The organism is Mycobacterium gordonae (genome assembly GCF_002101675.1).
GTDB classification, from domain to species: Bacteria; Actinomycetota; Actinomycetes; order Mycobacteriales; family Mycobacteriaceae; genus Mycobacterium; species Mycobacterium gordonae.
The window spans coordinates 1-57,671 of record NZ_LQOY01000255.1; the positions used below are offsets into that span (position 1 = coordinate 1).

51 protein-coding genes, 2 pseudogenes and 2 riboswitches (1 of these 55 running past the window's edge) are annotated in these 57,671 nt (G+C 67.4%); of the genes and pseudogenes, 19 read left to right on the forward strand and 34 right to left on the reverse strand.

Features of this window, described 5'->3' with window-relative positions:
- Positions 1-298, reverse strand: a pseudogene (locus tag AWC08_RS33725) (13E12 repeat family protein); the annotation flags it as partial.
- A gap of 236 nt (positions 299-534) precedes the next feature.
- Between AWC08_RS33725 and AWC08_RS33730 the strand changes: the two are divergent.
- Together AWC08_RS33730 and AWC08_RS33735 are read left to right on the forward strand one after the other, a co-directional pair.
- Positions 535-1,188 (forward strand): MOSC domain-containing protein, encoded by a 654-nt coding sequence (locus tag AWC08_RS33730; protein ID WP_065133202.1) that lies wholly within the window; start codon positions 535-537, stop codon positions 1,186-1,188.
- Positions 1,189-1,198: 10 nt separating this feature from the next.
- Positions 1,199-1,933, forward strand: coding sequence for a CPBP family intramembrane glutamic endopeptidase (locus tag AWC08_RS33735; protein WP_065133175.1), 735 nt, complete (start codon positions 1,199-1,201; stop codon positions 1,931-1,933).
- Between the two features lie 7 nt (positions 1,934-1,940).
- On the opposite strand, the pseudogene AWC08_RS33740 reads toward AWC08_RS33735, so the two are convergent.
- The 7 genes and pseudogenes from AWC08_RS33740 to modA all read right to left on the reverse strand — a co-directional run bounded on the left by AWC08_RS33740 (position 1,941) and on the right by modA (position 7,542).
- A pseudogene (locus AWC08_RS33740) lies at positions 1,941-2,968 on the reverse strand (zinc-binding alcohol dehydrogenase family protein).
- Between the two features lie 30 nt (positions 2,969-2,998).
- A complete protein-coding gene (locus tag AWC08_RS33745) occupies positions 2,999-3,277 on the reverse strand; it encodes a GlsB/YeaQ/YmgE family stress response membrane protein (protein ID WP_065049707.1) in 279 nt (92 codons plus the stop codon).
- A gap of 90 nt (positions 3,278-3,367) precedes the next feature.
- Positions 3,368-3,667 (reverse strand): GlsB/YeaQ/YmgE family stress response membrane protein, encoded by a 300-nt coding sequence (locus AWC08_RS33750; RefSeq protein ID WP_065133177.1) that lies wholly within the window; start codon positions 3,665-3,667, stop codon positions 3,368-3,370.
- A 123-nt stretch (positions 3,668-3,790) separates the two neighbouring features.
- Positions 3,791-4,807, reverse strand: a complete 1,017-nt coding sequence (locus AWC08_RS33755; RefSeq protein ID WP_069434942.1) for an alanine and proline-rich secreted protein Apa — start codon at positions 4,805-4,807, stop codon at positions 3,791-3,793.
- Between the two features lie 76 nt (positions 4,808-4,883).
- Entirely contained in the window at positions 4,884-5,984 is a 1,101-nt protein-coding gene (locus AWC08_RS33760) for a sulfate/molybdate ABC transporter ATP-binding protein (RefSeq protein WP_065133179.1), read from the reverse strand.
- Positions 5,981-6,775, reverse strand: a complete 795-nt coding sequence (locus AWC08_RS33765) for an ABC transporter permease (protein ID WP_069434941.1) — start codon at positions 6,773-6,775, stop codon at positions 5,981-5,983. Before AWC08_RS33765 ends, AWC08_RS33760 begins: the two co-directional genes overlap by 4 nt.
- 5 nt (positions 6,776-6,780) lie before the next feature.
- Positions 6,781-7,542, reverse strand: coding sequence for a molybdate ABC transporter substrate-binding protein (gene modA / locus AWC08_RS33770; protein WP_065133181.1), 762 nt, complete (start codon positions 7,540-7,542; stop codon positions 6,781-6,783).
- A 135-nt stretch (positions 7,543-7,677) separates the two neighbouring features.
- Between modA and AWC08_RS33775 the strand changes: the two genes are divergently transcribed.
- From AWC08_RS33775 to AWC08_RS33785, 3 genes are all read left to right on the forward strand, one after another.
- Positions 7,678-8,355: an SDR family oxidoreductase gene (locus AWC08_RS33775; RefSeq protein ID WP_065133182.1), complete on the forward strand. Its 678-nt coding sequence runs from the start codon at positions 7,678-7,680 to the stop codon at positions 8,353-8,355.
- Between the two features lie 34 nt (positions 8,356-8,389).
- Positions 8,390-9,310 carry an LLM class F420-dependent oxidoreductase gene (locus tag AWC08_RS33780; protein WP_065133203.1) on the forward strand — a complete coding sequence of 307 codons (921 nt, stop codon included), beginning with the start codon at positions 8,390-8,392 and terminating at the stop codon, positions 9,308-9,310.
- Between the two features lie 147 nt (positions 9,311-9,457).
- The gene (locus AWC08_RS33785) at positions 9,458-10,849 is read left to right on the forward strand and encodes an NAD(P)/FAD-dependent oxidoreductase (protein WP_065133183.1); all 1,392 of its coding nucleotides are present in this window, start codon (positions 9,458-9,460) and stop codon (positions 10,847-10,849) included.
- 26 nt (positions 10,850-10,875) lie between these two features.
- Here the strand turns inward: AWC08_RS33785 and AWC08_RS33790 are convergent, their stop codons facing one another.
- Positions 10,876-11,277: a PaaI family thioesterase gene (locus AWC08_RS33790; protein WP_142283966.1), complete on the reverse strand. Its 402-nt coding sequence runs from the start codon at positions 11,275-11,277 to the stop codon at positions 10,876-10,878.
- Positions 11,278-11,546: 269 nt separating this feature from the next.
- Between AWC08_RS33790 and AWC08_RS33795 the strand changes: the two genes are divergently transcribed.
- The 10 genes from AWC08_RS33795 to AWC08_RS33840 all read left to right on the forward strand — a co-directional run bounded on the left by AWC08_RS33795 (position 11,547) and on the right by AWC08_RS33840 (position 25,540).
- The gene (locus tag AWC08_RS33795; RefSeq protein ID WP_065133185.1) at positions 11,547-11,963 is read left to right on the forward strand and encodes a BlaI/MecI/CopY family transcriptional regulator; all 417 of its coding nucleotides are present in this window, start codon (positions 11,547-11,549) and stop codon (positions 11,961-11,963) included.
- Between the two features lie 14 nt (positions 11,964-11,977).
- Positions 11,978-12,928 carry a M56 family metallopeptidase gene (locus tag AWC08_RS33800; protein ID WP_065133186.1) on the forward strand — a complete coding sequence of 317 codons (951 nt, stop codon included), beginning with the start codon at positions 11,978-11,980 and terminating at the stop codon, positions 12,926-12,928.
- Positions 12,929-13,032: 104 nt separating this feature from the next.
- Positions 13,033-14,490, forward strand: coding sequence for an NADP-dependent phosphogluconate dehydrogenase (gene gndA / locus AWC08_RS33805; RefSeq protein WP_065133187.1), 1,458 nt, complete (start codon positions 13,033-13,035; stop codon positions 14,488-14,490).
- Between the two features lie 9 nt (positions 14,491-14,499).
- The gene (locus AWC08_RS33810) at positions 14,500-15,936 is read left to right on the forward strand and encodes a GuaB1 family IMP dehydrogenase-related protein (RefSeq protein WP_065133188.1); all 1,437 of its coding nucleotides are present in this window, start codon (positions 14,500-14,502) and stop codon (positions 15,934-15,936) included.
- Between the two features lie 7 nt (positions 15,937-15,943).
- On the forward strand, positions 15,944-17,299 hold the full coding sequence (locus AWC08_RS33815; RefSeq protein ID WP_065133189.1) for a hemolysin family protein: 1,356 nt from the start codon (positions 15,944-15,946) through the stop codon (positions 17,297-17,299).
- Complete coding sequence (locus AWC08_RS33820) at positions 17,296-18,348, forward strand: hemolysin family protein (RefSeq protein WP_069435362.1); 1,053 nt, start codon at positions 17,296-17,298, stop codon at positions 18,346-18,348. Before AWC08_RS33815 ends, AWC08_RS33820 begins: the two co-directional genes overlap by 4 nt.
- A 273-nt stretch (positions 18,349-18,621) precedes the next feature.
- Positions 18,622-20,808, forward strand: coding sequence for a malate synthase G (locus AWC08_RS33825; protein ID WP_065133191.1), 2,187 nt, complete (start codon positions 18,622-18,624; stop codon positions 20,806-20,808).
- 59 nt (positions 20,809-20,867) lie between these two features.
- On the forward strand, positions 20,868-22,856 hold the full coding sequence (locus AWC08_RS33830; RefSeq protein ID WP_069435363.1) for a substrate-binding domain-containing protein: 1,989 nt from the start codon (positions 20,868-20,870) through the stop codon (positions 22,854-22,856).
- Between the two features lie 173 nt (positions 22,857-23,029).
- Positions 23,030-24,643: a PPE family protein gene (locus AWC08_RS33835; protein ID WP_065133204.1), complete on the forward strand. Its 1,614-nt coding sequence runs from the start codon at positions 23,030-23,032 to the stop codon at positions 24,641-24,643.
- Between the two features lie 36 nt (positions 24,644-24,679).
- Entirely contained in the window at positions 24,680-25,540 is an 861-nt protein-coding gene (locus AWC08_RS33840; protein ID WP_065133193.1) for a haloalkane dehalogenase, read from the forward strand.
- Here the strand turns inward: AWC08_RS33840 and gcvP are convergent.
- From gcvP to AWC08_RS33900, 12 genes are all read right to left on the reverse strand, one after another.
- A complete protein-coding gene (gene gcvP / locus AWC08_RS33845; RefSeq protein WP_065133194.1) occupies positions 25,537-28,377 on the reverse strand; it encodes an aminomethyl-transferring glycine dehydrogenase in 2,841 nt (946 codons plus the stop codon). The genes AWC08_RS33840 and gcvP overlap by 4 nt on opposite strands.
- 39 nt (positions 28,378-28,416) lie before the next feature.
- A riboswitch (glycine riboswitch) is annotated at positions 28,417-28,541 on the reverse strand.
- Positions 28,542-28,639: riboswitch (glycine riboswitch) on the reverse strand.
- A gap of 30 nt (positions 28,640-28,669) precedes the next feature.
- Positions 28,670-29,293 (reverse strand): MerR family transcriptional regulator, encoded by a 624-nt coding sequence (locus AWC08_RS33850; RefSeq protein ID WP_065133195.1) that lies wholly within the window; start codon positions 29,291-29,293, stop codon positions 28,670-28,672.
- A 264-nt stretch (positions 29,294-29,557) separates the two neighbouring features.
- Positions 29,558-30,052 carry a bifunctional nuclease family protein gene (locus AWC08_RS33855; protein WP_065133196.1) on the reverse strand — a complete coding sequence of 165 codons (495 nt, stop codon included), beginning with the start codon at positions 30,050-30,052 and terminating at the stop codon, positions 29,558-29,560.
- A 73-nt stretch (positions 30,053-30,125) separates the two neighbouring features.
- Positions 30,126-30,863, reverse strand: a complete 738-nt coding sequence (ftsR, locus tag AWC08_RS33860; protein ID WP_065133197.1) for a transcriptional regulator FtsR — start codon at positions 30,861-30,863, stop codon at positions 30,126-30,128.
- Complete coding sequence (gene garA / locus AWC08_RS33865) at positions 30,860-31,321, reverse strand: glycogen accumulation regulator GarA (RefSeq protein ID WP_142283970.1); 462 nt, start codon at positions 31,319-31,321, stop codon at positions 30,860-30,862. The genes ftsR and garA overlap by 4 nt, the downstream gene beginning before the upstream one ends.
- A 267-nt stretch (positions 31,322-31,588) precedes the next feature.
- Complete coding sequence (gene gcvH / locus AWC08_RS33870) at positions 31,589-31,993, reverse strand: glycine cleavage system protein GcvH (protein WP_065133206.1); 405 nt, start codon at positions 31,991-31,993, stop codon at positions 31,589-31,591.
- Between the two features lie 26 nt (positions 31,994-32,019).
- Positions 32,020-32,820, reverse strand: coding sequence for a DUF881 domain-containing protein (locus AWC08_RS33875; RefSeq protein ID WP_065133198.1), 801 nt, complete (start codon positions 32,818-32,820; stop codon positions 32,020-32,022).
- Positions 32,821-32,824: 4 nt separating this feature from the next.
- Entirely contained in the window at positions 32,825-33,157 is a 333-nt protein-coding gene (locus tag AWC08_RS33880; protein WP_055579108.1) for a small basic family protein, read from the reverse strand.
- Positions 33,154-34,080, reverse strand: a complete 927-nt coding sequence (locus AWC08_RS33885; protein ID WP_065133199.1) for a DUF881 domain-containing protein — start codon at positions 34,078-34,080, stop codon at positions 33,154-33,156. The genes AWC08_RS33880 and AWC08_RS33885 overlap by 4 nt, the downstream gene beginning before the upstream one ends.
- A complete protein-coding gene (locus AWC08_RS33890) occupies positions 34,073-34,663 on the reverse strand; it encodes a CDP-alcohol phosphatidyltransferase family protein (protein WP_065133200.1) in 591 nt (196 codons plus the stop codon). The genes AWC08_RS33885 and AWC08_RS33890 overlap by 8 nt, the downstream gene beginning before the upstream one ends.
- Positions 34,664-34,713: 50 nt before the next feature.
- Positions 34,714-37,050: an accessory Sec system translocase SecA2 gene (gene secA2, locus AWC08_RS33895; protein WP_069433933.1), complete on the reverse strand. Its 2,337-nt coding sequence runs from the start codon at positions 37,048-37,050 to the stop codon at positions 34,714-34,716.
- A 34-nt stretch (positions 37,051-37,084) separates the two neighbouring features.
- Positions 37,085-38,728, reverse strand: a complete 1,644-nt coding sequence (locus AWC08_RS33900) for an acetolactate synthase (protein ID WP_069433944.1) — start codon at positions 38,726-38,728, stop codon at positions 37,085-37,087.
- A gap of 95 nt (positions 38,729-38,823) precedes the next feature.
- On the opposite strand from AWC08_RS33900, the gene AWC08_RS33905 reads away from it, so the two are divergent.
- A complete protein-coding gene (locus tag AWC08_RS33905) occupies positions 38,824-40,752 on the forward strand; it encodes a vitamin B12 ABC transporter pemease/ATP-binding protein BacA (RefSeq protein ID WP_069433934.1) in 1,929 nt (642 codons plus the stop codon).
- Between the two features lie 157 nt (positions 40,753-40,909).
- On the opposite strand, the gene AWC08_RS33910 is transcribed toward AWC08_RS33905, so the two are convergent.
- The 3 genes from AWC08_RS33910 to AWC08_RS33920 form a co-directional block, all read right to left on the reverse strand.
- Entirely contained in the window at positions 40,910-42,403 is a 1,494-nt protein-coding gene (locus AWC08_RS33910; protein WP_085088799.1) for an FAD-binding protein, read from the reverse strand.
- Entirely contained in the window at positions 42,400-42,900 is a 501-nt protein-coding gene (locus AWC08_RS33915) for a VOC family protein (RefSeq protein WP_069433935.1), read from the reverse strand. Before AWC08_RS33915 ends, AWC08_RS33910 begins: the two co-directional genes overlap by 4 nt.
- Before the next feature lie 100 nt (positions 42,901-43,000).
- Positions 43,001-43,690, reverse strand: coding sequence for a TetR/AcrR family transcriptional regulator (locus tag AWC08_RS33920; protein WP_065132829.1), 690 nt, complete (start codon positions 43,688-43,690; stop codon positions 43,001-43,003).
- A gap of 113 nt (positions 43,691-43,803) precedes the next feature.
- Here AWC08_RS33920 and AWC08_RS33925 point away from each other — a divergent pair, with 113 nt between their 5' ends.
- On the forward strand, positions 43,804-44,244 hold the full coding sequence (locus AWC08_RS33925) for a nitroreductase family deazaflavin-dependent oxidoreductase (protein WP_069433936.1): 441 nt from the start codon (positions 43,804-43,806) through the stop codon (positions 44,242-44,244).
- Here AWC08_RS33925 and AWC08_RS39320 read toward each other — a convergent pair.
- The 3 genes from AWC08_RS39320 to AWC08_RS33940 form a co-directional block, all read right to left on the reverse strand.
- The gene (locus tag AWC08_RS39320; RefSeq protein WP_069433937.1) at positions 44,241-47,129 is read right to left on the reverse strand and encodes a PE family protein; all 2,889 of its coding nucleotides are present in this window, start codon (positions 47,127-47,129) and stop codon (positions 44,241-44,243) included. The genes AWC08_RS33925 and AWC08_RS39320 overlap by 4 nt on opposite strands.
- A gap of 539 nt (positions 47,130-47,668) precedes the next feature.
- On the reverse strand, positions 47,669-48,331 hold the full coding sequence (locus tag AWC08_RS33935; RefSeq protein ID WP_065136340.1) for an Rv1815 family serine proteinase: 663 nt from the start codon (positions 48,329-48,331) through the stop codon (positions 47,669-47,671).
- A gap of 100 nt (positions 48,332-48,431) precedes the next feature.
- The gene (locus AWC08_RS33940) at positions 48,432-49,385 is read right to left on the reverse strand and encodes a sterol desaturase family protein (protein WP_065136354.1); all 954 of its coding nucleotides are present in this window, start codon (positions 49,383-49,385) and stop codon (positions 48,432-48,434) included.
- A 60-nt stretch (positions 49,386-49,445) separates the two neighbouring features.
- Between AWC08_RS33940 and AWC08_RS33945 the strand changes: the two genes are divergently transcribed.
- Together AWC08_RS33945 and AWC08_RS33950 are read left to right on the forward strand one after the other, a co-directional pair.
- Entirely contained in the window at positions 49,446-50,378 is a 933-nt protein-coding gene (locus tag AWC08_RS33945; protein WP_142283969.1) for an alpha/beta hydrolase fold domain-containing protein, read from the forward strand.
- Positions 50,366-51,541 carry an NAD(P)/FAD-dependent oxidoreductase gene (locus tag AWC08_RS33950; RefSeq protein ID WP_232007905.1) on the forward strand — a complete coding sequence of 392 codons (1,176 nt, stop codon included), beginning with the start codon at positions 50,366-50,368 and terminating at the stop codon, positions 51,539-51,541. Before AWC08_RS33945 ends, AWC08_RS33950 begins: the two co-directional genes overlap by 13 nt.
- On the opposite strand, the gene AWC08_RS33955 is transcribed toward AWC08_RS33950, so the two are convergent.
- From AWC08_RS33955 to AWC08_RS33985, 7 genes are all read right to left on the reverse strand, one after another.
- A complete protein-coding gene (locus tag AWC08_RS33955) occupies positions 51,542-52,267 on the reverse strand; it encodes an MgtC/SapB family protein (protein WP_065136341.1) in 726 nt (241 codons plus the stop codon). It lies immediately after the preceding gene.
- A gap of 84 nt (positions 52,268-52,351) precedes the next feature.
- Positions 52,352-52,681, reverse strand: coding sequence for a DUF732 domain-containing protein (locus tag AWC08_RS33960; protein ID WP_069433938.1), 330 nt, complete (start codon positions 52,679-52,681; stop codon positions 52,352-52,354).
- On the reverse strand, positions 52,678-54,096 hold the full coding sequence (locus AWC08_RS33965) for a PPE family protein (RefSeq protein WP_069433939.1): 1,419 nt from the start codon (positions 54,094-54,096) through the stop codon (positions 52,678-52,680). Before AWC08_RS33965 ends, AWC08_RS33960 begins: the two co-directional genes overlap by 4 nt.
- A 32-nt stretch (positions 54,097-54,128) precedes the next feature.
- The gene (locus AWC08_RS33970) at positions 54,129-55,373 is read right to left on the reverse strand and encodes a PPE family protein (RefSeq protein ID WP_069433940.1); all 1,245 of its coding nucleotides are present in this window, start codon (positions 55,371-55,373) and stop codon (positions 54,129-54,131) included.
- A gap of 185 nt (positions 55,374-55,558) precedes the next feature.
- A complete protein-coding gene (locus tag AWC08_RS33975) occupies positions 55,559-55,882 on the reverse strand; it encodes a DUF732 domain-containing protein (RefSeq protein WP_069433941.1) in 324 nt (107 codons plus the stop codon).
- A 46-nt stretch (positions 55,883-55,928) separates the two neighbouring features.
- Positions 55,929-57,332, reverse strand: coding sequence for a PPE family protein (locus tag AWC08_RS33980; protein ID WP_069433942.1), 1,404 nt, complete (start codon positions 57,330-57,332; stop codon positions 55,929-55,931).
- 78 nt (positions 57,333-57,410) lie between these two features.
- Positions 57,411-57,671, reverse strand: partial view of a PPE family protein gene (locus tag AWC08_RS33985; RefSeq protein WP_085088802.1) — the end only. 1,038 nt of this gene lie beyond the right edge of the window; 261 of the gene's 1,299 nt are visible here — the last part of the coding sequence; the start codon falls outside the window, past its right edge; the stop codon is at positions 57,411-57,413.

A 57,671-nucleotide genomic window follows, 5' to 3' on the forward strand; every position in this document is an offset into this window, starting at 1 on the left:
CGCGGCCCTGACTGATCTTCTGCCCCGCCGCCACCTCCCCCGCGACCGCCTTGAACGTGTCGATCGCCCACTGCCCACTCTCCGCGCCCCCCACCGAGCGGTGGGCGAACAACTCCCCGATCGCCACCAACTCCGCAGCCATGTCCTGATTGACCGAGCGCCCCGCCCGCGCGATCCGCGCCATCCAGCCCACCGATTCCTCGGTCTTTTCCAGCAGCGCCCGCCGATGAGCCAACACCTGCTGGTAGGCGTCGAACTCCGCCATCCCCGGATGCACGAACGGCAACCTATCGAACATACTTTCGATAGTACCCGCTACCGCTGACATTGATGTTCGGCCCACGACAAGATCGATGAAACGGCACCGATGCCCTGACACAGAACTAGCCGATCTGATTGATGATGGTCACGGCGACGGCTTTCGGTGGTCACCCCTCAGCTGTCACGTCCCAGGACATCGGCGATCCGTCGCCGACGTATGGCACTCGAGGTGCGGGCCGCGCGACGCCGCGCAACCCCCGCTACCCTGACCGAATGCCGAACGTGCTGTCCGTCAACGTGGCGCAGCCGCGGCCCAACCCCGATCCACGCGCGGTATCCGCCACGACCGGCATCTACAAAACTCCCACCGCTGAACCCGTCATGATTCAAGCCCCAGGTAAAGCGGGCAGCGGCCTGGCCGGTGACGCCATCGGCAACCCCAAGTTTCACGGCGGCGACGACCAGGCCGTCTACGTCTATGCGCGAGAAGACCTCGACGACTGGGAAACCCACCTCAATCGCACCCTCACCAACGGCATGTTCGGCGAGAACCTGACCACCCAGGGGATCGACGTCACGGGGACGCTGATCGGGGAACGATGGCGCGTCGGCATCGACGGCCCGCTCCTCGAGGTTTCCGCGTGCCGGACGCCGTGCCGCACCTTCTCGGCAATGCTCCAGGAACGCGGCTGGATCAAGACTTTCACCCAGGCCGCCATCCCCGGCGCCTACCTGCGGGTGCTCGCCCCAGGAACCGTCCGCGCCGGTGACGACATCATCGTCGAGCATCGGCCCCACCATGACGTGACCATTGGACTGGTCTTCCGAGCCCGCATGTCCGAACCCGAACTTCTCCCCCAGCTCGCCGTGGCCAATGCGCTGTCAGCGGAAATCAAAGCCGAGGTTGCACAGCGGACCCGCAGGTAGACTCGCGTGAATGCCTGAGCAATCCCCCGCCATGCCAGCCGTGGACCGGTTTCGCCTCCACGCCGACATCGTCGTGGTCGTCGCGGTCCTGGTGCTGACCAACCTGGTCGCGCACTTCACTACGGCGTGGGCGAGCATCGCGACGGTTCCGCTGGCCGCGGTCGGCCTGGTGATCCTGGTCCGGTGGCGCGGTCTGGACTGGGCCGACCTCGGACTCGGCCGCGAGCACTGGAAGTCCGGCATGGGTTACGCCCTGGCCGCCGTGGCGCTGGTGGTATCGGTGATCGCAGTCGGTGTGGCACTGCCCATCACCCGCCCGATGTTCCTGAACAACCACTACGCCACCATCTCCGGCGCGCTCATCGCGTCGATGGTCATCATTCCGCTGCAGACCGTCATTCCCGAGGAACTCGTTTTCCGTGGGGTCCTGCACGGCGCGCTGCACCGGGCCTGGGGGTTCCGCGGAGTGGCCCTGGCCGGGTCGCTGTTGTTCGGTCTGTGGCATATCGCGACGTCGCTGGGTCTGACCAGCAACAACGTCGGCTTCACCCGGCTGTTCGGCGGCGGAGTCTTCGGCATGCTGGCTGGCGTCACGATGGCGGTCCTGGCCACCGGCGCCGCAGGATTCGTGTTCAGCTGGCTGCGCCGGCGCAGCGGCAGCCTCATCGCGCCCATCGCCCTGCACTGGTCCCTGAACGGCGTCGGCGCCCTGGCCGCGGCGGTCGTCTGGCACCTGTCGACCTAGAACAACCTCAGACCAACAGCACCGCAGCACCCGCGATTTCTCCGGAGCTCAGGTCTGCCAAAGCCCGATCAGCTTGCGTCAGTGGGTATTCCGGCGTAGTGACCTCGATGTGGTGGCGGCCGGCGAAGTCCAGGAATGCGCGGGCGTCGGCCCGGGTGTTGGACGTGACCGACCGGACCTGGCGCTCCTGGAAAAGGTGCCGCTGGTAATTCAGCGGCGGAATGTCACTGAGATGAATGCCCGCCACCGCCAGTGTGCCGCCCGGTCCAGGGCTTCCAGCGCCGGCAGTACCAGGTCGCCGACAGGAGCGAACAGAATCGCCGCATCCAGCGGCACCGGTGGCGGATCGGCGGCACCCTGCGCGGAAGCCGCACCCAACTCCAGCGCCAGCTCACGGGCCCGGGAGCCGCGGGTCATCACGTGCACCTCGGCGCCCTGCGCCAGTGCGACCTGCGCGGTGATGTGGGCGCTGCCGCCGAAACCGTATAAGCCCAACCGGCCCCCCGCCGGTAGCTCGGCCCGCAGCAGCGAGCGGTAGCCGATGATTCCGGCGCACAGTAACGGCGCCAGTTCGCTGTCGCTGTAACCGCTCGGCAGTGGATGCGCGAAAGCCGCAGGGACCGTTGTGAATTCGGCATAGCCGCCGTCGGCGTCCCAGCCCGTGTAGCGGGATTGCGGGCACAGATTCTCGTCACCGCGGCGGCAGTATTCACACACCCCGCAGGTGTGCCGCAGCCACGCGATGCCGACCCGGTCCCCGACGCGGAATTCGTCACCGGCAGCCGCGCCCACCTCGACGACCTCCCCGACCACCTCGTGGCCCGGTGTCACCCGGTCTCGGTGGACGGGCAGGTCGCCTTCGGTGACATGCAGATCGGTACGGCAAACTCCGCAAGCGAGGACTGCAACCAGCAGGTCGTCGGGTCCGGGCCGCGGCACCTCGGTGGTGACGCGTTCCAGGGGCTTACTCGCCATCGGCCCCGGCTGGCGCACCTGCCACGCGGTCATGCTGGGGCTGGTCGTTGGGGCGGCCATGACCCCATCATGCCGCGATGGGCCGGTCTCCTACAGGGTGCGGGTGCGCGAGGTGGCGAACTTGTAGATCAGCAGCAGCAACACCGCACCGACCAGCGCCCCGAGGAACGAGTGGTTGATGGGCGGAGTGATGGTGAATTTGTGTGGCGGGAAGACGACGCTGCCCAGGGTGCCGCCGACATAGGCGCCGACGATGCCGAGCAACGCGGTGGCAATCCAGCCCATCGGCTGCCTGCCCGGCACGATGAGTCGCGCGATCAGCCCGACAATCAGTCCAAGAACGATCATTCCGATGATGTGCAGGACCATGACCAGCTCCTTAGGGGTATTAACTTGTCGAGGGGACCTCGAAGTAATACCCGGTGCGGGTGTCGTCAATCGCATAAAAGAAGCGAACAACTAGCGACGACGCACCAAACCTACAACCCAGAGCAGAATTACGGCGCCCAGCAGCGAGACGAAGAATGTGAACCACTTGCGCCCATGTTCGACGTCCACATGCAGCCAGGTCAGCAGCATCCCGCCGATGAATCCGCCGACGACCCCGATGACGATATTCAGCAGGATCCCGGCACCGCCGCCCTTGACGATCTTGCCCGCAATCCAGCCGGCGAAGCCGCCGATGATGATGTACGCGAGCCAACTCACCGCGGTCGGCGGCGCGAAAGCCAAAAATTGGGCAGCTGCAGTGACATTCATCGATGGCCTCCCTGGCGCCGATCGTCCACTTCGTTTAATGGACCGTGGTATCGGTATACGCCATCTGCCGCTGCATGCAAGACCTAATCGGGGCTTTCAGTCAGCCCCTCGTCGCGGCGGCGGTTAAGCCGGTTGGGTGCTGCGCGGTTGCGTCGAGGCGGGAGTCCCGGCGGCCGGTGCCTGAGCGGGCGCCGGTGCCGGAGCAACGGGCTCAGCCGGGGCCGGGGCAGGAGCGCCTTGGGCCGGTTCCTGTGCCGGGGCTGCCGGAGCCGCGGGAGCGCTCCAGGGGCGGATGGACTCGGCCAGTGCCTTCGCCGCGTTCTTGTCCACCGGGTTGTTCGACGTGCCCAGCCACACCACGAACCAGCGCTGTGGAGGCCCGGCGGTGGGCGTGGCGCCCGCGGGGGTGCCGACCACGCCGGTCCAGATCTGGCCGTTGGGCTTGCTGGTGTCGCTGAACTTCACTTCGTAGTACGACGCGCTGCCCGAGATGCCGTTGGCGTTGAGCGGGACGGTCTCCTGGTTGACCCGCGTGCCGGGGTACGGCATGAAGAACTCACCCATGTCCGATCCCAGCCGGACGGCGGCCTTCGGGTTGGTCGCCTCGGCGCTGGCGTAGAGCTTCTGGTCCAGCCGTCCGAGCACGATGCGGGTGTCGTTGGCCACCGGCTGCGGCTGCCCGGGCATCGGCGCCTCGCCGGCCGCCTTGCTCAGCAACGCAGAGCCGTAGTCCAGGTGCGACGCGTCGGACTCCACCCAGCCGGGCGGGACGATGAAGCTGAACCCGCCGACGGCGTTGGTCACCCGTCCGGCTTCCACCGCGTTCGGGTCCGGGGGCGGCGGTGCGTTCGGGTCCGCAGGCGGCGGCACCGCGTTGGGGTCGGCAGGCTGGGCGGTCGGCGTCGGACTGGCTGCCGGCGCAGGCGTGGCCGACGTGCTCGGGGTCGCCGCGGGAGCTCCCGCGGCCGGCGCCGGGGACGACGGAGTGGGCGACGCGACCGTGGGAGTCGGAGAGGGCGCCGGCTCGGGGTCGGCGCTGGAGGTTGCCGGCAACGCAACGGTGACGACGGCCGCCGCGGCAATTGCCAACGACGCCAATAATCCGTTGCGGCGTGACGAGTTCGGGTCCACCTGGTACATGGCGACGAACCTACCGTGTCAGCGGCGCGAAGCAAGGAAGGCCTGGCTTTCGGGAAAGGTATGTCTGGCAAGAACGTCAGTGCCCGGGGTGCCGGCCCGGCCCGGGATGCAGGGAAACTTCGGCGGCTTTGACGCTGAACCACACCCGCTCGCCCGGGGCGAGCTGCAACTCCGCCGCCGCGTCCGCGGTGATGCTGGCCGCCAATCCTGGTGCTCCGTCTGCTTGTTCCGTCCCGCGCACGAGCACCCCTGGGCCGTGAACGTCCAGCTCCGCCACCGTCACCTCAACGGTGTTACGTGGACTGCCGTGCGGCGGGTCCGGGTAGACGGCCACACTGGCCGGCGCGAACACCGCAACCGCCTCCTGACCGACCCCGACCTCGGCACCGGCCGTGCCATACCAGCGCAGGCCCGATCGAGTGCGCAGCGCGCCATCGGTTCCGACGGTGCCGCTGACCAGGTTGACGCCCGCTATTCGGGCCCCGAAGTGACTTCTCGGGGCCGCCAGCACCTCGGCGACTCGCCCGATCTCGACGATCTTCCCGGCTTCCAGGACCAACACCCGATCGGCCAGGGCGAACACATCCAGTAGGTCGTGCGTGACCAGCACGGCCGCACAGCCGGTGCGGCCGACCACGTCGCGCAACACCGCACGAATCGACGCCGCCGCTGCCACATCGAGCCCGCGAAGCGGTTCGTCGAGCAGCAACAGCTCCGGTTCGGCGGCCAGTGCCCGCGCGATGGCGACGCGCTGGGCCTGGCCTCCGGAGAGCTGGCGCGGCCTGCGGTCGGCCAGGTCCTCGGCGCCGACTTCCCGCAGCCAGCGCAGCGCGGCGTCCCGCGCCGGGCGGGGCGAGAGCAGGCGACGGCTGCGTGGCCCGAAGGCCACGTTGGTGGCTACGCGCAGGTGCGGAAACAGCAACGAGTCCTGCAGCAGCATGCCCACCCGCCGGTCGTGGGTGGCCACCTGCACCCCGGCCGCGGTATCGGTCAACACGCGAGTTCCCAGGCGCACCACACCGGCGTCGGGACGGATAAGCCCCGCGATCACGTGCAGAGTCGTCGACTTGCCGGCGCCATTGGGGCCGAGGACGGCCAGCACCTCCCCGGCGGCCACCGCGAACTCCACATCCAGACCCCGGTCGGACACCACCGCGCGCAGCTGCAGGCCGCTCATCGTGCGTCGGTCCCGCTCAGCCGGCGCCCGCCCAGACCGAGCACCACCACTGCCGCCACCGCCACCAGCAACAGCGACAGCGCCACGGCAGCGTCCGGATCACTCACCCGCTGCAGATAGATCTCCAACGGCAGGGTGCGGGTCACGCCCTGTAGCGAGCCGGCGAACGTCAGCGTCGCGCCGAACTCCCCCAGCGACCGCGCGAACGCCAGCACCGCGCCCGAGGCCAGGCCGGGCAGCAGCAGGGGCAGGGTGACCCTCCACCAGATGGTGGTCGGCCGTGCCCCGAGTGTCGCCGCCACCACTTCGTAATCGGCTCCGGCGCTGCGTGCCGCGCCCTCCAGCGAGATCACCAGAAACGGCAGCGAGACGAAGGTCTGCGCCAGCACGACGGCGGTGGTGGTGAACGCGATGCTCATGCCTGCCGCTTCCAGGTAGCGCCCCACCAGGCCGAACCGGCCGAATGCGTAGAGCAGTGCGATACCGCCGACCACCGGTGGTAACACCAGGGGAAGCAGGATCACCGGCCGCAGCGCCCGCACCAGGCGCAGCCGGCTGCGCGCCAGCACCAGCGCCATCGGAACCCCCAACAACACGCACAGCACGGTGCTGGCCGCGGCGGTTTTCAGGCTCAGCAGCAGCGCGGTCGTGGAGGAATCGCTGCTGATCAGGGACCAGAAGCGCGGCCAGTCGACTTTGAACCCGATGGCCAGCAGCGGGGTTCCGACAAAAAGCGTCCCTACCGCGGCCGGCAGGTAGACCCAGCGAGGTAGCTGTGATGGCGTGGGCATCGGGCTCAGGGCCTTGCGAAGCCGGCCCGGTCCAGGATCTCCCGTCCGGCCGGCCCCGTCACCGCCGCCTGGAACTTCTGGGCCAGCGCCCCTTGTGGCGCGTTCTTGAGTACCGCGATGGGGTAGACGTTCACCGCCTGCGCGGCCTCCGGGAACTTGACCGTCGTCACCTTGTTTCCGGCGCTCGTGGCGTCGGTGACATAAACCAGCGCCGCGTCGGCCTGACCGGTCGTCACCTTGTTCAGTGCATCGCTGACGCTCGGTTCCTCACTGACCGGGTGTAGCTGCACTCCGGTGGCGTCCTCGATGCGCTGGGTCGCCGAACCGCAGGGCACCGGTCGTTGGCAGATCACCACGCTCAGCCCGGGCCGGGTGAGCTCGGCAAAGGAGCCGACGTTCTTCGGGTTGCCCGGCGCAGTGACGATGACCAGGGTATTGGCCGCGAAGTTGGCCGCGGCGCCGGCCAGCAGGCCCGCTTGTGCCACCCGGTCCATCTGCGCAACATCGGCCGAGGCGAAGACGTCGGGGCGGGCGCCCTCGATCAGCTGCGTCGCCAGTTCCGACGAACCCGCGAAATTGAACGTGACCGCGGCGCCCGGGTTGTCCGACCTCAACTGCTCGCCGATCGTGGTGAAGACCTGCTTCAGCGAAGCGGCGGCGAACACGACGACCGCCCGGGAACCCTGGCCCTGCCGGGCGCCTGAATCGCACGCAGTCAGGCTGCCGACTAGCACCACCAGCACGGCGAGCACCCGGACGGGACGCATCGGTCAAACCTAGCGCCGCGGCGATGCTGTCGAAGAGTTATGCAATTGATCAGCGCGTCGCGGCGGCGCGTGGTTTCGTCGAATAGCTACTGTCCAGTAACATGGACCACGCTGGCGCCATAGCACGAGGAGGTCGTGGCAGTGGAGGTTGTGGTCACCGGTGGAGACACCGATCTGGGACGTGCAGTAGCCGAGAGCTTTCGTGACGACGGGCACAAGGTCACCCTGGTGGGTGCCCGCGGTGGCGACCTCGAGGTCGTCGCCAAGGAACTCGATGTGGATGCGATCGTCTGCGACACCACCGACCCGGCCAGCCTCCAAGAGGCCCGGGCGCTGTTCCCTCACCACCTCGACACCATCGTCAACATCCCCGCTCCCACCTGGGACGCCGGCGACCCGCGCACCTACTCGCTGTCGGACACGGCCACCGCGTGGCGCCGGACGCTGGATGCGACCCTGCTGTCCGCCGTCCTGACGGTTCAGTGCGTCGGTGACCACTTGCGCTCGGGCGGCCACATCATCACCGTGCTGGCCGAGAACCCGCCCGTCGGCAGCGTCGACGCCTCGATCAAGGCCGCCGTGTCCAGCTGGGTCAGCGGGCAGGCTGAGGTTTACGGCACCCGCGGCATCACCGTCAACGCCGTCGCAACCGGTCGCAGTGTCCAAGCCGGATACGAAGGTCTCTCCCGGACGCCGGCGCCCGTCGCCGCGGAGATCGCCCGGCTGTCGCTGTTCTTGACGACTCCGGCGGCCCGCCACATCACCGGCCAGACGCTGCACGTCAGCCACGGCGCGCTCGCGCAGTTCGCCTGATCTCGGGCTCCGGCCGGACGCTACGGTGTACACCGTGGCTATTCGGCTTGCGTTCCAGATTCCCAATTTCTCCTACGGAACCGGCGTAGAGAACCTGTTCCCCACCGTCATCGCGCAGGCCCGGGAAGCCGAAGCTGCCGGTTATGACTCGCTTTTCGTGATGGACCACTTCTACCAGCTGCCCATGATCGGTTCCCCGGATCAGCCGATGCTCGAGGCGTATACAGCGCTGGGTGCGTTGGCCACCGCCACCGAGCGGCTGCAACTCGGCACGCTGGTGACCGGCAACACCTACCGCAATCCGGCCCTGCTGGCCAAGGTGATCACCACGCTGGACGTGGTCAGCGGCGGCCGGGCGGTGCTGGGCATCGGCGCCGGCTGGTTCGAACTCGAACACCGGCAGCTGGGCTTCGAATTCGGGACCTTTACCGACCGGTTCAACCGGCTCGAAGAGGCGATGCAGATCATCGATCCGATGATCAAGGGCGAACGGCCGACGTTCAAGGGTCATTGGTACACCACCGAGTCCGCGATGGCCGAACCCCGTTACCGCGAACGCATTCCGGTGTTGGTCGGCGGCGGCGGGGAGAAGAAGACGTTCGGCATCGCCGCGCGTTACGCCGACCATCTCAACATCATCGCCGCGTTCGACGAACTACCCCGCAAGATGGATGCCGTGAAGGCGCGCTGTGCGGAGGTGGGTCGCGACCCGGCCACCTTGGAGACCAGCATGATGCTGACCGTGCTGGTCGACGAGAACGCCAAACCAGAACAGTTGCCCGAGAACGTGACGGCACGGACGGCGGTCGGCAGCCCCGCGCAGATCGCCGAGCAGGTAGAGGCCAAGGTGCTGGGCGCCGGCCTGGACGGGGCGGTCATCAACATTCCCGGCGGCCATGTTCCCGGGGTCATCACCAGCGTCGCCGAGGCGCTGCGCCCCCTGCTTGGCGCATAGCGAAAGTAGGGCCACAGAAGGCAATTCGCTGAGTGTGGCTAATTACACAGGCTCGCGGTTGGGTTTGTGCGGGTGGGTTGACTAGGCTTTGGGTATTAGCTAACTGCACTCGCCCGCCCAAGGAGATCCCGTCAGGAGCAGCGGAACATGAGCCCCCAACAAGAACCCACAGTTGAACCGCGTCAACGGCATCGTGTCGTGATCATCGGATCCGGGTTCGGCGGACTCACCGCGGCAAAGAAGCTCAAGCACGCTGACGTCGACATCAAGTTGATCGCGCGCACCACTCATCACCTGTTCCAGCCTTTGCTGTATCAGGTCGCCACCGGGATCATCTCCGAGGGTGAGATCGCGCCGACCACCCGCGTCATCCTGCGCAAGCAGCGCAATGTGCAGGTGCTGCTGGGCAATGTCACGCATATCGACCTGGCGCGCAAGGTCGTCGTGTCGGAGTTGCTCGGTCACACCTACGAGAACCCGTACGACAGCCTGATCGTCGCGGCCGGAGCCGGTCAGTCCTACTTCGGCAACGACCAGTTCGCCGAGTTCGCCCCCGGCATGAAGACCATCGACGACGCGCTGGAGTTGCGGGGCCGCATTCTGAGCGCCTTCGAACAGGCCGAACGGTCGAGTGACCCGGAGCGCCGCGCCAAACTACTCACCTTCACCGTTGTCGGCGCGGGTCCGACCGGTGTCGAAATGGCCGGGCAGATCGCGGAATTGGCCGAGCACACCCTCAAAGGTGCGTTCCGCCACATTGATTCGACCCGGGCCCGGGTGATTCTGCTCGATGCCGCACCGGCCGTGTTGCCGCCGTTCGGTGAAAAGCTGGGTGAGCGCGCGGCCGCGCGGCTGGAGAAGCTGGGCGTCGAGATCCAGTTGGGCGCCATGGTCACCGACGTCGACCGCAACGGCATCACCGTCAAGGATGCCGACGGCACCGAGCGCCGCATCGAGTCCGCCTGCAAGGTGTGGTCGGCCGGCGTCTCCGCGAGTCGGCTGGGCCGCGACCTCGCCGAGCAGTCCGACGCCGAACTCGACCGGGCCGGCCGGGTCAAGGTGCTTCCTGACTTGTCCATTCCCGGCCATCCCTACGTCTTCGTCGTCGGTGACATGGCGGCAGTCGAGGGCGTCCCCGGCGTGGCGCAGGGTGCCATCCAGGGCGGCAAGTACGTCGCCAACAACATCAAGGCCGAGCTCAAGGGTGCCGACCCGGCCGAGCGGGAGCCGTTCCAGTACTTCGACAAGGGCTCGATGGCCACGGTGTCGCGATTCTCCGCGGTCGCCAAGATCGGCCCGCTCGAGTTCAGTGGGTTCATCGCCTGGCTGATGTGGCTGGTGCTGCACCTGGTCTACCTGGTCGGGTTCAAGACCAAGGTCGCGACACTGCTGTCGTGGATCGTGACCTTCCTGAGCACCCGGCGCGGCCAGCTGACCATTACCGATCAGCAGGCGTTCGCGCGAACGCGCCTGGAACAACTCGCGGAGGCGGCGGCCGAGGCGCAGAGCGCCGGGGCCGTCACCCGAAAAGCCAGTTAGCCGGCAGTCAGCCGGCAGCCAGCCGGCTACGCCTCGAGGTTCTGCAACCGCACCTGACCCCGAGCCACCACCCGGTCATCGTCATCGGTGATGGTGACCAGCCACAGCTGCTGACGGCGGCCGCGGTGTATCGGCTCCGCTCTGCCGTAGACCGTGCCCGACTTGATGGCCCGCAAAAAATCGGTGTTGTTGTTGACCCCCACCACGTTTCCGCCACCGTTGGACGCGAGCCAGGTGTAGGCCGCCACGCTGGCCATGCTCTCGATCATCGAGCAGTAGACGCCACCGTGGACCAGCCCCATCGGCTGCAGCAACTTCGGCTTGACCTCGAGCTGCGCGCGGGCGCCGTCGGGGGTCAGCTCGGTGAATTGCAGACCGAGCTCACTGTCGAACGCTGCAACAAATTCCTGCTCAGAAGCTGACGACACGTTGTCGTGTCTACACCATGGCGACAGCCCCATAGAGACAGGCGAGCCCCGTACCGAAGGCACGGGGCTCGCCGATCGAGGAGGCGCGGGGGTCACTGCAGCCCTCAGGACCCTCCGCTGCCGTGCTCGCTCGACCGGGTTCAGCATAGGCAAGGCTGCCCTAAATTGGCAAGCCTCCGTTGCGTAATCTGATCGAGGGGATTCGTTGTGGGTACGACACTCGGTAGTAAGCCGGAGTACGCTGGTTCCAACGCTCAGGGAGATGAACTATGGCCAAGCTGACGCGGCTGGGGGATCTGGAACGCGCCGTCATGGACCACTTGTGGTCGATGCCGGAACCCCAGACTGTTCGCCAGGTCCACGAAGCGTTGTCGGCGCGACGCGACCTCGCCTATACGACCGTCATGACTGTGCTGCAGCGGCTGGCGAAAAAGAACCTGGTATCCCAGCTCCGCGACGACCGCGCGCATCGCTACGCGCCGGTACACGGCCGTGACGAACTGGTGGCCGGGCTGATGGTCGACGCGCTAGCGCAAGCCGAAGACTCCGGTGGTCGCCAGGCGGCGCTGGTGCACTTCGTCGAGCGGGTGGGCGCGGATGAGGCCGACGCACTGCGTCGCGCGCTCGCCGAACTGGAAGCAAATCAACGCAATTCGCTATCTGCTGGACCTCCGGCCGACGACTGAGGGAGACTTACGGCGTGTCTGCGCTGGCCTTCACCATCCTTGCGGTGCTGCTGGCTGGCCCCACACCGGCAGTACTGGCCCGAGCCAAGTGGCCGCTGCGCGCCCCCCGCGCCGCGATGGTGCTCTGGCAGGCCGTTGCGCTGGCCGCCGTCCTGTCCACTTTCAGCGCGGGCATCGCCATCGCCAGCCGGCTGCTGATGCCCGGTCCGGACGGTCGGCCCACGGCCGGCATCGTCGACGCCGAGAGTCGCCTCGGCTGGCCGCTCTGGGCGGCCTACGTCACCGTTTTCGCGCTGACCCTGCTGGTCGGGGCACGCCTGGTGGTGGCCGTGGTGCGGGTGGCCATCGCGAACCGGCGGCGCCGGGCACACCACCGGATGGTGGTCGACCTGGTCGGGGTGGGACACGATTCCGCGTTGAGCGCGCCGTGCACCCGGACCCGCGACCTGCGGGTGCTGGATGTCGAGCAACCCCTCGCCTACTGCCTGCCCGGGGTTCGCAGCCGCGTCGTAGTCAGCGAAGGGGCCCTTAGCGCGCTCGACGACGCCGAAGTCGCGGCCATCCTGTCCCACGAGCGCGCTCACCTGCGGGCCCGCCACGACCTCGTCCTGGAGGCGTTCACGGCCGTTCATGCCGCATTCCCCCGGCTGGTGCGGAGTGCCAACGCCCTGGACGCGGTCCAGCTGCTGGTCGAACTGCTGGCCGATGACGCCGCCGTGCGTACGGTCGGGCGCACTCCCCTGGCCCGGGCCCTGGTGACTTGTGCTTCCGGGCGCGCGCCCTCGGGCGCCCTGGCCGCCGGAGGGTCCAGCACCGTGGTGCGGGTCCGGCGGCTGTCCGGCCGGGGCAACAGCCCGCTGCTGTCAGCGGGGGCCTATCTCACCGCTGCGGCCGTGCTGGTGGTGCCCACCATCGCGCTCGCCGTACCGTGGCTGACGGAGCTACACCGGTTGATCACCGCCTGACGCCGAGCCGAGCGCCGTGGAACGCTGGCGGCGCCGTTGTGCGACAGTATATTTCCCAGGTTTCCGAGTTTTCCCCACCGCTGGGCCCGACTGAGAGGCAGGACATGAGTTCGTCGGATTCCAAGACTGCGACCGCACAGATCGGGGTGACCGGGCTGGCCGTGATGGGGTCGAACCTGGCCCGGAACTTCGCCAGGCACGGCTACACCGTCGCGCTGCACAACCGGTCGGTGGCCAAGACGGACGCGCTGCTGGACGAGCACGGCTCCGAGGGCAACTTCGTGCGCAGTGAGACGATCCCGGAATTCCTTGCGGCACTGGAAAAGCCGCGGCGGGTCATCATCATGGTCAAGGCCGGTGACCCCACCGATGCCGTCATCAACGAGCTCGCCGACGCGATGGAAGAGGGCGACATCATCATCGACGGCGGCAATGCGCTCTACACCGACACGATTCGCCGGGAGAAGGCGATCCGCGAGCGTGGGCTGCATTTCGTCGGCGCCGGCATCTCCGGTGGCGAGGAGGGCGCGCTGAACGGGCCGTCGATCATGCCGGGCGGGCCGGCCGAATCCTACGAGTCGCTCGGCCCGCTGCTCGAGGAGATCTCCGCACACGTCGACGGCGTGCCGTGCTGCACCCACATCGGACCCGACGGTGCCGGTCACTTCGTCAAGATGGTGCACAACGGGATCGAGTACTCCGACATGCAGTTGATCGGTGAGGCGTACCAACTGCTGCGCGACGGGCTGGGCAAGTCGGCGGGCGAGATCGCCGAGGTGTTCGACGAATGGAACAAAGGCGACTTGGACAGCTTCCTGGTCGAGATCACCGCGCAGGTGCTGCGCCAGACCGACGCCAGGACCGGCAAGCCGTTGGTCGACGTCATCGTCGACGAGGCCGAGCAGAAGGGCACCGGTCGCTGGACGGTGAAGTCGGCGCTGGACCTGGGGGTACCGGTCACCGGCATCGCCGAGGCCGTGTTCGCGCGGGCGCTGTCGGGTTCGGTCGCTCAGCGCAAGGCGACCACCGGACTGGCGTCGGGTGAACTGGGTGACAAGCCTGCCGACGCAGCACAGTTCACCGAGGACGTCCGGCAGGCCCTCTACGCATCGAAGATCATCGCCTACGCCCAGGGCTTCAACCAGATCCAGGCCGGCAGCGCCGAATACGACTGGGGCATCACACCCGGCGACCTGGCGACCATCTGGCGCGGCGGCTGCATCATCCGGGCCAAGTTCCTCAACCGCATCAAAGAGGCCTTCGACGACGACCCCGACCTGCCCACGCTGATCGTCGCCCCGTACTTCCGTAGCGCGATCGAAGCGGCCATCGACGGCTGGCGGCGCGTGGTGGTGACAGCTACCCAGTTGGGTATCCCCATTCCTGGCTTCTCCTCGGCGTTGTCCTACTACGACGGGTTGCGCACCGAACGGCTGCCCGCGGCGCTGACCCAGGGGTTGCGCGATTTCTTCGGCGCACACACCTACGGGCGCACCGACGAGGAGCCGGGCAAGAAGTTCCACACCCTGTGGAGCGGAGACCGAAGCGAAGTTCCTGCTTAGCGAGAGACGATGAAGTTCCTGGACGGGCACCGCCCCGGGTTCGACCTGACCTACAACGACGTTTTCATCGTGCCCAACCGGTCCGATGTCGCGTCGCGGTTCGACGTCGACCTGTCCACCGTCGACGGCTCCGGCACCACCATTCCGGTCGTCGTCGCCAACATGACCGCGGTGGCGGGTAAGCGGATGGCCGAGACGGTGGCCCGTCGCGGGGGAATCGTGATCGTCCCGCAGGACCTCCCTATCCCGGCCGTCAGGCAGACGGTGGAGTTCGTCAAGAGCCGCGACCTGGTGCTCGACACCCCGGTGACGCTGGCGCCCGACGATGCGGTGTCGGACGCGATTGCGCTGATTCACAAGCGCGCGCACGGCGTCGCGGTGGTGGTCTTCGAGGGCCGCCCCATCGGGCTGGTCCGGGAAGCGGCCTGTGTCGGCGTGGACCGGTTCAGCCGGGTACGCGACATCGCCGTCACGGATTTCGTCTCGGCACCGGCGGGCACCGAGCCGCGCAAGGTCTTCGACCTGCTCGAACACGCGCCGATCGACGTGGCGGTGCTGACCCACCCCGACGGCACCCTGGCCGGAGTGCTGACCCGCACCGCCGCCGTCCGCACCGGGATCTACCACCCCGCCCTGGACAACGCGGGCCGGTTGCGGGTCGGCGCGGCGGTCGGCATCAACGGCGAGGTTGCCTCCAAGGCGCGGGAGCTGGCCGAGGCGGGCGTCGACGTGCTGGTCATCGACACCGCACACGGGCACCAGGTCAAGACGCTGGAGGCGATCAGGATGGTCGCCTCGCTGGACCTGGGCGTGCCGCTGGTGGCCGGAAACGTGGTGTCCGCGCAGGGCACCCGGGATCTGATCGAGGCCGGCGCCGGCATCGTCAAGGTCGGCGTCGGGCCCGGCGCGATGTGCACCACTCGGATGATGACCGGCGTAGGCCGCCCGCAGTTCTCCGCAGTCGTCGAATGTGCCGCTGCTGCAAGGGAATTGGGCGCCCATGTGTGGGCGGACGGCGGGATTCGGCACCCGCGCGACGTGGCTCTGGCGCTGGCCGCCGGTGCGTCGAACGTGATGATCGGGTCGTGGTTCGCCGGCACCTACGAGTCCCCCGGCGACCTGATGCGCGACCGCGACGGCCAGCCGTACAAAGAGAGCTACGGCATGGCGTCCAAGCGGGCGGTGGTCGCCCGCTCGGGCGCGGAGAGCCAGTTCGACCGGGCCCGCAAGGCCCTGTTCGAGGAGGGCATCTCGACGTCGCGGATGGGGCTGGACCCCGATCGCGGCGGCGTCGAGGACCTGATCGACCACATCACCTCCGGCGTCCGCAGCACCTGTACCTACGTGGGCGCGGCGAACCTGGAAGAGCTGTACGAGCGGGCGGTGGTTGGTGTGCAGTCCGCAGCCGGCTTCGCCGAAGGGCATCCGTTGCCCACCGGCTGGTGACTGGCCGATGAACCACTCCGGCACCGTGCTCAGCGTGGTGGCCATTCTGGCGCTGACCTTCGGCACGGGGCTCTTCGTCGCGGCCGAGTTCTCCCTGACCGCCCTGGACCGCAGCACGGTGGAAGCCAATGCGCGCGACGGGAGCGGCCGGGACCGGTTGATCCGCCGGGCGCACCGCAGGCTCTCGTTCCAGCTCTCGGGTGCCCAGCTGGGTATCTCGATCACCACCCTGGCGACCGGTTATCTGACTGAGCCATTGGTGGCGGCGCTGCCCCACCCGTGGCTGGACTCACTAGGTGTCTCCGACAAGGTGGCCGACACCATCACCACCGTGCTGGCGCTGATCGTCGTGACGTCGGTGTCGATGGTGTTCGGGGAGCTGGTGCCCAAATACCTGGGTGTCGCCCGGCCGCTGCCGACGGCCCGTGCCGTGGTGTTGCCGCAGTGGCTGTTCTCGGTGCTGTTCACACCCGCGATCCGGATGACCAACGGGGCGGCGAACTGGATCGTGCGGCGCCTCGGCATCGAACCGGCCGAGGAACTGCGGTCCGCACGCACGCCCCAGGAGCTGGTCTCGCTGGTGCGCACCTCGGCCCGCCGCGGTTCGCTGGACGACGTGACCGCGTCGCTGATGCACCGCTCACTGCAGTTCGGCACCCGAACCGCGGAGGAGCTGATGACCCCGCGGTCCAAGATCGTCGCCCTGCAGACCGACGACACCGTGGTGGATCTGGTGGCCGCGGTCGCTGCCACCGGGTTCTCGCGTTTCCCGGTCGTGCAGGGCGATCTGGACGAGACCGTCGGCATCGTGCACGTCAAGCAGGCCTTCCAGGTGCCGGCGGCGCAGCGGGCGCACACCCTGCTGCGCACGGTGGTCAAACCGGTCGCCGTGGTGCCCTCCACGCTCGACGGCGACGCCGTGATGGCGCAGATCCGCAACAACTCTCTGCAGACCGCCATGGTGGTGGACGAATACGGCGGTACCGCCGGCATGGTCACCGTCGAGGACCTGATCGAGGAGATCGTCGGCGACGTCCGCGACGAGCACGACGACGCCACGCCGGATGTGGTGGCCTACGGCAGCGGCTGGCGGGTGTCGGGTCTGCTGCGCATTGACGAGGTGCAGACGGCGATCGGTTACCGGGCGCCGGAAGGGCCCTACGAGACGATCGGCGGCCTGGTGCTGCGCGAGCTCGGTCACATCCCGGTGGCCGGGGAGACGGTCGAGCTGCCCGCCCTGAACCGCGATGGTCTGCCCGATGAGACGATGCGCTGGCAGGCCAAGGTTGTGCGGCTGGACGGGCGCCGGCTGGACCTGCTCGAGCTCAAGGAACTGCCCCGACTGGACCGGAGCGAACGATGAACCCCATCGTGGCGATCGTCCTGGCGACGCTGCTGATCGCGCTGAACGCCTTCTTCGTCGGCGCGGAATTCGCCATGATCTCGGCCCGCCGCGACCGCCTGGAAGCACTCGCCGAGCAGGGCCGGGCCAGCGCGGTCACGGTCATCCGTGCCGGCGAACAGCTGCCGGCGATGCTGGCCGGCGCCCAACTGGGCGTCACGGTGGCATCACTGCTGCTGGGCCGGATCGCCGAACCGGCCGTGGCGTCGCTGTTGGAATCGTCGTTCGAGCTGACCGGCATGCACACCGCGGTCCTGCACACGTTGGCGTTCATCATCGCGTTGGCCCTGGTGGTGACGCTGCATGTGCTGCTCGGCGAGATGGTGCCCAAGAACATCGCCCTGGCCGGGCCGGAACGCACCGCGATGCTGCTGGTGCCGGCCTATCTCCCCTATGTGCGCGCTGCGCGCCCGGTCATCGTCTTCTACAACAAGTGCGCGAACGGGATATTGCGCCTGGTCGGGGTGCAACCCAAGGACGAACTCGACATCACGGTGTCCACCGCGGAGCTGTCGGAACTGATCGCCGAATCGCTGTCGGAGGGCTTGCTCGACCAGGAGGAGCACGTCCGGCTGACCCGCGCGTTGCGGGTGCGGACCCGGGTGGTCGGGGACGTCGCGGTCCCGCTGGCGAAGGTTCACGCGGTATCGGTGGCCTCGGCCGGGGCCGGGCCGACCATCGGTGCGGTCGAGCAGGCCCTGGCGCAGACCGGGTACTCCCGGTTCCCGGTGGTGGACCGCGACGGTAACTACATCGGCTATCTGCACATCAAGGATGTGCTCGCCCTCGGTGACAATCCGCACACGGTGATCGGGCGGGCGCTGGTGCGTCCGCTGCCGACGATTCCGCAGGCGCTGCGGTTGCCGGACGCGTTGTCGCGGATGCGCCGCAGCAACAGCCATCTGGCGCTGGTGACAGCCGATGACGGCGAGGTGGTGGCACTGGTGGCGCTGGAGGATCTGGTGGAGGACCTGGTCGGAAGTATGCGCGACCGTGTGCCGCGGGAGTGATCGGCAAGCCCGTATGATCTGAGCGGCCGCGGGTACCAGACAAGTGCTGACGGGAACGAAATCCCATGTGTCCGCGTTGCCAGAAAGCGATTCACCGGGCCCGCCGCATTGCTGCGGGCGAAGCTGTCAGCGCGCCGTGACCTGGCACTGAGGGTCGGCCGGGCTAGGCTCGTCGAGCTACCCATCGGTAGTCTGACGGTAGCTAGTCGGCGGCTCTGGCGATGGTTCGGCGAGGCTGGTGAGGGGCCGGTAAGGCCATTACGGAGGAGAACGATGACTGATCGGGTGACCGAAGGCAACCTGCGCGTGGCTCGCGTGCTCTATGACTTCGTGAACAACGAGGCGCTGCCCGGCACCGGTATCGACCCGGACAGCTTCTGGGCGGGCGTCGACAAGGTCGTCACCGACCTCACCCCGCGCAACCAGGAACTACTGGCGACTCGCGACGAGCTGCAGGCCCAGATCGACAAGTGGCACAAACAACGGGTGATCGCACCGGTTGACCAGGAGGCCTACCGGGAGTTCCTCACCGAGATCGGCTACCTGCAGCCCGAACCTGACGACTTCACCATCACCACCTCCGGTGTCGACGACGAGATCACCACCACCGCGGGCCCGCAGCTGGTGGTGCCGGTGCTTAACGCGCGGTTCGCGCTCAATGCCGCCAACGCCCGGTGGGGCTCGCTGTATGACGCGCTGTACGGCACCGACGTCATCTCCGAAGACGACGGCGCCGAGAAGGGCTCGGGCTACAACAAGGTGCGCGGCGACAAGGTCATCGCCTACGCCCGCAAGTTCCTCGACGGCGCCGTTCCGCTGGCGTCGGGCTCCTGGGTGGACGCCACCGGCTTGAGCATCGACGGCGGCCAGTTGCAGGTTGCGCTCGGATCCGAGTCGACCGGCCTGGCCGACCCGGGCAAGTTCGTCGGCTACTCCGGCGAGCTGGGCTCCCCCGGCTGGTCGGTGCTGCTGGTCAACAACGGTCTGCACATCGAAATCCTGATCGACCCGCAGTCGCCGATCGGCCAGACCGACGCGGCCGGCATCAAGGACGTCATCCTGGAGTCCGCGATCACCACGATCATGGACTTCGAGGACTCGGTGACCGCCGTCGATGCCGACGACAAGGTGCTCGGCTACCGCAACTGGCTAGGCCTGAACCGGGGCGACCTGTCCGAAGAGGTGAGTAAGGACGGTAAGACCTTCACCCGCGTGCTCAACCCCGACCGCACCTACGCCACCCCGGACGGCGGCCAGCTGACGCTGCCCGGTCGCAGCCTGCTGTTCGTGCGCAATGTCGGTCACCTGATGACCAACGACGCCATTGTGGATGCAGATGGACATGAGGTGCCCGAGGGCATTCAGGACGCGTTGTTCACCGGGCTGATCGCCATTCACGGGCTGCGCGCGGGCGACGACAACGGTCCGCTGCGCAACAGCCGCACCGGTTCGGTGTACATCGTGAAGCCGAAGATGCACGGACCCGAAGAAGTTGCGTTCACCTGCGAGCTGTTCAGCCGCGTCGAGGACGTGCTCGGGCTGCCCCAGGCCACCCTCAAGGTCGGCATCATGGACGAGGAGCGCCGCACCACCGTCAACCTCAAGGCTTGCATCAAGGCGGCGGCCGACCGGGTGGTGTTCATCAACACCGGGTTCCTCGACCGCACCGGCGACGAGATTCACACCTCGATGGAAGCCGGCCCGATGATCCGCAAGGGCGCGATGAAGAACAGCACCTGGATCAAGGCCTACGAGGACGCCAACGTCGACACCGGACTTGCCGCCGGGTTCAAGGGCAAGGCCCAGATCGGCAAGGGCATGTGGGCGATGACGGAGTTGATGGCCGACATGGTCGAGCAGAAGATCGGCCAGCCCAAGGCCGGCGCCACGACGGCGTGGGTGCCGTCGCCGACGGCCGCGACCCTGCACGCGATGCACTACCACCAGGTCGACGTGTCCGCCGTCCAGGACGAGCTCGCGGGCAAGAAGCGGACCACCCTCGACGAATTGCTGACGATCCCGCTGGCCAAGGAACTGGCCTGGGCGCCGGAGGAGATTCGCGAGGAGGTCGATAACAACTGTCAGTCCATCCTCGGTTATGTGGTGCGCTGGGTGGAGCAGGGCGTCGGTTGTTCGAAGGTGCCCGACATCCACAACGTCGCGCTGATGGAGGACCGCGCGACGTTGCGCATCTCCAGCCAGCTACTGGCCAACTGGCTGCGTCACGGCGTCATCACCAGCGAGGATGTCCGGGCCAGCCTGGAACGGATGGCGCCGCTGGTGGACAAGCAGAACGAGGGCGACCGGTCCTACCGGCCGATGGCGCCCAACTTCGACGACAGCATCGCCTTCCTGGCTGCTCAGGAGCTGATCCTGTCCGGTGGTCAGCAGCCCAACGGCTACACCGAGCCGATCCTGCACCGCCGCCGCCGGGAGTTCAAAGCACGCGCGCGTGGCTGAGCTGCCCCTGACGGGCGGCGACCTGCACATGATTCAAGGGAGAGGACGCAGACACCGGCATGGGTAGGCACAGCAAGCCCGACCCCGGGGATTCCCTGCCCGAGCGCGAACCCGAGCCGTTCGACGAGCCTGTCGATGAACCGCAATACGGCGGCGACGACTACCAGCAACCCGCCGCCGCCGATGACTACCCCGACTTCGGTTACCGCCCGTCCGCGCCCGAGCCTGCGGCCGGCGTCGAGTCGCCGGTCGGAGAGCCGGCGGCGGAGACTCCCCCGCCGCCGCCGTTTCGGGCCAGTCATCGCGGGCTTCGCGACTGGCAGGGCGGCCACCGCAGCGTCGGTGGCCGGCGCGGCGTCAGCATCGGGGTGATCGTCGCGCTGGTCACCGTCGTCGTCGTGGTCGCCGGGGTGATCCTGTGGCAGTTCTTCGGTGACGCGCTGTCGCACCGCTCGCACACGGCCGCCGCGAACTGTGTGGGAGGCAAGGATGCCGTCGCCGTCCTCGCTGACCCGTCCATCGCCGACCAGGTCAAGCAACTCGCCGACGGCTACAACAAGCAGGCGGGCCCCATCGGCGACCGCTGTGTGGAGGTGACCGTCAAGCCGGCCAACTCCGACGCCGTGATCAGTGGCTTCATCGGCAAGTGGCCGGCCGAGCTGGGCGCCCAGCCGGGTCTGTGGGTTCCCGGGAGTTCGATCTCCGCGGCCCGGTTGTCCGGTGCCGCGGGCCAGAAGATCATCAGTGACAGCCGGTCTCTGGTGACCTCGCCGGTGCTGCTGGCCATCCGGCCGGAATTCAGCCAGGCCCTGTCCAAGCAGAACTGGGCGGCACTGCCGGGCCTGCAATCGAACCCGACCTCGATGGGCAACTGGGGATCCTTGCGGCTGGCCCTGCCGGTCGCCGGCAACGGCGACGCCACGTTTTTGGCCGGTGAGGCCATCGCCGCGGCGTCGGCGCCTGCCGGCGCTCCCCCGACATCCGGCAGCGCCGCGGTTCGCACGCTGGTGAGCGCGCAGCCCAAACTCCCCGACGACTCCCTCAACGAGGCTATGAACGCGCTGCTCAATCCGGGCACCAAGGCAGAGGAGGTGGCCGCGGCGCCGGTGCATGCCGTCGTGACCACTGAACAGCAGCTGTTCGCGCGCGGCCAGTCGATCTCGGATGCCAAGAGCAAGCTGGCGTCGTGGACCCCGCCCGGCGCGGTCCCGGTGGCCGATTATCCGACCGTCTTGCTCAGTGGCTCGTGGCTGAAGCAGGAACAGACCACCGCCGCCAGCGCCTTCGCCCGCTACATGCACACTCCTGAGCAACTCGCGAAGCTGGCGAAGGCCGGATTCCGGGTCAACGGCGTCAATCCGCCGAGCAGCCCGGTGACCAATTTTGCGGCGTTGTCCTCCACTCTGTCGGTTGGAGACGACGCCATGCGTGCCACCCTGGCCGACACCATGGCCACCCCGTCGGCCGGGGTAGCCGCCACGATCATGCTCGACCAGTCGTTGCCCAACGACGACGGCGGCGGCAAGACCCGGCTGGCCAACGTGATCGCGGCGCTGGACGGTCGCATCAAGGGGTTGCCACCCACGTCGGTCATCGGCCTGTGGACGTTCGACGGCCACGAGGGTCGGGCCGAGGTTCCGGCCGGGCCGTTGGCCGACCAGGTCAACGGGCAGCCCCGCTCGGCGGCGTTGTCGGCGGCGCTGGACAAGCAGTATTCCTCCGGGGGCGGGGCGGTGTCGTTCACCACGCTGCGCCTGATCTATCAGGAGATGCTGGCCAATTACCGTGCCGGCCAAGAGAATTCGATCCTGGTGATCACCGCCGGGCCGCACACAGATCAAAGTCTGGACGGTCCGGGGCTACAGGACTTCATCAAGAACAGCGCCGACCCGGCCAGGCCTGTCGCGGTCAACGTGATCGACTTCGGCGGGGATCCGGACCGGGCCACCTGGGAAGCGGTCGCCCGGTTGAGCGGCGGTAGTTACCAGAACCTGCCGACGTCTGCCGGGCCCGATTTGGCCACCGCGGTCAACAATTTCCTGAGCTGAGGCCGCACTAGAATTGCACCGGTCCGTCAAATTCCGCTCAACTACGGCACCTCGATTTCGAAAAGCTGGTGTGGCGGCGATCACAGTCCTAGCATGTCTGCGCGGAGCTAGTTGATTCGGTTCGGCTTTCCTGGTGCGTCGTTGGGGTGCCGGCCACTCGCGAGGAGGTTCGGATCGTGAATTTCTCGGTGTTCCCCCCAGAAATCAATTCTCGGCTGATGTTCTCGGGTGCCGGTTCGGGTCCGATGTTGGAAGCGGCAGCGGCCTGGGAAGGATTGGCTTCGGAGTTGAGTTCGGCGGCGTCGTCGTTCGGATCGGTGACGGCGGGGCTCGCTGGTCAGGCCTGGCAGGGTCCGGCGGCTGCCGCGATGATGGGTGCGGCGGCCCCGTATTCGCAGTGGCTCGGCGCCGCAGCTGCCGAAGCCGCGGGCGCGGCCGGTCAGGCCCGAGCTGTTGCATCGGCCTTCGAGACAGCCAGGGCGGCGATAGTGCATCCGCTGATGGTGGAACTCAACCGCAATTCACTGGTACGTGCCGTGGTATCGAATTGGTTTGGTCTCAATGCGCCGGCGATCGCCGCGCTGGAAAGTGATTACGAGCAGATGTGGGCCCGCGATGTGTCCGCCATGTTCGGATATCACGGTGAGGCCTCGATAGCGGCGGCACAGTTGGCCCCGGCGCAGAGTTTGCAGGACTTGCTCCTTACCCTGCCCAACCTGGGGATCGGCAACCTGGGCAATGCCAACCTCGGCAACGGCAACACCGGCAGCGGCAACGTGGGTAGTGGGAATGTCGGCAACTCGAATGTGGGCGGCGGAAATATCGGCAGTAGCAACTTCGGATTTGGAAACGGCTCTATCAACCCCGACGGTCCCACGGACACTTTCAAGAGCAACGGAAACATCGGCGCTGGCAACATCGGAAACAGCAATTTCGGCTTAGGGAACGCCGGCAATAATAATGTCGGTGTCGGAAATAACGGAAGCGGTAATTACGGTGGCGGCAACACCGGCACCAGGAATATCGGCGGGGGCAACAATGGCCACGGCAATATCGGCTTCGGGAACACCGGCACCGACAACATCGGCATAGGGCTCACCGGGGATCACCAGGTGGGCATCAACCTTGCGGGCCTGCTGAACTCTGGCAGCGGAAACTTCGGATTCGGTAACTCGGGCCACAATAACATCGGGTTCTTCAACTCCGGTGACGGCAACATCGGCATCTTCAATTCGGGCATCAACGCCGTTAATCCGGGCCATGTCAACAACATCGGTGTCGGGAATTCCGGCTCGGTAAACTTCGGCTTCGGGAACTCCGGCGCAGTAAACACCGGTGTCGGCAACGGAGGTATTTTCAACACCGGTTTCGGCAATGCGGGCGGTGCAAACACCGGGTGGAACAACACCGGATTGGTCAACACCGGAGGGGGTAATTCGGGTAGCGCCAACACCGGGTTCTGGAATGCGGGTGACACGAACAACGGATTTGGTTTCACCACCGATTCCGGCCTGGTCAGTTCGGGGTTCGGAAACAGCGGCACGCCTTCCTCCGGCTTCTTCAATACGGCCACCGGGGCGGACCCAACCGGTGACCGCGGATATATGTCCGGCTTCTTCAACACCGCCACGGGCACGAACAACAAGACCGTCGGTGTGATCTCAGGCTTCGGAAACACCGGATTGCCGATAGGTGTTGAGGACTGGGCCGGCGGCAACTCGGGCTTGTTCAACTTGGGCAGCAGCTTGGTGTCAGGGTTGTTGGGATTGAGGATTTTGCTGCCGTAATCGCCGCAGATACAGGACCACTCGAAGGAGCACGACATCACCATCGATTTCATCCCAGACCCCTCGCTGTACCCGTTCGAGTCGCGCTGGTTCGACAGCTCACGGGGCCGGGTCCACTACATCGACGAGGGCGACGGGCCGCCCATCCTGTTCTGCCACGGCAACCCGACCTGGAGCTTTCTCTACCGCGACATCATCGTCGCGCTACGGGACCGGTTCCGTTGCATCGCACCGGATTACCTCGGCTTCGGCCTGTCCGAGCGACCGGCGGGCTTCGGGTACAAGATCGACGAACACGCACGCATCGTCGGCGAATTCGTGGACCACCTGGGTCTGGACGGATTCGTGACGATGGGACAGGACTGGGGTGGTCCGGTCGGCATGGCCGTGGCGGTCGAGCGCGCCGACCGGGTCCGCGGAGTCGTGTTGGGCAACACCTGGTTCTGGCCGACGGACGTGCTGACCACCAAGATCTTCAGCCGGGTCATGTCCAGTCCGCCCATGCAGTACGCGATCTTGAAACGCAACTTCTTTGTGGAACAACTGATTCCGGCCGGGACGGCGCGCCGGCTCAGCCCGGCGGTCTTGGAGCACTACCGGGCGGTGCAGCCAAACGCCGAAGCGCGCAAGGGCGTCGCCGAGATGCCGAAACAGATCCTGGCCGCCCGTCCCCTGCTGGAACGACTCAGCCGGGAAGTGCCGGCCAAGCTCGGAAGCAAACCCGCCCTCTTTGTCTGGGGCATGAAGGATTTCGCGTTCCGGCCGGGCCCGTCATTGCCGCACATGCGTGCGGCGTTCCCCGATCATGTGCTGGTCGAGCTGCCTAGCGCGAAACACTTCATCCAAGAGGACGCGCCCGACGAGATCGCCGCGGCGATCCTCGACCGCTTCAGTTAGGCGAACGCCTCGACCGGCGGGCACGAGCAGACCAGGTTGCGGTCGCCATAGGCGCCGTCGATGCGCCGCACCGGCGGCCACACCTTCGGCCGCCACGTCTTGCCCAGCGGATACGCGGCTTCCTCCCGCGTGTACGGGTGGTTCCACTCGGCTGCCACCAGGCACTCGGCCGTGTGCGGCGCGCCGCGCAGCGGGTTGTCGTCCACCGGCCACTGTCCGGACCCGACGCGGTCGATCTCGCCGCGGATGCCGATCATCGCCTCGCAGAACGCGTCCACCTCGGCCAGGCTCTCGCTCTCGGTGGGCTCCACCATCAGCGTGCCGGCCACCGGGAAGCTCATGGTGGGTGCGTGAAAACCATAGTCCGCCAACCGCTTCGCGACATCGTCGACCGTGACGCCGGTTGCCTTGGTGATGCCGCGCAGATCCAGGATGCACTCGTGGGCCACCATGCCGTTCTCACCGGTGTAGAGCACCGGGAAGTACTCGTCGAGGCGCCGCGCGATGTAGTTGGCCGACGCGATCGCCGTCAGCGAAGCTGCCCGCAAACCGTCGCCGCCCATCATCCTGATGTAGGCCCAGCTGATCGGCAGAATCGACGCGGACCCGTAGGGCGCGGCCGACACCGGGTGTCCCTGCGGCAGTTCGGAGGCGTGCGGGTGGCCGGGTAGGAACTCCGCCAGGTGCGACCGCACGGCTACCGGGCCGACACCGGGGCCGCCGCCCCCGTGCGGGATGCAGAACGTCTTGTGCAGGTTCAGGTGGCTGACGTCGCCGCCGAATTTGCCCGGCCGGGCCAGGCCCACCAGTGCGTTCAGATTGGCGCCGTCCACGTAGACCTGGCCGCCGGCGTCGTGCACGGCGGCGCAGATGTCGGCGATGTCGTGTTCGTAGACACCATGCGTGGACGGATAGGTGATCATCAGTGCCGAAAGCCGGTCAGCGTGCTCGTTGACCTTGACGCGCAGGTCGTCGAGGTCGACGTCGCCGTTCTCGTGGCAGCCCACTACCACCACCCGCATGCCGGCCAGCGCGGCCGAGGCCGCATTGGTGCCGTGTGCGCTGGAGGGGATCAGGCAGATGTCGCGGTGCGGTTCACCACGGCTGGCGTGGTAGTCGTGGATCGCCAGCAGCCCCGCATACTCGCCCTGCGAACCCGCGTTGGGTTGCAGCGAGACGGCGTCGTAACCGGTGATGGCGACCAGCCAGTTCTCCAGGTCGGCGATCAGTCGGCGCAGGCCCGGGGTGTCGGAGGCCGGCGCGAACGGGTGCTGGCGCCCGAACTCCGGCCAGGTGATCGCCTCCATCTCCGCGGCCGCATTGAGCTTCATGGTGCACGACCCGAGCGGGATCATGCTGCGGTCCAGGGCAATGTCCTTGTCCGCCAGGGTGCGCAGGTAACGCATCATCGACGTCTCCGTGCGGTACCGGTGGAACGCCGGATGAGTCAGGAAATCCGATGTGCGCGTTGCGATTTCGGATCGCACCGGCTCGGCGGTCGATACCCCGAACGCGTCCAGCACCGCCGCGACGTGGGCGTCGGTGGTTGCTTCGTCGCACGCCACCGACACGTGGTCGGCGTCGACGCGCCACAGGTTGATGCCGCCGGACTTGGCCGCGGCCACCACCTCGTCGGCGCGGCCCGGCACGCGCGCGAGCACAGTGTCGAAGAAGGTGTCGTGCACCAGTGCCTCGCCCAGGGCCGCGGCGATGGTCTCGGCCTGCGCATGCACCCGGTGCGCGATGGCCCTCAGCCCCTCCGGACCGTGATAGCTGGCGTACATCGCGGCCATCACCGCCAGCAGCACCTGCGCGGTGCAGATGTTGCTGGTCGCCTTGTCCCGGCGGATGTGTTGTTCGCGGGTTTGCAGCGCCAGGCGGTATGCATCACTGCCGTCGGCGTCTTTCGACACCCCCACCAGCCGGCCCGGCAACTGCCGGGCGTGCTTGGTGTGCACCGCCAGATATCCGGCGTGCGGGCCGCCGAATCCCATTGGCACACCGAACCGTTGGGTAGTGCCGAACGCGACGTCGGCGCCGAGCTCACCGGGCGGTGTCAGCAACGTCAGGGCCAGCAGGTCGGCCCCGACAGCCACCAGCGCCCCGCGGTCGTGCGCCTGGCCCACCAGCGCGCGCCAGTCGGTGATCCGGCCGCTGGCGCCCGGGAGTTGGGCGATGACCCCGAAGAAGTCTCCGTCGGGCAGGCCGTCACGCAGGTCGGCGGTGACGATCTCAATACCCAGCGGCTTGGCCCGGGTGGCCAGGATGGCGGCGGTCTGCGCGAACACGTCGACGTCGACCGCAAGCCGGTTCGCCGGGCCCCGGCAGGCGCGGTGCATCAGCGTCATGGCCTCGGCGGCCGCGGTGCCCTCGTCAAGCATCGAGGCGTTGGCGATCTCAAGGCCGGTGAGGTCGGTAACCATGGTCTGGAAATTCAGCAGTGCTTCCAGGCGGCCCTGGCTGATCTCGGGCTGATACGGCGTGTAGGCGGTGTACCAGGCCGGATTCTCCATGATGTTGCGCAGCAGCACCGGCGGCGTGAGCGTGTCGTAGTAACCCTGCCCGATCATCGACACCGCGACCGTGTTGCTGTCTGCCAGCGCCCGCAGCTCGGCCAGCGCCTCGGCCTCGGTGGCGGCCGGCGGTAGCGCGTCCAGGCCCGGGGCGAGACCGGCGCCGGTCAGCTTGTCGAGGATGCCGCTGGGCACGGCTTTGGCGGCCAGTTCGTCCAGGGAGCCGACGCCGATGACGTCCAGGATGGTCGCGACGGCGGAGCCGTCCAAACCGATGTGCCGGTCTGCGAACGTGGAAGGGTCGGGCGTCGATTTTCCAGACACGAGGTGAATCTCCTGACGTAGGGCACCACTGAACACGGGCCCCCTCCCTCTGTCTTCACCCGTACGGTGGGCGCCTGAGAGATTCGGCGCGCTCGGCGCCTTTCCCCATCGGCGGGCTGTTATTGATGACCGGTGCCCGGTCAAGCCGCTTTCCAGAGGCATCGTCATCTCGGGCGGTCCGGGTGCCTGAGAGGTTGACGGAGAGGTATTGCTCCTTCGGCGTCTGTGGCTGGCGGCCACAGAACTCTCCCGCGCGAGAACGATGCGGCTACTAGTTTACGCCGCGGATCGGCTAGCCGATCTTGCGGTCGCGGTGCTTGCGGCGGGAGGCCAGCTCGTCCTCCGGCGCGGCGATCGATTCGCCGCCGTCGGCCCGTTCACCCGGGAAGTCGGCGATGACACCGGTCAGCTCGCGCATCGCTCCCGAAACGGCGATGCCGAACACGCCCTGACCGCCCTGCAGCAGGTCGACGACCTCTTCGGCCGAGGTGCACTCGTACACGCTGGTGCCGTCGGAGAACAGGGTGATGTTGGCCAGGTCCTGGACACCCCGCTGGCGCAGGTGGTCGACCGCGACCCGGATGTTGTGCAGCGAAATCCCGGTGTCCAGCAGCCGCTTGACGATCTTGAGGACCAGGATGTCTTTGAACGAATAGAGGCGCTGGCTGCCCGATCCGGCCGCGCTGCGGATCGACGGCACCACCAACGAGGTACGGGCCCAGTAGTCCAGCTGGCGGTAGGTGATCCCGGCGATCTGACACGCGCTCGGGCCGCGGTAGCCCACCAGTTCGTCCGGCACCGAATCGTCGGGGAACAGACCGGGCTGTACGGGTTCGGCGGCGCTGCTGTTGGCTTTCGGCGCGGTGGCCGGGTGCTCAGCAAGATCCAGCTGTCCTTGACGTGGCTGCTCGCTCACGGTGCGTCCTCTCGCCGATCGCGCTGTTGACACTAGCTGCGGCACTGGCTGCCCCAACAGCCACGTTATCTCAGGTTCGAGTGTTAGAGAGCATACGCGCTTCAGTGGCTGCTGTGCGGTGGTCGATCATCAACTCGTCAACAAAGTATGGCTGGCACCGGGATCAGTCGCCGACATCTGCCAGGCGTGTCGACAATCCGTTGTGTGATATGAGACGCATCCGTGATGTCCGGCGGGTACCCGGCGTGCACGGGCGCATGCCGGTCAGGTCGCCTTGAAGTCGTCCGGGGAGACGCTGTCGAGAAACTCCTTGAACTTCTCCACCTCGTCCTCGCGGACGGCGCTGCCGGACTCCTCGTCGCCCTCGTCGGGAATCAGCAGACCGGCCTGGGCCAGTACTGCCTCCTCGACGTAGATCGGCACACCGACGCGCAGCGCGATCGCCACCGAATCCGACGGCCGAGCCGACACCTTGATGTCGCGGTCGAAGATCAGGTCGGCGTAGAAGGTGCCTTCCTGCAGATCGACGATGCGCACCTCCTTGAGCGAATGCCCAAGTGCGGCAATGAGATCCCTGATCAGGTCATGGGTCAGCGGGCGGGGTGGCTCCACCCCCTGTTGCTCTAGCGCGATGGCCGCGGCCTCCGACTGGCCGATCCAGATCGGCAGGTAGCGATCACCATTTGCCTCGCGCAGCAGCAGCACCGGCTGGTTCTGGGGCTGCTCGACGCGAATGCCGACAACACGAACTTCACCCATCTGTGTCTGCCCTCCGCACGCGCTGCTTTTGACTCAACTCGCCGAATACCAGCTGTCGAAGGAAGTCTAGTCCTCAGCGGTGCAGTACGTCGCGGACGGCGGACTTGATCAGTGAGGTGTGCAACGTGATTGCGAGCGCCGCGACCTCTCGGGCCAAGTCGTCGGCACGATCACGCGCGCCGGCCTTGTCGGCCTTGACCAGCGGCCCGGCGATCTGGGCGATCAGATCCGACTGCCGATCGGCGGCCGAACGAAACGCCCGCAGGTGCCTGGGCTCGACGCCGTAATCGGCCAGCGCCCGCGCACATTGAAGAATCACCACGGCGTGTTCGTCGAAGAAACCGCCCGGCCCGGTGGTGATCACTCCCGCCTTGAGCAGGGCCGTCAGCAGCCCGTCATCCACTCCCGAGCGCTCGAGCAGGTCTTCGCGACTGAGCCGGACGCGGGTCGGTGCCACACCGCCGGGGTCGGCACCCGCCTCGACGCCGTCAGCCACCGACACCAATCGCGGTACCCCGTAGGGAGATCCGATGGCGGGCAACTCCCCGTCCGGCAGAGCGTCCAATTGCGCCCTGATCACCTTCAGCGGCAGGTAGTGGTCACGCTGGGCGGTGAGGATGAAGCGCAGTCGCGCACAGTCGTACGCGGTGAACCTCCGATAACCCGACGCCGCGCGTTGCGGCGTCACCAGCCCTTCGGCCTCCAGGAAACGAATCTTGGAGATTGTGACGTCGGGAAAGTCCGGTCGCAGCAAGTCCAGGACCGCTCCGATCGACATCCCGGCGAGCGCAGGGCTATCGGGTGCGGTCACTGGCCCCCGGATCCCCCGTCGTCGTCACCCTTGGGGCCGGTCAGGAACACCAGGCGGAACTTCCCGATCTGGACCTCGTCGCCGTTGGCCAGCACGGCCGAATCCACCGGCTCGCGATTGACGTAGGTGCCGTTCAGGCTGCCCACGTCCACGACGTTGAACTCGCCGCCTTCCAAACGGAATTCGGCGTGCCGGCGGCTCACCGTCACGTCGTCGAGGAAGATGTCGCTGTCGGGGTGCCGGCCGGCGGAGGTGATGGCCTGGTCCAGCAGGAAGCGGGATCCGGCGTTGGGTCCGCGTTTGACGACCAGCAACGCCGAGCCGGCCGGGAGTCCCTCCACCCCGGACACCGAACTCTCGGTACCCGACTGAGCGGGCGCGTCCAGTTCGTTGAGGAAGTCGGCGCGGAAGACCGAGGTCGTCTCCACCGTGACTTCGTCACCCTGGTCGTTATCCATTCCCGTCACCCGCTGCTCCTCACTGGCCGCTGTGGCGTTGTCTGACCGGGCCGTTCGGCCGGCCGCCCACTCGGATCTGTCGCCTGTACTGCGCTGCTGTTCACTGCTTGAAAAAATCGATGTCTTGACCGTACCGCGCACGGGTCGGCGGTGTGCCGACCCCTGCAGGATCCTAAGCCCGACATCCCGGCTTCTCCTAGATCTGTACCGAATCCCCCGACCGGTCCCGCATCCTGCCACGCAACGCTTTCGGGACCTTAGCAATCCTCATTCGGTGAGTGTGCCGCGGTACGCCTCAGCGTCGAGCAGCCCCGCGATCGCGGCATCGAGCTCGGCGACACCGGTGCCGTCGACCTGGAGTTCCAGCAACCAGCCGTCGCCGTAGGGGTCGGAGTTCAACAGCTGCGGAGTGCCTTCCAGCTCGCCGTTGACCGCCGACACCTTGCCCGAGACCGGGGCATAAAGGTCTGAGACCGATTTCGTCGATTCCACCTCGCCGAACGAATCGCCGGCCGTGAGCTCAGCGCCCACGTCGGGCAGCTGAACGAAGACCACGTCACCCAGCGCCGATTGAGCGAAATCGGTGATCCCTACCCGAATGGTGTCTTCTGCGCTGCGGCGAACCCACTCGTGCTCGGTGGTGTAGTGCAGATCGGATGGGATATCGGTCACGGTGATCCTGTTCTGGTCGGGTTGGTTCACTTGCCGGGCTGAGCGTATTGGTGCGGTTTTGGTTGCCGCAAGGTGGTCACTTCGACGCGGTCGGCCTGCTGCACGGACATCCGTCCGCCCACTCGCTTGACGCTGTCCTCGGCCCCGCCCGGGATGTTCATGGCGGCGGCCAGGGTGGGCGGATCACCAATCGCCAGAAGAGAATACGGCGGGGAGAGCGCCTTGGTGTCGATGGTGAGGGCACCCGCCGATCCGGTGACCCAGGTGTCGACGCCGACCCGCACCGACTGCCGGGTGTCGTTGATCTCGATCGCTTCGGCGCCCGCCGCCCGCAACTCGTTGATCACGTCGAGCATCACTTCCGGCGCCACCCCGGGCCCGGGATCTTCGATCTTGACCGTGACCCCCGGGCCGGTCGCGCCTACGGCGCCGGCGAGGATGGACAACGCCGCCAACCTGGCCTGCGCGCTTTCGATCGCGGCCTGGTCGGTGTTTCCCGAGGCCTGCAACGCGTTGAGGGTGTTCTGCAGATCGGCCACCTCGGTGCTCAGCGCCGCCTCGCGCTGGCGCAGCGAATCCAGCAGCACCAACAGGTCTGCGGGACGGGCGGTTTCCAGTGAGTCGCCGGACTCGTTTTGGCGGACCTGCGTGACAATCGCGACGCCGAGGACCAGGCACAGCAGCACCGCCAGGCTTCCGAACACCCAGCGGGACCTACCGGCGGTCAGCGTGGCCCGCAAGCCGGTTCGGCGCGGGCGGTCGGCCGGGAGTTCGTGGCGCCCGCGGTGCGCGGGCTTCTCGTCGGGTCCGGGCTCTATTTCGGACATACCGTCACGCCCCGAAGAGCCTGCGGCGCAGCGCCGCGGCATTGCCGAAGATCCGGATTCCGAGTACCACGATGATCGCCGTCGACAGTTGGGTGCCCACGCCGAGCTGGTCGCCGACGTAGACGATAAGTGCGGCGACCAGCACGTTGAACACGAACGAGACGACGAAGACCTTGGGGTCGAAAATGCGTTCCAGGTAGGCGCGCAGCCCGCCGAAGACCGCGTCCAGCGCGGCAACCACCGCGATCGGCAGATACGGCTGGATGACCTCGGGCACGCTGGGATGGAATACCAATCCCAGCACGATGCCGATGACAAGCGCGGCAATACCGATCACTTCGGCCCAATCTCTTTGGCGAACTTGATGTCCCGGATCGCTCCGGCGGGCAGAGCCAGACTGTCGCCGAGGTCCACGTTGACGCCCACTCCGTAGGAGGCTTCCAGCAGCCTAAGCCGCCGCAACCCGGGGCTGCGATCGAAGGTGTCTCGCATCGCCTTGGGCGGCCCGATCGCCCGGATGGTGTACGGACTGGTGGTCGGATTGTTGTCGACCAGGATCGCGCCTCCCGCCTGCCGGATGGTCACGTTGGGCCCGATCCTGGCGCCGTCGACCGAAATGGCCTCCGCGCCACTGGCCCACAGCGAATTCACGACGAGTTGCAGGTCGCGGTCGAGGATGATCTGCTGACTGCCGCTGACCCGCTGCTTGGACGCATCGGAAAGGTTGGGGCCGGCACCGGGGTCGGTCACGGTGACGGTCAGGCCGGGGCCGACCACCGGCGTGCTGGCCGCGGCCAGGCTCAATGCGTCCAGGTTATTCAGCAGCCGTTGGCCCTCCGCGTCGTCGGCCAGAGCGAGGCGCTGCACCTGGTCGACCTTGGCCGCCAAGGTGCTGCGCTGTTTGGCCAACCGGGTGGCCGTGGCCTGCGTCAGACGGACGTTGGTGGCCAGGAGTTGTTGCGCTGAGCGCACTCCGGGAGCGACCGAGCGGGCCTGCGCGACCGCAGCCGCGAACACCGCTGCCACCAGGGTCGCGGCCAGCGCCTGCCAGAGCCACCCGAAGGCGCGCCCCCGGCGGCTCTCGGGTTCGCCGCGGCGCTGCCGTTCAGCGGCGGCCGCCGCGTATCCGGGGTCCAGATGTTCGGACAGCAGCGCGCGCAGCAGCGAGGGCACCGGGATGCGTTGCGGGCGAGCCGCGTCGTGAGTGCTGTAGCCGGCGTTGGGGTCGTAGCCGCCGAGCAGCCGATCGGGTTCAGCCATGCTTGACCTTCGGCATTCGGCGCATCACCAGGACCATCTGCACGATGTAGAGCACGAACGCCCACAGGTACATGTAGAGGCCCCAGGCCAGGAACGCCCAGCCGCAGGCGAGCACGACGCGGCTCCACAGCGCGTCCCACTGTCCCAGCAGGACCAGGGGGAAACCGGACATCAGCGCGAACGTCGCTGCCTTCCCCACGTAGGAGACCGGCAGCGCCGACAGGCCCCGGCTCCACAGCAGCGGCAGCGTCCCAGCCAGCGCCGCGTCCCGGCCCAGCAGCGTCAGCACGAACCACCACGGGGCGATGCCGCTGATCGCGAACACGATCGGCACCGTCACCATGTAGAGCCGGTCGACGGCCGGATCCAACAGCATGCCCAGCCGCGACTGCTGGTTGAGCAGGCGGGCGATCTTGCCGTCCGCCCAGTCCGAGACGCCGCTGAACATCAGGATCGCCACTGCCCAGCTGTGCGTGTGGGTGACCAGCATCAGGTAGACGAAAACCGGGATGAGAGCGAGTCGGACGACGCTCAGCACGTTGGGCACCGTCAGCACCCGGTTCTGCACGAGCACGGGCTCCATGTGCGGTGACATTAGCCCGGTGACGATGCGGTCCGCACGGCGGACGCAACTCAGCGGAAGACGCCGGGCAGGCTCAGGGTGGACAGCGTGTCGTCGGACAACGGGTTGTCGTTGACCATGTAGGTCCATGTGGACGTCGGCCGGGCCAGCTTGGACAGATCCAGGCCCGGCTCGTCCTCGAGAATGTTGGCCGTCTCGAACGTCTGCTGCGCGGCCTCGATGGCGTCGGCGGCAAGTGATGCGAACGCGTCCACCGCCATCCGGTGGAACTCGTCGAGTGGATTCTGCCGCCCGAGCGCGCGCAGATGGATGCTCTCGCGGATGTCGGCCAGGTAGGCCAGATGATCGGCCCAGCCGCGGTCGAGGTGGTAGAGCATGATCAGCCGGCAGATCTTCTCCAGCCGTTCTTCGGAGATCTCTTCGCGCAGCTCCTTGTACCGCTTGGGCGCCAGCTCCTCCAGCTCTTCACGAGCAGTTGGCGTGCGCAGCAACGTGTTTCGTCGATCGACGATGATGGCGCGCTGCTGGGCGATGAGCTGGTTGTAGCGCCAGGTGTTCGCGTGCACGTCGAGCAGCCGGCCCTCGGCGACCCGCTGCGCATGGTCGAGCAGGGTACTGGTCTTGGGGCTGAGGATGCGGCCGTCCTCGTCGGTTTCGGTGGGCAGCTTGTTGCTGTCGAGATTGGCCGCCACCACGTCGTCTTCCCAACTCGAGAAGAACACCGACGACCCCGGGTCCCCCTGCCGTCCGGCGCGGCCGCGCAGCTGGTTGTCCAGACGCTCGGTGTGATGCCGGCCGGTGCCGACCACGTGCAGGCCGCCCAGTTCGGCGACGCGGTCGTGGTCGGACTCGTCGGAGCCGCCGAGGCGGATGTCGGTGCCGCGCCCGGCCATCTGGGTCGACACGGTGACCGAGCCGTAGGTGCCGGCTTCGGCGATCACCCGGGCCTCTTCGGCGTCGTTCTTGGCGTTGAGCAGCACCGCGGGCACACCGCGCCGGGTCAGCCGCTCGTAGAGGTCCTCGGATTCGGCGACGTCGCGGGTCCCGACCAGGACCGGCTGCCCGGTCTCATGCACCTCGGCGATGTGCTGCACGAGCGCGTCGTTCTTGGCGGCGGCGGTGATGTAGACCCGGTCCGACTCGTCCTCGCGGATGTTCGGAGTGTTCGGCGGAATCGGTGACACGCCGAGCTTGTAGAACTGACGCAGCTGCTCGCCGGCGGCCAGCGCGGTGCCGGTCATGCCGCACACGGTCGTGTAGCGGTTGATCAGCGCTTGCACCGTGATGGTGTCCAGCACCTCGCCGGTCTCGGTGGTCTCGATGCCCTCCTTAGCCTCGACGGCGGCCTGCAGGCCGTCCGGCCAGCGCTGCAGTTGAGCGATGCGGCCGCGGGAGGAATTGATCAGGTGCACCGCATCGTCGCGCACGATGTAGTGGACGTCGCGCTGCAGCAGCACATGCGCATGCAGGGCGACGTTGACCTCGGTGAGAGTGGTGCCGACGTGTTCCTCGGAGTACAGGTCGATGCCGCCGAGCGCTTTTTCCAGCTTGCGGGCGCCCATTTCAGTCAGGTGGACGTTGCGGCTGTCGGCGTCGGTCGCGTAGTAGTCCTCGGCGTTCTTGTGGTGGACGAGCTGGCCGACCAGTTTGATGATTTCCAGCCGCGGCGTCTCCCGGTGGGTGGTGCCGGCCAGTACCAGCGGCACCAGCGCCTCGTCGACCAGCACCGAGTCCGCCTCGTCGATCAGCGCCACGTCGGGGTTGGGCGAAACCAGATCGTCGACGTCGGTGACCAACTGGTCGCGCAGCACGTCGAAGCCGATCTCGTTGACCGAGGCGTAGGTGACGTCGCAGTCGTAGGCCGCCCGGCGGTCGGCGCTCGTCGACTCGGCGGTAATCCAGCCGACGGTCAGCCCCATCGCCTCGATCAGCGGGCCCATCCACTCCGCGTCGCGGCGCGCCAGGTAGTCGTTGATCGTCACCACATGCACGTGCCGTCCGGCCAGCGCGTAGCCCGCCGCCGCGATCGCCCCGGCCAGCGTCTTGCCCTCACCGGTGGCCATTTCGATCACATCGCCGGCCAGCATCCGCAGCGCACCCAGGAGCTGCACGTCGAAGGGGCGTAGATCGGTCGCGCGCTCGGCCGCTTCCCGTGCGATTGCCAGGAACTGGGGAATGTCGGCAGCGTCGGCCAGGTCGTCCAGTTGGAGCAGGCCTGCCGCCTTACGCAGCTTCTCGTCGGTGAGATCTGCGGCTTCCTTTTCGTACTCCTCGGCATCGGTCACCACGGCCATCGAGCGGCTGCGGTTCTTTTCCGTCGTGGCGCCGAGCAGGCGCCAGAAGCGGCTGCTCAGCCGTCCGGGCTGGGAGCGGGTGGTCTTCGGCACAGCTAAACGGTACGCGAACTGCAGGCGGGCCCGATCAGGCCAGGTTGGATCGGCGCGGGTAGGCGACGCTCGGGTCGGTGAGGACGTTGACGACGGACGGTAGGCCGCTGGCGAAAGCGCGTTCGAGCGCCGGACGAAGCTCCGCGGGTGCCGAGACCAGCTCGCTGTGGGCGCCCAGCGCACGGGCCACCTCGTCGTACCGGGTTCCGGGCCGCAGCTCGGCCACTACCGAATAGCCGTACAACGCCTCCATCGGGTGCTTTTCCAGCCCCCAGATGCCGTTGTTGCCCACCACCGACACCACCGGGACGTTGTGCCGCACCAGGGTGTCCCACTCCATGCCGCTGAAGCCGAATGCGCCATCGCCCTGCAGCAGAACCACCTGCCGCTCGGGCCGGGCGAGTTTGGCCGCCAGCGCATACCCCGGACCCGAGCCCAGGCAGCCGAAGGGGCCGCTGTCCAACCAGCAGCCCGGCTGGTAGCTGTCGATGACCCGACCGGCGTAGGAGCCGAAGTCCCCGGCGTCGATGACGACGATGGCGTCGCGGTCCAGCAACGGAGCCAACTCGGCGTAGACCCGCATGGGGTGCAGCGGGATTCGGTCCTCGGCGAGCTCGGCCTTCTCGGATTCGCGTGCTGCGGTCTCGGTGGCTCGGAGGCCATTGGTCCAGTCCCGGTGTTCGCTGGTACCCGCGGTGGCCAGCGCAGAGAGGATCTCGGTGAGGTCGCCGTAGAGCTCGGCGGCAACCGGACGCGGATGGGCGCGATCGGGGCGGGCGCGGTCGATGGCGATGAGTTGGGTGTCCGCACCGAACACACCACCGAAGCCGAGCCGGAAATCCATTGGCACTCCGACGATCAGCGCAACGTCGGCGCCGCCTAACGCCTTGGAGCGGGCCCGCGAGAACGCCAGCGGGTGGTCGGCGGGCACCACTCCGCGGGCCATCCCGTTCATCAGCACGGGGATGCGCAGTTGTTCGGCCAGCCGCAGCAGTCCGTCCTCCCCGCGACCCCACCAGACGTTGGTGCCGGCCATGATCACCGGCCGCTCGGCTTTGGACAGCAGGTCCACGGCCCGGTCCAGCGCATCGGCGTCGACAGCGGGCGGGTTCGGCAGGGTGCTCAACGCGCCAGGACTGCAGTCTTCCTCGGCCATCGAAAACACGTGGTCCATCGGGAAGTCGACGAATCCGACCCCAGACGGAGCGCTGACCGACGACCGCAGCGCCTGGTCGACGAGTGCGCCGGCATCCTGCGCTGACTGTGCGGTGGCGGCGAAGCGGCACAGTGGCGCGACGAACGGCACGTGGTCGATCTCCTGCAGGGACCCCATCCCCCAGCGCAACGCCGGCGCCCGGCCGCCGAGCACCACCAGCGGCGACTGGTTCTGTTGGGCGGCGGCCATGGCGCTCATACCGTTGGTGATGCCGGGCCCGGCGGTCAGCGCGGCGACGCCGGGCACCCGGGTCACCTTCGACCAGCCCTCGGCGGCGAACGTGGCGGTCTGCTCGTGGCGGGTGTCGATGAGGCGGACGCCCTCGTCGCGGCAGCCGTCGTAGATGGAGAACAAGTGGCCGCCGGACAGCGTGAAAAGCGTGTCGATGCCGCTGGCCCGGAGTCGGCGGGCGACGAGTCGGCCGGCGTGCAGGGTCTGGGCGGGCGCGGCGTCGGTGGTCATCACCGCAGCCTATCCATCCGCCGTCGGGTACCTTCGCCGGAGGATTTTCTGTTGCTCAGCCGCGCAGAACACCTCGACTGTGAGGAGACAAGACCGTGGGTCCGAAGCCGTTCACGTTCTCGATCGATTGGGCCCATGCGCTGATCGATTCATTGCGGTGGACCGCCATCGCATGGGCGATCAGCGCGGTCTGCCTCCTGCTCGTGCTGTTGCTGGTCCGGTTCATCACTCCGTGGGGTCGCCAGTTCTGGCGGATCACCGGTGGGTATTTCACCGGTCGCCACAGTGTCCGCGTCTGGCTCATGTTCGGTGTGCTGCTGCTCTCGGTGGTGCTGGCGGTACGGCTGAACGTGTTGTTCAGCTTCCAGGGCAAGGACATGTACACCGCTTTGCAGAAGGCGTTCGAAGGCGCTGCCGGCGACAATGAGGTTGTCAAAAACTCTGGTGTACATGGCTTTTGGATGTCGATCGGGATCTTCAGCATCATGGCCGTGATTCACGTGGCCCGGGTGATGGCCGACATCTACCTCACGCAGCGGTTCATCGTCGCCTGGCGGGTATGGCTCACCGACCAACTCACCGGTGACTGGCTGGACGGCCGCGCCTACTACCGCGACCTTTTCATCGACGAGACCATCGACAACCCCGACCAGCGTATCCAGCAAGACATCGACATCTTCACCGCCGGAACGGGTACCGGCCCGAACCAGCCCGGAACCGGGACGGGCAGCCTGCTGTTGTTCGGCGCGGTGCAGTCGGTGATTTCCGTGGTGTCGTTCAGCGCGATCCTGTGGGAGCTGTCCGGCACGCTCACCTTCTTCGGAATTTCCTTCCCGCGCGTGATGTTCTGGACCGTCATCATTTACGTGCTGGTCGCCACGATCATTTCGTTCGTCATCGGCCGTCCGCTGATCTGGCTTAGCTTCCGCAACGAAAAGCTCAATGCCGCTTTCCGATACGCCTTGGTGCGACTGCGCGATGCGGCCGAGGCGGTCGGCTTCTACCGCGGCGAGCGGGCAGAACGCACCCAGCTGCGCAAGCGTTTCGCGCCCGTTATCGACAACTACTTGCACTACGTCAACCGCAGCGTCGGCTTCTATGGCTGGAACCTGGCAGTCAGTCAGGCGATCGTGCCGTTGCCATGGTTGATTCAAGCGCCGCGATTGTTTGCCGGCACAATCGATTTCGGTGATGTCAGCCAGACGGCGTCGGCGTTCGGCAATATCTCGGACTCGCTGTCGTTCTTCCGCAACGCCTACGACCAGTTCGCGTCCTACCGCGCCGCCATCATCCGGCTGCACGGGTTGGTCGAAGCCAACGAGCAGGGACGTGCCTTGCCGTCGGTACTGGCGCTGCCAAGTACCGACGGTTCGGTGCAGATCGAGAATGTTGAAGTGCGCAAGCCCGATGGCGACCGGTTGATCGACCCCCTGGACGTGCGGCTGGAAACCGGACAATCGCTGGTAATCACCGGCCGCTCCGGTTCAGGCAAGACCACCCTGCTGCGCAGCCTCGCTGAATTGTGGCCGTTTGCCACCGGCACGCTGCACCGGCCCGACGGCGACAACGAAACGATGTTCTTGTCTCAATTGCCCTACGTGCCGCTTGGCGATCTGCGTTCGGTGGTCTGCTACCCCCTGTCGACCGAGGACGTCTCTGATGCCGAGCTGCACGACGTTTTGACGAAAGTCGCTCTGGCGCCGCTGATTACGCGTCTCGATGAAGATCAGGACTGGGCCAAGGTGCTGTCGCCGGGTGAGCAACAAAGGGTCGCCTTTGCGCGAATCCTGCTCACCAAACCCAAAGCGGTATTCCTCGACGAATCCACCTCAGCGCTCGACCCGGGCCTGGAGTACGCGCTGTACCAGCTGGTGCGCACCGAGCTGCCGGACACCATCGTGGTCAGCGTGAGCCACCGCCCCACCGTCGAGCAACACCACGAGCGGCACCTGGAACTGCTCGGCGAAGCGCAATGGCGGCTGGGCCCGGTCGACAAGCAGGCGGTGGCTTCCGGCAGTTCCTAGGCGGGAGGCTCACCCGGGTGGTGTTGTTGTCCAAATTGCCATGAGGGCTGTGGTTCGGCCCGAATCACGACCGTGGCGGCAACCTGGCCGACACTCGCGCCTACCCGCCCCCGGCCCTGCGGGCCGCGTGCGCTCCGGCGCTGTGCCTGACTCGCGCCTACCCGCCCCCGGCCCTGCGGGCCGCGTGCGCTCCGGCGCTGTGCCTGAAGAAGGAGCCCTCGCCCAGCTGCGTTCCGCTCGCATACCCCTTGCCGTCCTGGGCGATATTGGAGGCACAGGCTCCGGCCGCATAGAGCCCGGGCACGACGCTGCCGTCCGCGCGCTGGACCTCTCCGTCGACGGTGACCGTCAACCCGCCCATGGTGAATCCGGAGTACATCGCCCGCCCGAGCGACAGATCGAACACCGCCCATGGGCTCTTATCCTGCGCCGCAACGTATTCGGGCTGCTTGTGAAAATCCGGGTCCGCACCCTTGAGTGCGAATTCGTTGTAGCGCTGCAGTGTCTGCGCGAGGTTGCCGGCCGGAATGCCGAGCGCGGTCTCCATCTCGGCGATCGTCTCGTAGCCGTCCAGGAACTTGATCAATGGCATCTCGGGCATCTTCATGTGCGCTTCGTCGACGATAAGATACGCGGTCTGCTCCGGCTGTTCCAGTACGAACGCCGAAGTGCGCGAATGGTAGGAGTCTTCGGCGACGAACCGCTTGCCCTCTTTGTTGACGATGAGACCCGTCAGCAGAATCTCCGGCGGGTAGGCGGCCGCGGTGATGAACAACTCATCCATGTTCTTGGTGGCGCCGCCCGCCGACATGCCTAATCGGATGCCGAGTCCGTCATCGTGGGGGTTGCCCAGGATGTAGGGCGCGACCAGGCCATGATGCTTGGTGCGCCGCGGCTGCCCCAGCGCCGGTGTGTGCTCGGCGACCATCTCGGGGTTCATCGCGAAACCGCCGGCCGCGATGACGACGGACTTGGCCCGGACGGCCCCGGTGTCGGAGAAGCGCTTCCAGGCCGCACCGACAACCACGCCATCGTTGTCGACGATGAGCTGGGTGACTCCGGTCTCGTACTGGACCTGCACGCCGAGTTCGTCGGCGCGCTTGACCAGGAGGTCGATCACCATCGCGGCCCCGCCCAGTTCCCCAGGGACCGGCACGGAGTGCCCACGCGGCGCCGGCTTGGCCTGCTCGCAGTACGGCCAGACTTTCTCGTTGCCCGTATAACTCAGGCCCTCGGTGCCCGGCGGCACCACCACCTTGCCGGGGTAGAAACTGCGCTCGAACTGAAAGCCAAGGGCCTCAAGCCAATTGAAGTGCTCGACACTGTCGTCACAGTAAACGCGGATCTTGTCGAGCTCGGGTTCGCGGGACACCGCGACCAGGTACTTGAACATCTCCTCGGGCGAGTCGGAGTGACCGGTCGCTTCCTGGACGGCGGTGCCCCCACCCAGGTAAAAGTGTCCTCCGGCCATGGAGGTGGTGCCCCCGGCGGCGGCGGCCCGTTCCAGCACCAGAACGCGGGCTCCCGCATCGGCGGCGCTGACCGCGGCACAGCCCCCGGCGATGCCGAAGCCGATCACCAGAACGTCGACCTCGTCGGACCAGGACTCGACCGTGTCCGCATTGACCGTGGTGGGGATGTCGGTGCTCACCGCTGCTCCTGTTTGATGTAGTCGTAGAACGCTTTGATCTCGGGCGAGAGGTATGCGATCTCCACGAACGGGACACCCGCCTGTGGCGCGCTGACGTACGCGAAATGGATGCCGCCGGGCATCACGCCCTGCTGCACGACATCGGCGTTGTGATGGGCCGCGTCGCCCAGCGCGGCGTCGAACGCCTTCAGTGATTCGGCCTCCATGCAGATGTGGTGCAGACCCGGCCCGTGATCACGCAGAAACTCACTATAGATATTCTCCCCGCGGACCGGCGCGATCAGCTCCAGCTGCATGTCCCCGAGATAGCTCAACGAAATGCCGGCGACGAAGTCGGCGGGCTCGCCGCGCAGCCGGCAAGTGTCCGGGCCGAAGTGCACATCGGGTATCCGCACCCACTTACGAGCACCTAAAAGCCCGGTGAGAGCCGTTTCGGTGGCCTCCAGGTCCGGCGTCACCCAGGCGATCTGGATCGGTGACGCGCCAAGAAAGTTCATCGCTTCGCAGACTATCGCAGCGCGCGGTCCGCAGAAAGAACCGGGAAAGACTTTGCCGCCGCGGCCCTCGGCCGGCCCGCAGCGACCCGCTGAACGTGTTCTAATTCGCCTGGCCGAACAGGCCGATCAGGAGCCGCACCTGGGTGTCGAACACGCTCTTGGGGTCGGTCACGGTGTCGGCGCCGTACTGCCCGAAGACTTCCATGCTGATCGCGCCCAGCACCCCGGCCCACAACAGAAAGCATCGGGCCATCACGCGGTCATCGCCCGGGAACCCGAACTCGTGGCGGATTCGCTCGAAGTCCGACGACATTGGTTGTGGCGCAGCATCACTGGTCAGCATGATGTCCCCCGTGGTGATCCCTGCGGCGATAGCGTCGAACAGGTCCGCCACCACGCGGGTGCCGACTCCGACCGTGCGCTCCGGCGGAGCGTGGTACCCGGGTACCGGGCTGCCGTAGAGCAACGCCCACCGCGCCGGGTGCGCGACCGCCCAGTCACGCACCGCGTGCGTGATGGCCAGGACGTCGTCACTCCAGGAGTCGCTCTGGGTGCTATCGCGCGCCTGGCGCACGGCCTCGGCCAGGTCGGAGTAGGCATCGACGAGCAGCAGGGTCAGCAACTCGTCCCGGTTGGCGACATAGCGATAAACGGCTGAGGAAACCATGCCCAGCTCGCGGGCGATGGCGCGCAAGGACAACCCGGCCGCGCCGTGCTCGAGCAGATGCCGCCGCCCGAGTTCGACAATCTGGGCCTCAATCTGCTCCCGCGAATCCTGGCGCTTACCCACGGGGGCAAGTCTGACACGACAGAGATCACCGCTCTTGCTTATCGGTCACGGTTGTGACACGGTAACTCAGAAATGAGAGCGGTGCTCTCAATTAGGTCTTCGGGAGGTCGGCAATGCCCACGCAGTATCAAGAACCGAATACGGCAGCCCGCGCCGCCAACGCAGTCATCCGCTGGCTTGCGGAATCGGGCATCAGCATCGCCGGCACCAGGGCGCTGCGGGTGCGGGGACGCAAGACCGGTCAATTACGCAGCGTGGTGGTCAACCTGCTGACCGTCGACGGCGCCGAGTATCTTGTCTCACCGCGCGGCAACACGCAGTGGGCGCGCAACGTGAGCGCCGCCGGCGTCGTCAAGACGGGCCCGCGCTGGCGGCGGCGACGTGCCACCGTCTCCGAGGTGGCCGACGAGGACAAGTCCGAGATTCTCAGACGCTATCTGGCCAGGTGGTACTGGCAGGTCGAGGACTACGTCGGCGCCGTGACGGCGGAGTCGAGCGACGACGAGTTACGCGCCGCCGGAGCCCGGATTCCGGTATTCGCTCTCGCGCGTTAAGGCGTGCCGTCCGAGCCGGGTGTGCCGGGCGTGCCGCCGGGTCCCGCTTGTCCCCCGGTGCCGCCCGATCCGCCGTTGGCTTGTCCGAAGCCGGTGGCGTTACCGCCGTCACCACCGTTGCCGCCGTTGCTGCCCGGCTGCAGGCCGTCGCCGCCGTTGCCGCCGTTGCCGCCTTGGGTGGTCGCCGTGGAGGGGCTCTGCCAGCTAACGGCGTCTCCACCGCGACCGCCAGCGCCACCGCCCGCTGCCCCGTCGCCGCCGTCGCCGCCCGCGCCGCCGGTCGCTATGGCGGCCGAAGAGGCGTTGGAGATCGCCGCGAAGCCGCCCTCGCCGCCCGCACCGCCGGTACCGGAGGGCCCGCCGTCGGTCCCGGCCGCACCCTTGCCCCCTATGGCGTTTCCCGTTCCGTCGTTAAAAGCGCTACCGCCGGCGCCGCCGTCGCCGCCGCCGGCGGCGCCGGTTCCGCCGAGCGCTCCGTCGGCACCGATGGCATTGCCACTTCCCTCAGTGCCTGCGTAGCCGCCCTGGCCACCAGCGCCGCCGCGACCCTCGACGGAATTGCCGCCCACTCCGCCGGCCGCTCCCCTCACGTCAGCCGTCGAGGCGCTGTTTCCCAGATAATTGCCACCGCCCCGCCCACCGTTCCCGCCGTTGCCAGTGGTGCCTGCGCCGCCCGCTCCGCCTTCTGATGCCGTGGTGGCGCCAAGCCCCCGGTTGTCCGCGTAACCCCCGTCTCCGCCGTTGCCACCGGTGGTTCCGGCGCCACCGTTACCGGCTTTGCCCGCAGTGGCCCGGGCCGTAGACGCGGAGTTGTCGATGTAAGCACCGCCGCCCTCTCCGCCTCTGCCGCCGATGCCGGTAGCGCCTCCGCTCGCGCCGTCCGCCCCTGCGCCGCCGGTGGCATTCCCCATGCCGTTTGTCTCGCCGTAACCACCCCAGCCGCCGTCGCCGCCGCCCGCACCGCCGCTTCCGCCTGCTCCACCGTCCGCGCCAACGGCGTCTACCGTCGAGGTAGCATTCGAAATCCATGCGCCCCCACCGCCCCCGCCGCGTCCGCCAAAGCCGGTGGTGCCATTTCCGCCCGCTCCGCCGGCAGTCGCGACCACGTGGCCGACACCGTCGTTGTCCGCGTAACCCCCGTACCCGCCGTCGCCGCCGTCGATACCGTCCCCGCCCGCCCCCGCGGCGCCGGCGACGGCGTCCGCCGTCGACGTTGTGTTTCGGATGGTCGCGTATCCGCCGTCACCCCCATTTCCGCCGCGACCGCTGTTGCCGCCGTCGGCGCCGTCCGCCCCTGCGCCGCCGAAGGCGTTGCCGGTGCCGTGATGGGTCGCGGTGCCGCCACTCCCACCGTTACCGCCGCCACCGGGCCCTGTTCCCGCACTGCCGCCGTGACCACCGATGGCTTCTCCGCTGCCGAAGTGTTCAGCCTCGCCGCCCCAGCCGCCCGTACCGCCGATGCCGCTGGTACCGATGCCCCCGGCCCCGCCGGTGCCACCCGTCGCGGTTCCGGTCCCGTAGCCCTTCGATATTCCGCCGCTGCCGCCGGAGCCACCGTCGATTCCGGTTCCGCCGGTTCCGCCGGTGCCGCCTACGCCCGAATGGCCTGCCAGCCCTCCGGTGCCCCCGGTGCCGGCGGCACCACCCAGACCCGCCTCGCCGCCCGTTCCGCCGTTGCCTCCGGAGCCCATGCCGGTGCCGGTGCCGCCTTTGCCGCCGGTGCCGCCCATTCCCCCGGAGCCGCCATTGCCGTTGATGCCGCCATTGCCGGCTCCGCCGACACCCCCGGCGCCGCCGACCCCTCCTTGGGAGCCCCCGCCGCCGGCGCCGTTCCACCCTGTGCCGGTTCCGCCTTCCATTCCGGTGCCACCGGTGCCCCCGGTCCCGCCGGTGCCTCCGGTGCCCGCGCTGCCGGCAACGGATCCGCTGCCGCCCAGCCCGGCCGCTCCGCCGGCACCGCCCTGCCCTCCGGTGCCCGCACCCGCGCCGGTGTCGGCCGCGCCGATACCCCCCTGGCCGCCCATCCCGCCGGTGCCGCCAACACCACCGTGCCCGGTGCCGCCGCTGGATCCCGAGCCGCCTCCGAAGAGACCCGAGGCTCCGCCCGCTCCGCCGGCGCCACCGGTACCGCCCACACCACCCTGGCCGCCGGCGTATCCCGCTCCACCGGCGCCGCTGTTAACTCCGGCAACACCGGCCAGCCCGTCGGCTCCCGCTCCGCCGGTGCCGCCGACGCCGCCGCCACCGCCGATACCACCGGCCCCTCCGCCACCCCAGAGCATTCCGCCGTTACCACCGGCACCGCCGGTGCCGCCGATACCACCGGTGCCGCCGATACCGCCGGCCGGTCCGGTAGTTCCGGTCACGCCGACACCTCCGGCGCCACCTCGGCCACCGTTGCCGAACAAACCTGCGTCTCCGCCCCGGCCGCCCGACTGGCCGGCCGCTCCCGACCCTCCGTTGCCGCCGTTCCCCCACAGGATCCCGCCTGCCCCACCGTTGGCCCCCGTGCCTGCCGCACCGTCGGTGCCGTTGCCGATCAGCGGGCGACCCAGCAAGGCTTGGGTGGGGGCGTTGATCACGCCCATGAGCAGCTGCTCCACACTGGCCGTCTCAGCGGAGGCATACGCGTCAGCGCTTCCGGCCAGGCTGCGCAGGAATTGGTCGTGAAACGCCGCGGCCTGGCTGCTGAGGACCTGGTAGCGCTGGCCGTGAGTGGCGAATAGTGCCGCGATCGCGGCCGACACTTCATCCTCCGCCGCGGCAAGGACTCCGGTAGTGGCTCCGGCGGCCATGTGATTGGCGGCGCTGACCGCCGAACCGATCCCGGCGATGTCGTTGGCTGCGGCGGTCATCAGTGCTGGAAAAGCGATCACTTGGGACATGGACAGGCCCTGACTTTCTGTTTCGGAATTGCGGGGAGTTGCCGAATGATTTCCTGGGCATATCCGGGGAGAATTGCTAGCCGGAGGGGTGCTGATTTCGGGGTCCCGATCCCCGAACCGTCTCGATCTGGGAGGGGTCATACGACCGCCAGGGCCGTACCCCCCAGATTTTGCTCATCGAGTGTTTGTCACCGATTTCCGCTCCTGAATAACCCAGATTCGGATCGTAGCTTCACGTGGCGGTGGTGTTCGCATTTTGCGAAATTTCAGCCGTCGCAGGATTTGACTATGGGCTCCACCGGAAATCCGTATCCGAGCCCGTCTTGGGGTGACTGGCAAACAGCATTTCAGTGCATGCAACACGAATTATGTTGCACTGCAGTGTAGTTGACGGTGTCTCAGCTTCTCATGGGCGATCAGCAAAGCCTGCTGTTGGAGTGTTGTATGACTGTGACGTCAACTTTATCGGTATATGGCTCTGGCGGGAGCCATGATCCGAAGTTGCGAATTGGAATCCGGCTCTAATTAGTCGGGTCGATTTACGGATTGAAGCCCGTGTCCTCGCGCACCTGCTGGGTGACCGACGCCCACGAGACCGCCGCCGGCAGTGTTCCCCACACGCTGTTGAAGATTCCGACGATCTGGCCGGATCCGTCCCCCGCGAGGTAGATCGGCCCTCCCGAGTCGCCCTGCTGCGTCTGCACGCCGTTGGTCATCGTGAACCAACCGTTGTTGACGCTCTCCACCGTCCCGCACGTCTCGCCGGTGATGATGCCGAAATGACAGACCGCCTGTCCGGGGCTCACCGTACCCGGCCCGGACCGCAATTGGCGACCACCCGGCAAGGCATTGCTCACCGTCACGTTGTCGGCCAGGGCGATCGCCTCGTAGTCGGCGATCACCTGGTCGGTGGCCACCGTCGACCCCGTCGGCGTGTTGTCGCGGAAGGTCGTCATGTGTCCGATGACGTTGTTGGCATGGTCGGTCACCGCACCGCCCCCACGGCAGTGCCCGGCCGTATACGCCGTGTGCATGCGGACGTCGACAAATCCCAGCGTGCAGACCCGGTTGTCCTGATGAATCTCCATGCCCGGGTAGACCACGATGGGATCCGCGCTGGCGGATACCGGCGCGAGCGCCGACACCGACGCCACGAGCATCAGGGACGCTGTTACTGAACGCAACACCGTGCGGCGCACCATCGGACTCCGATCCCTCTCGGGCCGACACAGCGCCGACCTCCCCTATCGAGGTTACGGATTCATAACCCCGTAGAGGATTTCGCGCCGCGTGACCGCTTCGTTACCGAGACGCGGCCAGCGGCTCGCTTCCTTCGGTTTTGACGGCGTTACGGGGCGTCCAGCCGGGCGGCCCGAACACGTAACCGAACCGGTCGCGCAGTCGGGTCGCCGACCGTACATCGCGGGCGATGGCCACATACTCGTGCGTCTGTAATTTCCAGATGTTGAACGTGTCGACCTGCTTGGTCAGGCCGTAGTGCGGCCGGAACAGCTCCTTCTGGAAGCTGCCGAACATGCGGTCGAAGACGATGAAGATGCCGCCGTAGTTCTTGTCCAGATACACCGGGTCCATGCCGTGGTGCACCCGGTGGTGCGAGGGGGTGTTGAAGACGAACTCGAACCAGCGCGGCAGCTTGTCGATGCGCTCGGTGTGCACCCAGAACTGGTAAATCAGGTTCAGCGACCAGCTGAAGAAGATCATCCACGGCGGAAGGCCCAGCAATGGCAGCGGCAACCACATCAGAATCTCGCCGCTGTTGTTCCACTTTTGGCGCAGCGCGGTGGCGAAGTTGAAGTATTGGCTTGAGTGATGCGCCTGATGGGTAGCCCAGATGAGCCGGATACGGTGGGCGACGCGGTGGTAGGCGTAGTACAGCAGGTCTACGCCCACGATCGCGACGACCCACGTGTACCACTTGGTCGCAGGGAGGTGCCACGGAGCCACGTAGGCATAGATTGCGGCATACCCGAACAGCGCCAACGTTTTCCAGGCGGCAGTCGTGGCCACCGACACCAGACCCATCGAAATGCTCGCCATGGAATCGCGGGTGAGGTAGGCACCCGAGGACGGCCTGTCCTTCGAAGGGTTCTGAGCAGCAGCGGCATCAAGCTTCTCCAGCTTGCGGGCCGCGGTCCACTCCAGGGTCAACAGCAAGAGGAAGAAGGGGATGGCAAACAGCACCGGATCCCGCAACTCCGGGGGTAGTCCCGAAAAGAAGCCCGTAATTGCACTCACAGGTGACAGATTACTGACAGCGCGGTCCGCGCGTGCCCGGTTATGCCAGGGTCGGCCCCGGTGAGAACTCTGCCGCGCCCAGTGCGCAAGCCGCACGTCACCCAGCGTCTGCTGCGCGCGTCCGGCGTTCGGAACCGGATGTTCCCGCCGGCAAAGCTGGCGAGCTGGGCAGCCAACCCCCGCCCGCCGTACTGCGGCCTGCCGTCGAAGCACGTCCTGAAGAAGATCGAGGTCGCTCGAGACGATCTCAACGGCCGTCCCGTCTATCAGGTCACTCCGCGTCAGGTCGAACCGCGAGAACACACCGGTCACCTGATCTATCTGCACGGTGGCGCCTACGTGTTGGATCTGCTGCCGCACTTCCACTGGCCGGCGATCGCGCGACTGGCCACCATGCTGCGGCGCACGATCACGGTGCCGATCTACCCGATCGCGCCCGAACACAACTACCGTCAGGTGTTTCCCTTCCTGCTTCAGCTCTACCGTCGCATTCTGCAGACTCGCGACCCCAATTCTGTTGCATTCATGGGAGATTCAGCCGGCGGCGGAATGGCCTTCGCGCTGTGCCACGCGGTGCGCGACGCTGGCCTGCCACAACCGACCGATGCCTTGCTGCTGTCTCCTTGGATGCATCTCGGGCTGCCCGACCCGGACGTGCCCAACGTCGCCAGGATCGACCCGTTCCTCAACCTCGACGATCTGCGGGCGGCCGGAATCCGCTACGCCGGCGGGGATCCACTCGACACTCCCCTGCTCAGCCCGAGCGTGGGGCCGCTGGACGGGTTGCCGCGTTTGACGGTCTTCACCGGAACCCATGATGTACTCAATCCCGACGCGCGCGCCTTCCGCAGGCGCGCGATTTCCGAGGGCCTTGATATCGGCTGGTACGAACTCGAGGGAGGCATGCACACGTGGATGCTCCTTCCCGGGCACAAGGCCAAGGTGACGCTGGGCCAGATCCGCGACGTGCTGTCGGTGCGATCCGGATCCTGATCATCGGTGCCGGATTCGCGGGGCTGTGGACTGCACTCGGCGCCGCGCGGCGACTCGACGAGCTAGCGGTCCCATTCGGCAAGGTCGACGTCACGGTCCTGAGCGCGCAGCCGTTTCATGACATCCGGGTGCGCAACTATGAGGACGACCTCAGCAGCTGCCGCATCCCACTCGCCGAGCTGCTCGACCCCGTCGGCGTCGGGCATGTCACCGCCGAGGTGACGCAGATCGACTCCGCCGCCCGCACCGTCACCACGTCGGCCAAGGAAACCTACGAATATGACCGGCTGGTGCTCGCGGCGGGCAGCCGGGTCAACAAGCCCGACCTGCCGGGGCTGCGTGAGTTCGGTTTCGACGTCGACACCTACGACGGCGCCGTGCGCCTGCGTCAACACCTGGAGGCGCTGGCCGGCGGGCCGGCGGCGAGCACCGCAGTCGTGGTCGGCGCCGGGTTGACCGGGATCGAAACGGCCTGCGAGCTGCCGCACCGGTTGCGCGAACTGGGCATGGCGCCCCGGGTGGTGCTGGTCGACCATAATCCTCTGGTCGGGTCCGACATGGGCGCATCGGCGCGACCGGTGATCGAGAAAGCCCTGTCGGACAACGGTGTTGACTGTCGTACCGGTGTGGGAGTCGCCGCCGTGGACCCCGCCGGCGTGACACTGAGTTCGGGTGAGCGGCTCGACACCGCGACGGTGGTGTGGTGTGCCGGGATGCGGGCCAACGCGCTGACCGAGCAGTTGCCGGTGTCCCGCGACAGGTTGGGGCGCGTCGCAGTCGATGACTACCTGAGGGTGATCGGGGTGCCGGCGATATTCGCCGCCGGCGATGTGGCCGCCGCCTACATGGACGACGAGCACGTGTCGGTCATGTCGTGTCAACACGGCCGCCCGATGGGACGGTACGCGGGCTACAACGTCGTCAGCGATCTGTTCGGCGAGCCTCTGCTGCCGCTCCGAATCCCCTGGTACGTAACGGTTTTAGATCTCGGGCCAGCCGGCGCGGTGTACACCGAGGGGTGGGAGCGCGTCGTGGTGGCCCAGGGCGAACAGGCCAAGAAGACCAAGCAGACCATCAACACCAAGCGGATCTATCCGCCCCGGACGGGCAACCGCGCGGATCTGCTCGCCGCGGCCGCGCCCGAGCTGCAGGCGCGGCCCTGATCAGTCCGACTGAGCCGTGGGCAGCATCGGACCGGTCTGTTCGCCCGCGTACCAATGCACCGCATAAATGCCGGGCTGTAGCGACAATTCGGCCACCAGCCGTTCCAGCTTCGCCGCCGAATGACCGCCCAGCAGGACGTGCGCGGTCAACGCGACATTCTCCTCGGCCCCTCCGGTGTGGATGCCGCGCAGGATGATGTCGTTGCTGCGGGTGTGCTGCACGATCTGGGCGCGCGCATACTTCGCTGACTTGGGCCGACACACCACTTGGACCTGGTAAGGCTCGAGTCCCTCGTCCTCGTCTCCGGAATTGTCGTGATCGATGAGCCGGCCCAGCGGTCGTCCCAGCACGTGAATGGCGACGACGGTGCCGGTGGCGATCAGGGCGAACACCAGGTGACCGGAAGCGGCCAGCACGCCCACGGCGGCCGAGCACCACAACGTGGCCGCCGTATTGAGCCCGCGGACGTTGGCGCCCTCGCGCAGGATGACACCGCCGCCCAGGAACCCGATGCCGGACACCACGTAGGAGGCGACCCGGGTGGGGCTGCTGTCCTCGGTGGCAGCGGCATAGAGCACGAACAACGTGGCGCCCGTCGCCACCAGTGCGTTGGTACGCAAACCCGCCATGCGGGCCCGCCACTGCCGCTCCAGTCCGATCAGGGCGCCGCAGCCCACGCCGACGGCCAGGCGGAGCGCGAAATCTGCGATGGTCAGGGTGTGCACCGCGCCACTCCTCTCTCGAACAGCTACGGCAGCCAATCAGAATCGGGTTAACACGAGGTGGCGGCCGGGCAAACCGGGCTTCCGCTAGAAGTAGCCGCCCTCCGATTGACCCAGGTGTTCGGGACAGTATGTGTTCGACGCGATGGCCGTAAACAGGGCCGCGCCGTCCAGGGTCAGCCCTGGATTCTGGTTCCGCACGTCGGTCAGCACCTGTAGGCCGGTCTCACCGTTGCGCATCAAGCCGCACACCGCTTGAGCCGACGTGACGGCCCGCGCGGCGTCGGGCACGGTGATACCGGCTTTGGCGAGAGCGTCGAGGAACGCTGCGTCGTCGCCGGGGGGGTCGCCGTGGGCGGGAGCGGCAAGGCCGAGTGTCACGACGGCGGCTGCCAGAACCGCCGGCACGAGCTTCATCCTCCACCCTTCCCCGCGTCGGGCAACATGATTTTGGGCTTGTCACCGTTGGAGACGTGCACGGCATGGATGCCGGGTTTCTTCGACAGCTTCTCGAGGAGACCGTCGAGGCCGGCTTTGTCGACGTTCCAATGTTGCACCGCATCCGGCTCCTGCTGCAGCTTGGCGATGACCTGGTCCAGCTTCACCGGTTCCACTGGGCCCTGGCCGCCGTTGGCGCGGGCCCGGGCACCGCTCCCGCTGTAGACCTGGGCACCGACGCTGCCCGCGGCGCCACCGGTCAGGCTGCCCAGGGCCGCCTGGTTGACGAGTTCGGCGGGAATCGCCGCGGCGGGCGCCGCCGCCATGCTGGTGGCCGGCAACGTGTTGGAGACCATCCGGATGGCGGGAGTGGCCGACGCCCAGGAGGGCGGCACCGACAGCTTCCCCACCACATTGGCCCCGCCCACACTTGCCGATGCCGCGCCGCCGGACGTCGCGCCGCTCAGGCTGGTAGCGGACGTCGGAGCCATCCCCAGGCCCGCCCCCAGCGCCGACTTCGGGATGTCTTCGAGCGGGGGTTTCCAGAACAGCTTGAATTCGGTCATGCCCAGGTTGGGAGCGCTCATGGAGTCGTTCGCGACCGTGCTGAACCGCCCTATGTCGGCGACGATTCCAAAGGTGTTCTCCCAGGTGGAGGCCGCCAGTGGGGTCCCGGTCAGGGCGTTGAGCAACTGGCCCATGGCTTGGATGTAGGCGGTGCCCCCACTGCCGAGAGCCTCGAAGACCTGCAGGACGATGTCGAAAGGGAAGATGGGCGCCGCTGTCGGCGCAGCCGTCGCGGCAGCGGTCCCGGCGGCCAGGGCGCCGGCTTGTCCGACCGCTGCTTGTTGGCCGGCGAGCCCGGCTGCATCGGTGACTTGTGGTGGTTCGGTGTAGGGCGTCAGTCTGGCGGCGGCCGCCGACGAACTGGCGTACCCGAACATCGCCGCCGCGTCCTGCGCCCACATCTCCCCGTACTGCGCCTCCAGCATGGCGATCGCACCGGTGTTCTGCCCGAAGATGTTGGTTGCCACCAGCAAGGCCAACTGGCTTCGATTCAGCGCAATCTGCGTGGGTGGCACAACCGCCGCGAAAGCCGCCTCGTAGGCGCTCACTGCCGCCTTCGCCTGATCTGCGGCCGCCTTGGCCTGCGCTGCGGTCGCTGACATCCACGCCACGTACGGTGCGGCGGCCGCCGCCATCGCGGTCGCCGACGGACCGGTCCACGACTCGTTCGCCAATCCATCGACGATCAGGCCGTATGCGGCTGCGGTGGACTGCAATTCGATCGCCAGGGTGTCCCATGCCGTGGCGGCCTCGATCATCGGGCCGGCGCCCGGGCCGGTATACATCAGGCCGGACGTTATCTCCGGTGGTCGCACCGCGAAACTCATGTCATCGGCCTCTCTGCTGCGGACGCCATCGGTCAGTCCGCCGGTATCACGATGATGGTCGCCGTCGCGGCGACCTCTTCGGCACCGGTCGCGCCCCCCGACGCCCCGGCAGTCCCGTTGCTGACGGTGCGCACAGTGGCGCTGCCCAGCGCGCGGCCGGCCAGGCTCGCCATGGCCATCTCCCCGAACACGCCGCCCTCGGCGGCCGCGGGAGCAGCCGCTAACGCGGCCGGGCTGGCTGCTGGCAGAACCGACGCCATCGTCCTCATCACCGGAGCCGCCGTCACCCAGCCTTGCGGCACCGACAACGATCCGACGAGCGTCGACTGCCCCATCGACCCCGCCACGCCGGCACCCGGAGCTACCGACGCCACGTAGCCCCCACGTAGCGGCGACAGGCCAGCAATGGGTTTGCCGCCGGTGCTCAGCAGTGAGGCGACCCCGGGGGCGTTCTGCGACAAGCCGAGGATCTGCAGCGCAAAAAGCCACCATCCGCCGAACAACACGAACCCGACGATGGGGCTGTAGGCACCGGTGATCGCGGCGAAGAAGGGCCGGATCCCCACGACGTACGGATTGATGGCTTCGATGATGGAGCCGATTGGCGTCGAAGCCGCCGGTGCGGCAGCCGCCGGCCCCACCGTCTGCAACGCGTTGGGCACCGCAGTCATCAGCTGCGACAGCCCGGACTGTACTTCGGAGGCGCCGACAGCCTCGGTGACCGCCGCGGTCTGTCGTCCCACACCCGAGGGGTCGGTGGTTTCCGGCGGCTCGGTGAACGGCGTCAGCGCGGTTGCGGTGGCCGAAGAGGCCGCGTAGCCATACATGGCGGCGGCGTCCTGGGCCCACATCTCGGCGTAAAGCGCTTCGGTCGCAGCGATGGCAGCGGTGTTCTGTCCGAGCAGGTTGGTCGCGATCAACGCCATCAGCAAACTGCGGTTGGCCTCGATCACGGGCGGCGGCACGGTCGCCGCGAACGCGGCCTCGTATGCGCCCGCCGCGAGCTTGGCCTGTGCTGCCGTCTGCTCGGCCCGGGTGCCCGTGTCGGTGAGCCACGCCACAAACGGCGCTGCCGCAGACAGCATCGAGACCGCCGCCGGGCCCTGCCATGACCCGACGGTCACACCCTGGATCGTCGAACTGTAGGACGCCGCGGTGCTGTGCAACTCAGCGGCCAGAGCATCCCATGCCGCTGCAGCCGCCAGCATCGGTCCAGATCCCGCCCCCGTATACATGCGTCCCGAGTTGATTTCCGGCGGCAACGCCCCGAAGTCCATCTATTCCCTCCGGTCCCCATTGTGGGCGCCATGGTAATCGCCGGGGTGCCGTTCCGCCCGCAGGTCCGGCGGATCTCATACGAAGTCCACTAGATGCCCCAATGACACTCCGCGCAATTCCACGTATTTGTGCGTGGGGGGACCGCCGTGGCTACCGGAGAAGGTAGAAAAGAGGAAGTAGTTCGTCAGCTCTTCGACAGGTGTTGCGGGCAGTAGAACTTCGACGAGATGACGGCGAACTCGGCCGCGGCGTCCAGGTTGAAAGCCGGGTTGCGGGTCTGCAAGTCGTGGACGAGCTCCAAGCCCGACTCGCCGTTGTTCAGGCAGGTGCACACCGCCTGAGCGGACCGAACGGCTTGCGCCGGCGAGTTGTAGCCGATGTCGGCGGTGTGCAGCGCCGCGAGGAATCCCGCGTCGTCCCCCGCGTTCGGCTCTGACGGGTCGGCGTGCGCCGGCGCGGCAAAGCCGATCGCGCTGGACAGTCCAATCATTGCGAGAAGCAGTCTCATCTCGTCACCTTTCTTGCCTTTCGAGGCGCCGTTTCGCGGTCGCCTATCAGCCCAATTGCGCATCGGAGGGAACTACTGCGGACTTATCGCCCTTTGACAGGTGCACCGCATGGATGCCGGGTTTTTTGGCCAGTTGCTCCAGCAGGCTGTCCAGACCTTCCTGATCGACCGTGTGGTGTTGCACGCTGTCCGGTCTTTCCGATATTTGGGCGACCATCCGCTTGAGCATTTCCGGCGATTTGAGGTCCTTGAGGTCCTTGACCGGTGTGAGGCTGCGCATACCGGTTCGTGCAGACGGCGCGGGCGCTCCAGCGCCCAGTGCCGCTCCGGTCATGCCCGCGAGCGACATCGAGCTGAGCAGCCCGCCCTGGCCGAGTTCGGCGGCCGGGACGGCCTCGGGTCCGGCCGCGGACAACGCCGCAGCGACTGTGCGGATGGCCGGGGTGTTCGCGGCCCAGCTCGGCGGAACCGTCAAAGCCCCGACCAGCGTGCCGCGTCCGAAGTTGGCGGAAGGCGCCGTCGTGGCGCCCGTCAACCAGCCGCGGCCCCAGTGCGGCGCGGCCAGCCCACCGCCGAGTGCGTCTTTCGGCAGCTCACTGAGCCCGGCCGCCGAGTGCGGTCCGAACTTGAGGAACTGCGATATCGGGAAGTTGATCAGCAGCCCGATGTTGTTGAACTGAGTGGTGAAGCCCAGCGGCACCTTGAGCGCCGAGTACAGCGTGGTGTACGTCGACGCCCCGGCAGGCCCGAACATGCCGTTCAGCAGACCGTTGATGGTGGCGGTGTAGTCGGTGCTCAGGTTCGCCAGGGTCTGCAGCAAGCCCGAGGTGGGGTCGCCGGTGGCCATGATGGACTGCGCGACGGTGCCGCCCGACGTGCCGGCCGACTGCGCGGCGGCGACGGCCTGATTGGCCAGTCCGCCCGCGTCGACGATCTGTGGGGGCTCGGTAAACGGTGTCACCTTGCTCGCGGCGGCCGACGAACCGGCGTAGTTGTCCATGGCGAGCGCGTCCTGCGCCCAGAACTCGCCGTACTGCGCCTCAGTGGCGGCGATAGCCGCGGTGTTCTGCCCGAACAGGTTGGTGGCCATCAGCGATGCCAGCTGCGCACGGTTGGCCGCGATCTCCTGCGGCGGCACATGTGCGGCGAACGCGGTTTCGTACGCGGCGGCCGCCGCCGCGGCCTGGTTCGCCGTCTGCGTGGCCTGCGCGGCGGTGGCGCTCACCCAGGTCACGTACGGCGCTGCCGCCGCGGCCATGGCCGTCGACGACGGACCGACCCACGGTCCGCTGGTCAGGCTGGAGATCACCCCCGTCATGGATGCCGCGGTGGCTTGCAGTTCAGCGGCGAGCCCGTTCCATGCCGCCGCGGCCGCCAACATGGGCCCCGCACCCGGACCGGTGTACATCCGGCCCGAATTGATCTCCGGCGGAAACGCTGCATAGAACATCCCGGTTACCCCCTGCCCCAATGGCACATCTGAATTACCTGTGCGGGAATATGATTCGCACCCACGGCGGTCACGAACTCACTCCTCCAGCGCCGGCAGGACGAAGATCATGGCCGCGGCGGGATCGGCTTCCGCTACCACGCCCCCCAGTGACGCGGCCGCCGCGCCGCCGCTTCCGGAGGTTGCCGTGGCGGCGGCCACGGCGCGTCCCGCCAGGCTGGACAGAGCCATCTGTCCGAAGACGCCGGACTCCCCGGTCAGCGTGGCCGCCGGGGCGGCAGTCAAGTTGGCGGCCAAGGTTGCGGCGACCGTCCTGATCGCCGGAGCGGCGGTGGTCCA

Excerpts from the sequence above, each read along its gene's own strand:
- AWC08_RS33825 (WP_065133191.1), top strand. The coding sequence starts at position 18,622 with ATGACTGATCGGGTGACCGAAGGCAACCTGCGCGTGGCTCGCGTGCTC.
- AWC08_RS33730 (WP_065133202.1), top strand. The coding sequence starts at position 535 with ATGCCGAACGTGCTGTCCGTCAACGTGGCGCAGCCGCGGCCCAACCCC.
- AWC08_RS33855 (WP_065133196.1), bottom strand. The coding sequence starts at position 30,052 with ATGGGTGAAGTTCGTGTTGTCGGCATTCGCGTCGAGCAGCCCCAGAAC.
- AWC08_RS33900 (WP_069433944.1), bottom strand. The coding sequence starts at position 38,728 with ATGACCACCGACGCCGCGCCCGCCCAGACCCTGCACGCCGGCCGACTC.
- AWC08_RS33890 (WP_065133200.1), bottom strand. The coding sequence starts at position 34,663 with ATGGAGCCCGTGCTCGTGCAGAACCGGGTGCTGACGGTGCCCAACGTG.
- AWC08_RS33785 (WP_065133183.1), top strand. The coding sequence starts at position 9,458 with ATGAGCCCCCAACAAGAACCCACAGTTGAACCGCGTCAACGGCATCGT.
- AWC08_RS33760 (WP_065133179.1), bottom strand. The coding sequence starts at position 5,984 with ATGAGCGGCCTGCAGCTGCGCGCGGTGGTGTCCGACCGGGGTCTGGAT.
- garA (WP_142283970.1), bottom strand. The coding sequence starts at position 31,321 with ATGGATAACGACCAGGGTGACGAAGTCACGGTGGAGACGACCTCGGTC.
- AWC08_RS33960 (WP_069433938.1), bottom strand. The coding sequence starts at position 52,681 with ATGAAGCTCGTGCCGGCGGTTCTGGCAGCCGCCGTCGTGACACTCGGC.
- AWC08_RS33875 (WP_065133198.1), bottom strand. The coding sequence starts at position 32,820 with ATGTCCGAAATAGAGCCCGGACCCGACGAGAAGCCCGCGCACCGCGGG.
- AWC08_RS33885 (WP_065133199.1), bottom strand. The coding sequence starts at position 34,080 with ATGGCTGAACCCGATCGGCTGCTCGGCGGCTACGACCCCAACGCCGGC.
- AWC08_RS33975 (WP_069433941.1), bottom strand. The coding sequence starts at position 55,882 with ATGAGACTGCTTCTCGCAATGATTGGACTGTCCAGCGCGATCGGCTTT.
- AWC08_RS33935 (WP_065136340.1), bottom strand. The coding sequence starts at position 48,331 with ATGGTGCGCCGCACGGTGTTGCGTTCAGTAACAGCGTCCCTGATGCTC.
- AWC08_RS33980 (WP_069433942.1), bottom strand. The coding sequence starts at position 57,332 with ATGTTCTATGCAGCGTTTCCGCCGGAGATCAATTCGGGCCGGATGTAC.
- AWC08_RS33795 (WP_065133185.1), top strand. The coding sequence starts at position 11,547 with ATGGCCAAGCTGACGCGGCTGGGGGATCTGGAACGCGCCGTCATGGAC.
- AWC08_RS33970 (WP_069433940.1), bottom strand. The coding sequence starts at position 55,373 with ATGGACTTCGGGGCGTTGCCGCCGGAAATCAACTCGGGACGCATGTAT.
- modA (WP_065133181.1), bottom strand. The coding sequence starts at position 7,542 with ATGCGTCCCGTCCGGGTGCTCGCCGTGCTGGTGGTGCTAGTCGGCAGC.
- AWC08_RS33750 (WP_065133177.1), bottom strand. The coding sequence starts at position 3,667 with ATGAATGTCACTGCAGCTGCCCAATTTTTGGCTTTCGCGCCGCCGACC.
- AWC08_RS33735 (WP_065133175.1), top strand. The coding sequence starts at position 1,199 with ATGCCTGAGCAATCCCCCGCCATGCCAGCCGTGGACCGGTTTCGCCTC.
- AWC08_RS33755 (WP_069434942.1), bottom strand. The coding sequence starts at position 4,807 with ATGTACCAGGTGGACCCGAACTCGTCACGCCGCAACGGATTATTGGCG.
- AWC08_RS33965 (WP_069433939.1), bottom strand. The coding sequence starts at position 54,096 with ATGAGTTTCGCGGTGCGACCACCGGAGATAACGTCCGGCCTGATGTAT.
- AWC08_RS39320 (WP_069433937.1), bottom strand. The coding sequence starts at position 47,129 with ATGTCCCAAGTGATCGCTTTTCCAGCACTGATGACCGCCGCAGCCAAC.
- AWC08_RS33925 (WP_069433936.1), top strand. The coding sequence starts at position 43,804 with ATGCCCACGCAGTATCAAGAACCGAATACGGCAGCCCGCGCCGCCAAC.
- gndA (WP_065133187.1), top strand. The coding sequence starts at position 13,033 with ATGAGTTCGTCGGATTCCAAGACTGCGACCGCACAGATCGGGGTGACC.
- AWC08_RS33745 (WP_065049707.1), bottom strand. The coding sequence starts at position 3,277 with ATGGTCCTGCACATCATCGGAATGATCGTTCTTGGACTGATTGTCGGG.
- AWC08_RS33820 (WP_069435362.1), top strand. The coding sequence starts at position 17,296 with ATGAACCCCATCGTGGCGATCGTCCTGGCGACGCTGCTGATCGCGCTG.
- AWC08_RS33765 (WP_069434941.1), bottom strand. The coding sequence starts at position 6,775 with ATGCCCACGCCATCACAGCTACCTCGCTGGGTCTACCTGCCGGCCGCG.
- AWC08_RS33815 (WP_065133189.1), top strand. The coding sequence starts at position 15,944 with ATGAACCACTCCGGCACCGTGCTCAGCGTGGTGGCCATTCTGGCGCTG.
- AWC08_RS33830 (WP_069435363.1), top strand. The coding sequence starts at position 20,868 with ATGGGTAGGCACAGCAAGCCCGACCCCGGGGATTCCCTGCCCGAGCGC.
- AWC08_RS33810 (WP_065133188.1), top strand. The coding sequence starts at position 14,500 with ATGAAGTTCCTGGACGGGCACCGCCCCGGGTTCGACCTGACCTACAAC.
- AWC08_RS33915 (WP_069433935.1), bottom strand. The coding sequence starts at position 42,900 with ATGAACTTTCTTGGCGCGTCACCGATCCAGATCGCCTGGGTGACGCCG.